Raw genomic sequence first — 48,954 nt, 5'->3', positions numbered from 1 at the left:
CCGGTCGACCGGCGCACCCCGTCCCCGTTCCTGTGCCGTGCGGCCGTAGGAGGCGTGTGTACGTACGTGCGTGAGCCAGTGTGTACGTGAGCGAGGGGCCGGAGCGTCCGCTCCGGGCCCTCGCTCACGCCGCGACGTCCGCGGCCGGGGGCTGTCAGTGGTCGTGTTCGTGGTCGTGGCAGTCCCAGTGTCCCTTCACCCACACCTTCTCCCAGTGGGCGGGCACGTAGACCCACTTGTGGCCGTGGTCGTGGCTCCAGTGGCCCGGGTGCCAGCTGCCGTTCATGTCCCGGTGTCCCTGGTGCCAGGTGCCGTGGTCGAACCACTTCTTCTCCCAGTGGCCCTTGACCCACTTCTTCTCCCAGTGGCCCTTCACCCACTCGCACCGGTTGTGATGGTCGCTGCTCACCACGGACGCGGTGGACGTCGGTGCAGGAGCCGCGACGGCCGTTCCTGACATGCCGAGCGCGGCACCGCCGGCCAGCAGACCTGTGGCGGCGGCACCGGCCAGCAGACGCCGGGCCCGGATGGATGTGGTCATCGGACTCACCTCCCTCGGATAAGTCGGCAGTGCGGGTGCGACGGGAGCCTGTACGAGCCTCGTCGAGCCGAAGGGGCCGTCGGCTCCTTGCGTGGGTCCCGTCGCGGTGGACACAAGCCATTCGGAGCGACGAGATACACGTATGAAGATCTTTCATCATAATTTAGTCCATAGGGGATTTCTCGTCGAGAGCCCGTCATACCCGCACCGCGCGGCTACGAACACCTGACAGACCAGAGCGAACCAACGACACGGATTGTGGGACGGATGCCCAACACCGGGCAGGGCGGACACCGCCCGCCGCGCAAGCCCTCCGCCGACGCGCGTCTGGACGGCCTGCTCACCCGGGTCGCCGCGGGTGACCAGGCGGCGTTCGCGGACGTCTACGACGCTCTCGTACGGCCGGTCATGGGTCTGGTCTGCCGGATCCTGCGCGACGAGTCGCAGGCGGAGGAAGTGACCCAGGACGTGATGGTGGAGCTGTGGCGCACGGCCGGCCACTACCGCCCCGAGCTGGGGGCGGCACGAGCCTGGGTGTTCACCCTCGCGCACCGCCGGGCCGTCGACCGGGTCCGGCAGGCACAGGCCGGCGCGGCACGCGAGCGCCGGAGCGCGCTGTCACGCGAGGACCCGCCCTTCGACGCGGTGGCCGAGACGGTGGAGCGACGCGACGAATGGCGGCGCGTACGGCGCTGCCTGGCCGCGCTGGAGCGCCGACAGCGGGTGCCGCTGGTGCTCGCCTACTACCAGGGCATGACCTACCTGGAGGTGGCCGACTGCCTGGCCACCCCGGCCGGCACCGTGAAGTCCCGGATGCGCTCCGGGCTGCGGCGGCTGCGCGCGTGTCTGGAGGTCCGGCCATGACCGCCACCGACGACCCCCACCAGGCGGTCGGCGCGTACGTGCTGCACGCCCTTCCGCCGGCCGAGGAAGCGGCCTTCGGCAACCATCTCGCGGGCTGTGCCGCCTGCCGCCGGGAGGTGGTGGAGCTGTCGGCCGTCACGCTCGGCCTCGCCGAGGCCGAGGACGCCGAACCGTCCGCCGGGCTGCGCGAGCGCGTCCTCGACCAGGTCGGCCGTACCCGGCAGGACACAGCGCCCCGCCCCGCCGCCCGGCGCCGGCGGGCACTGCGGGTGGCACTGGCGGCGTGTCTCGCCGCCGCCGTCACGCTCGGCGGCGTCGCCGCGTGGCAGTCCACCCGCGCCCACGACGCCCGCGCCGCACTCACACGCGAGGAGGCGGGCGCGTCCGCGCTCGCCGACATCCTCGCCGCCCGGGACGCGACGGTCAGCACCCGCGCGCTGGCCGACGGCGGCCGGATCAGCGTGGTCGCCTCCCGCAGCCAGGGCCGGGCGGCCGCCGTCGCCACGGGGCTGCCCCGCCTCGGCGGCGACCGGGTCTACGAGCTCTGGTACGCCGCGAAGACCGGCGCCCTCCGTCCGGCCGGCCTGCTGCCCGGCTCCGGCGGACGGGCCGCGCAGGTCCTCGCCGGCGAGCTCGGCGACGCCGGCGCCGTCGGCATCACCGTCGAACCGGCCGGCGGGTCGCGGCAGCCCACCGGCGCGCCCCTCGGCATCGTCACCGTCCCGGCGTGACGAGCCCGCTTCGCGCGCCGGTCCAAGGGGCGCCCGACCGGGGCAAGCCGCTGCCCCGGCGGCCTCGGACCACCTGGGAGAGCAAGGGGGTGACCGCCTGTGGAAGACGCGGGCACACGGGCCGAACTCGACTGCGGCACCGGGAGATTGCGGCCCCCGCCCCCCGATGTGCCGTCCCGGTCGCCGGGCGGTGACGGCCGGCGCCGTGCGCGGCCCGGGTGCCGCCCCGCCCCTCGCGACGGCGGCACACAGTCCCGCGTCCGGTGTCAGCGGGTGTGGATGCCCAGATCCGCGGCGACCGAGTCGGCGCGGACGAAGACCGAGACCGGGTACTGCTCGTCGCAGTACTTGTTGCCGGACGAGACGACGCCCACCACCTTGCCGCCGCTGATCAGCGGCCCGCCCGAGTCGCCGGGGCAGATGCTGTCGGTGGTGCCCGGCCGCGGCTTCCCGCACAGCATCGCCGAGGGGTCGGTGTCCGGCTCGGTGTACGGCTGACACGCGGCGAGGGGGGAGATGACCAGCTTGGCCTGCTTCAGCCGGTCGCCCGGGACGCCGGAACCGGTGCGTCCCCAGCCGAGCACTGTCGCCCGGCGGCCGTCGGTGACCAGCGCGGCGTCCCGCGGACCGGCCACCGGGATCGTCCGGTACGGCATCGGGCGGTTCAGGGTGAGGACGGCGGCGTCGTAGGCCGAGCCGGGCGCGCCGTACCGCGAGTCCAGCCGGTACGACGCCACCCGCCGCACCGTGCCGCCGGTGCCGTCGACCCGGTCGCGGCCGCCGATGATCCGCAGCGCGGAGACGTCCCCGGCGTTCTCCACGCAGTGGCCGGCGGTGAGCACCTTCGTGGGTGCGACGAGGGTGCCGCCGCAGAACTGGCTGCCGTCGAGTTCGATGAGCATGGCGTACGGCCGGGCGGCGGTCGTGGCCGGGCCGCCGCCCTTCACGGCGGCGGCGGGGCCGGCGGCGGCCAGCAGCGCTCCCGCGGAGAGGACGGCGGTGACGGCGGCCGCGGCGCGCAGCCGGGCGCGTCCGGGCACGGTGAGACGGATCGGCATGTGGATTCCCCCTGGAACGAATCGGCGCGCGGCCCCTGACGGCACCCGCACCCCTGTGGTCGGTGGTGAGGACGCGCCCCGGGATCCGTGCGGTTTCACGGCGGGACGAGGACTAACGAAGTGGTAACGGACCGCAACCGTAGGGGGAACAGTCGTGGTCTAGCCCGCCATGAAGATCTCTTTTCTGCTCCACAACGCCTATGGAATCGGAGGCACGATCACCACGACGTTCAACCTGGCCCAGGCACTGGCCGAGCGGCACGAGGTGGAGATCGTCTCCGTGCTGAGGCACCGCGCGCGTCCCGTCTTCACCCTGGACCCCAAGGTGTCGCTGCGGCCGCTGGTGGACCTCAGACAGGAGAAGGAGCACCCGTTACACCTGAGACCGGCGAGGGTGTTCCCCCGGGCCGAGTACCGCTACGAGCAGTACAGCGAGCTGACCGACCAGCGCATCGGCGAGTGCCTCGCCACGACCGAGGCCGACGTGGTGATCGGCACCCGGCCCGGCCTCAACGTGCACCTCGCGCTCCAGGCCCCGCCGCACGTCGCACGGGTCGGGCAGGAACACCTCACCCTCGACAACCATCCGCCACGGCTGCGCCACGCGCTGCGCCGGGCGTACCGCGGGCTCGACGTGCTCACCACGGTGACCGCGGCGGACGCCGCCTCCTACCGGCGCAAGACGGCCCTGCCGGGCGTCCGGGTCGAGGCGCTGCCCAACAGCGTGCCGGACCCCGTGCTGCCCACCGCGGACGGCACCTCCAAGGTGGTCGTCGCGGCCGGCCGGCTGGTGCCGGTGAAGCGGTACGACCTGCTCGTCGAGGCGTTCGCCGCGGTCGCCGCGGAACACCCCGACTGGCAGCTGCGGATCTACGGCAAGGGTGAGGAGCGTGACCGCCTGCGGGGGCTCATCGCGGACCTCGGCCTGTCGAACAACGTCTTCCTGATGGGGGCGACGGCCCCCATGGAGGCGGAGTGGGTGAAGGGATCCATCGGTGCGGCGGCCTCCGACTTCGAACCGTTCGGCATGACGATCGTCGAGGCGATGCGCTGCGGGCTGCCGGTGGTGAGCACCGACTGCCCCTACGGACCCGGCGAGATCATCCAGGACGGGGTCGACGGCCGGCTCGTGCCGGTCGGTGACCGTGACGCGCTGGGGGCGGCCCTGCTGGACCTCGTCCGTGACGACGACCGGCGCCGCCGTATGGGCCGCGCCGCCGAGGAGAACGCGCGGCGGTTCGCGCCCGCGCCCGTCGTGGAGCAGGCCGAACGGCTTCTCGCGGAGGCCGTCGCGGCGAGGAGCGCGGGACGGCCGGCGGTGCGTCAGGACGCCGGGGTGCACCGCGCCCTGGTCAGCCGGGGATTCGCCGCGCGCGACGTCGCGCTGACCGCGACCAGTAGCGCGCTGAGCATGGTGCGGAAGGGACAGCGATGACCGGGGAACCGACCCAGGACGCCCAGCCGCGCGTGGCCTGCACGGCCGACGCGGACGGCCGGATCGTCTTCGACCTGCCGCTCTCCGCGCCCGCGGACGGACGGTTGCTGCTGCGGCTGCGCCCGAAGAAGGGCGAGCCCGAGACGGTCCTGCACCACCTCGACGTCCGGCCCGCCGCGCAGGGAGGCCGGCGTGCTGTGCTGGCCCCGCACACGGTGCTGGAGGAGGGCCGGTGGGACGTGTACCTGCTCGTCGGGCCGGACGCCACGCGCCACCGCCTGCGTCCGGGCCCGCGCGACCTGCGCGCCCTGGTCGACGGCCACCTCCGGGACCGGCTCTCACCGCTGGCCGTGCGCATCCCGTACGTCACCCGGGGCGGCCACCTCGCCGTGCGGGCCTGGCTGCGCCCCGCGCACGCCGAGGTCGAGCGCGTCGACGTCACGGACCGCTCGACCACGGTCGGCGCCCGTCTGCACGGCACCGCGCTCCAGGAGACGGCCGTCGTACGGCTGCGCCGGCGCGGCGGTGGCGCCGTCGAACGCGCTCTGGAACCACGGTCCGGTGACGGCGACCGGTTCTCCTTCACAGTCGAACACGCGGAGCTGGCAGCGGAGTCGACCGCCGGGCCGGGCCTGGGCAAGGACGTCTGGGACGTCTTCGTCCGGCCGGCGGCGGACGCGCCGGTCGTGCGCGTCGCCCGTCTCCTCGACGACCTGGCGGACCGCAAGGAGGTGTTCGTCTACCCGACGGTTACCGCCGGCGGCGCCGCCCTGCGCCCCTACTACACGAACGACAACGACCTCTCGGTGGAGGTGACGAGGACCGTCTGAGCCGGGCGGGGACGGATGTCCGGCTCCCCGGTGACCTGGGGGTCCGGCCGCGCGGGGGACTCGGGAGCGCGCCAGGCCGCGCCGCCGTGCTCGAAGAGGCACGGAGAAGGAGGAGTTGCTCGGGTTCCTCTGGTGGGAACACGCCGCGGTGCAGCAGGGTGGGGGCGTGGAATGGTCTGGTCTCGTCAACACCACGATGGGTGCGCTCATCGCTCTCGGCGCGTCCGCGTTCGCCGAGCGCCGCCGCTGGGCCCGGGAGAGCGAACAGCGCACGAAGGACGATCGCCGTGCCGCGTACATCGCCTTCCTCAACGCCACGGCGGAGGCGAGCGAGACGCTCGTCAACATCGCTCGCGGTCACGACCGTGACGAGACGGCGCTGGCCCGGGCCGGGACGGTGCTGCGGGACAGCAGCGTGCTGTCCCGGCGACTGGAGCTGTCCCTGGTGGCCGAGGACGGCGTCCTGGAGGAGGTCGGCCGGACCGTCGGATCGCTGCGCGTCTACCGGGACGTCGTGTCCCAGGGACTGTCCTACGACGCCGACGAGTTCCAGCGTGCCCGTACTGCCTTCAACGAACAGCGCGACAGACTCATGCAGTTGATGCGCCGGACGCTGTGAGCGCCTTGGCCGGCCGCGCCTGAACCGAGCCGACACAACCCTCTCGATCTGATCGCAAACTCTCGTATAGTGACGCCCAGTTGATCGCTGCACACAGTTTTCTGCGCACTTTATCCCCAAGGACGACACGAGGCCGTGACCTGAGCGGCCGCCCGAGGACCTGATTGATGACCGCGCCCGCCCGTTCCGGCGACCGATCCACCGTCCGCTCCCTGCTTCCCGTTGCCCTGCTCACCGCACTCGTGGCGGGCCTCGTCGTGGGCTGGGCCGTCTCGGCGGCGCCGTCCTCCGTGCGCGGCCCCCTCGGCTGGGGCGCGGGTGCCGCCGCCGTCCTGCTGTGCGCGGCCGTCACCGCCGCCGTCCACGGCAGGCGGACCGCGCGAGCCGCCCGGGCCGAGGTGCGCCGCCTGACCGACGACGCCCTGCGCGCCACGCACGAGCGGGAGCGTCTCGCCGAGCAGTGGCGACGGGAGCAGCAACGGATCATCGACGCCGAGGCCATCGAACACGCCCGTCTGGTCGAGGACTTCGCCCGGGAACGGGCGCACCTCACGCAGGCGGGTGAAGCCGAGCGGGCCCGTCTCACCGAGGAGGTGCGGCGGCTGTCGGCACAGCTCGACCGCGCCGTCGGCGAACGGGCCGGGGCGATCTCCGCGACCGCCAACGCGGCGGCCCGTATGCAGGCCCTCGCCACCGGCACGCTCGCCGACCTGCGCGCGATGGAGGAGCGGCACAGCGACGAGGACGTGCTCGCCGACCTGCTGCACCTGGACCACCGTACGGCGCAGGCGGGACGGCTCGCCGACTCCGTCGCCGTCCTCACCGGCGCGCGCTCCGGACGCCGTTGGGCCCGGCCCATCGGCATGGAGTCCATCCTGCGCGGCGCGATGGGCCGGATCAGCGGCTACCGGCGCATCCGGCTGCACTCCGTCAGTGACATCGCGGTCGCCGGACACGCGGCGGAGGGCGTCATGCACGCCCTGGCCGAACTCCTCGACAACGCGGCCAACTTCTCACCGCCCAACGCCGAGGTGCACGTCTACGTCGAAGAGGTGCCGGCGGGCGTCATCGTCTCGGTGGAGGACAGCGGCCTCGTCATGGGCGACGTCCAGCTGCGGCGGGCGGAGACCGCCGTCAGCGGTGAGGCGACCGAACTCGGCGGACTCACGGGCACCCGGCTGGGCCTCGCCGTGGTCGGACGGCTGGCGCGCAAGTACGGCCTGAAGGTGTCCTTCCGGCCTTCCGCGCGCGGCGGCACCGGGGTGCTGATGCTCATCCCGCAGGACATCCTCACCACCGTCACCACCACCACCGCCCTGCCCGATCCGCGGCCCGCGGCGGGAGAACGGCCGCGCCCGGCGTCCCCGCCCGCCCCGCGGGAGCCGGACCCCGCACCCGCCCCCGACCCCGCACCCGCCGCGGCCCCGCCCGCGGACGACCCGCACACGACGACGCCCGCCGCCCCCGGCGAACTGCCCCGGCGCCGACGCGGCCGCACCCTCGCCGCCGCCGAACGCGCCCGCGCAGCGGCCGGCGACGCCCCACCACGGCCGGCCCCGGCCGAGGACATCCGGGCCAGGGCGGCCCGCTTCAGCAGCTTCCGGCAGGCCGTCCGCGCGGCCGGATCCGACGAGACCACCGGCCGGCACCCCCTGCCGCCGGCCCCCGACACCCGGCAGGACGGCCCACCGGCCGCCGCCGGCACCGGCACCGGCACCGGCACCGCGACCGACACCCCGACCCACTCGCACACGCACCCGGAAGGCGACACCACCTCATGACCGGCACGAGTACCGCCGACGAGAAGCTCACCTGGCTCATCGAAGGGCTCCTGGAGCGCACCCCCGGCGCACGGCACGCGCTCGTGCTGTCCCGTGACGGGCTGAAGCTGTGCCGCACCCCGGAGCTGACGGTCGACCAGGCGGACCAGCTCGCCGCCATCGCGGCCGGCATCCAGTCGCTCTCGCACGGCGCGTCCGTGGAGTTCGGCGACGGCAGCGGAGGCGTGCGCTCGTCGATGACCGAGTTCTACGGCGGAACCCTCTTCATCGTGGAGGCCGGCGAGGGCGCGCACCTCGCGGTCGTCACCACCGAGGACGCGGACGCGGGGCTGGTGGGACACAACATGAGCGAGCTGGTGGAACAACTCGGCGAGCACCTGACGGCCCATCCCCGTACCGCATGAGCCGCCCCGGCAGGGACGACGCACCCGACCGGCTGTACACGCTCACCGGCGGACGCAGCGGTGCCGGCCCGGACAGCCCCTTCGACCTGGTCACCCTGGTGGTGGCCGAATGCGGACCGGCGCCCGGCATGCAGTCGGAGCACGCGGCGATCCTGCGCATGACGCAGACCCCCGCCGCCGTGGTGGAGGTCGCCGCGGAGCTCGGGCTGCCGGTGAGCATCACCAAGATCCTCCTCTCCGACCTGCTCGCCGCGGGCCGCGTCAGCGCCCGCCATCCGCGCAGTTCGGCCCTCCCCGACCCCGACATCCTGGAGCAGGTGCTCGTTGGACTCCGCAGCCTCTGACGCCCGCACCCCGCTGGGTGCCTCCGCCGACAACGGTCTGAAGATCGTGATCGTGGGCGGGTTCGGCGTCGGAAAGACGACCATGGTCCGTTCGGTCAGCGAGATCCGTCCCCTCAACACGGAGGAGACGATGACCCTGGCCGGCGAGGCGGTGGACGACATCAGCGCGGTGCGCGGGAAGACCGCCACCACCGTGGCCTTCGACTTCGGCCGCATCACCCTCGACGCGCGCAACGTGCTGTACCTGTTCGGCGCGCCCGGCCAGGAGCGCTTCTGGTTCCTGTGGGACCGGCTGTTCTCCGGCACGCTCGGCGCGGTCGTCCTCGTCGACACCCGGCGCATCGACGACTCCTGGTACGCGATCGACCGGCTGGAACGGCACGGTACGCCGTTCATCGTGGCCTGCAACGACTTCGGCGGCCCTGGGCACTCGCACGCGGCCCTCCGCGCGGCCCTCGACCTCGATCCCCATGTGCCGCTGGTCGACTGCGACGCCCGCTCCCGGGAGTCCAGCAAGCAGACCCTGATCACTCTCGTCCAGCACATCCAGAACCAGTACGGCGGGCGGGCAGCCCCCGCCGTCGCGCCCCCACGGGAGTTCGCGTGAGCACCGAAGCCGTTCCGCTGAGCGGCCCCCGTTTCCAGACCGAACCCGCCCGGCTGTACCGGGAGATGCGCCGCGAGCACGGTGCCGTCACCCCCGTGGTGCTGGACGGCGGTGTACCGGCCTGGCTCGTGCTCGGCTACCGCGAACTGCACCAGGTGACCGGCGACCCGGTGCTCTTCAGCCGTGACTCGGACCTGTGGAACCAGTGGGACACCATCGCCGACGACTGGCCCCTGCTGCCGATGATCGGCCGCGGACAGCCGTCCATCCTGTACACGGTGGGCGAGCGGCACCGTGAGCGCGCCGGCATGATCAGCAACGCCCTGGAAGCGGTCCCGCCGTCCGAACTGCGCCACTACGCCGAGCGGTTCGCCGACGAGCTGATCGACTCGGTGTGCGCCCACGGCCAGGCGGACCTGATCGGCCAGTACGCCATGCTGCTGCCGGTGCGGGTGCTGGCGCGGCTGTACGGCTTCTCCGACGAGGACGGGCCGGGACTGGTCACCGCCCTCAACGACATGATCGACGGACGGGAGCGGGCGCTCGCCGGGCAGAGCCATCTCGCCACCTCCATGGGGGAGTTGCTGGCCGAGCGCAGGGCGGCGCCCGCCCACGACGTCGTCTCCCGCATGACGGCCGACGGCGGCGGATACAGCGACGAGGAGATCGTCCAGGACCTCATGGTGATGATGGCGGCCGGGCACCAGCCCACCGCCGACTGGATCGGCAACTCGCTGCGCCTGATGCTCACCGACGACCGTTTCGCCGCCTCGCTGTTCGGCGGCCGCAACAGTGTCGCCGAGGCGATGAACGAGGTGCTCTGGGAGGACACGCCCACCCAGAACGTGGCCGGCCGCTGGGCCTCGCGCGACACCCAGCTCGGCGGCCACCACATCCGGGCCGGCGACCTCCTGCTGCTCGGCCTCCAGGCCGCCAACTCCGATCCGCAGGTGCGCACCGACGGCTCCGCGCTCACCGGCGGCAACAGCGCGCACTTCTCCTTCGGCCACGGTGAGCACCGCTGTCCCTTCCCCGCCCAGGAGATCGCCGAGGTGGTCGCCCGGACCGGCATCGAGGTCGTGCTCGACCGGCTGCCCGACATCGACCTGGCGGTCCCCGCCGAGTCCCTCACCCGTCGTCCCTCGCCGTGGCTGCGCGGGCTGACCGAGCTGCCCGTGCGGTTCACACCCACCCCTGCCCTGGGAGGCACCCGACCATGACGTCCGGCACCGAAGAACTGCGGATCGCGCTGGACCCGTTCGTCACCGATCTGGACGGCGAGAGCGCGAAGCTGCGCGCGGCGGGACCGCTGGCGGCGGTCGAGCTGCCAGGCGGCGTCCCGGTGTGGGCCGTCACCCGTCACGCCGAGGCCAAGGCGCTGCTGACCGATCCCCGGCTGGTCAAGGACATCAACGTGTGGGGCGCCTGGCAGCGCGGGGAGATCCCGCCGGACTGGCCGCTGATCGGGCTGGCCAACCCGGGCCGCTCGATGCTGACCGTGGACGGCGCCGACCACCGCCGGATGCGCACGCTGGTGGCGCAGGCCCTCACCCCGCGCCGGGTGGAGGCGATGCGCGCCCGTATCAGCGAGCTCACCGAGCGGCTGCTGGACGCGCTGCCCACCGGCGACCAGGTCGTCGACCTCAAGGCGACGTTCGCCTACCCGCTGCCGATGTACGTCGTCGCCGACCTGATGGGCATCGAGGTGGACCGGCTGCCCCGGCTGAAGGAGCTGTTCGAGAAGTTCTTCTCGACCCAGACCCCGCCGCAGGAGGTGATCGCCACCCTGGTGGAGCTGGCCGGCATCATGGGCGAGACGGTCGCGGCCAAGCGGGCGAACCCCGGTGACGACCTGACGAGCGCGCTCGTCCTGGCGTCCGAGGACGGCGACACGCTCACCGACGAGGAGATCGTCTCCACCCTCCAGCTGATGGTCGCGGCCGGCCACGAGACGACGATCTCCCTGATCGTCAACGCCGTGGTGAACCTCTCCACCCACCCCGAGCAGCGGGCTCAGGTGTTGTCCGGCGCGGTGGACTGGTCGGCGGTTGTCGAGGAGACGCTGCGCTGGTCGACGCCGACCTCGCACGTCCTCATCCGGTTCGCTACCGAGGACGTGCCCGTCGGGGACAGGGTGATCCCGGCGGGGGACGCGCTGATCGTGTCGTACGGCGCGATAGGCCGCGACGAGCGGGCGCACGGGCCGACGGCCGGTGACTTCGACATCACCCGTGAGACGAGGACCCGGCACATCTCCTTCGGGCACGGCCCGCACGTGTGCCCGGGAGCGGCGCTGTCCCGGCTGGAGGCGGGTGTGGCCCTGCCCGCGCTGTACGCCCGTTTCCCGCGCCTGGACCTGGCGGTGCCGGCGTCGGCCCTGAGCAACAAGCCGGTGGTGACGCAGAACGACCTCTTCGAGCTGCCGGTCACGCTGACCTGATCCGGCGCCCGTCACCTCGGCGGACGGGGAGGGACGGGCGGACGGCGAGCGGGCCCGGAACCTCCGGGCCCGCTCGCCGTCCATGGCGCCGGCCGACGCTCAGCAGTCCCCCGGACGCCCTGTCACGAGTTGGCCGCCGGGACCGGCCGGTGGGACCCGGCGGGGCCGGTTCCGGGGTCGGGCGCAGGGCCGGAGGAGCCGGTCCGCTGCTGTGGGAACGCCGGGTCCCGGTGCCGGGGGGCATCCCCCTCGGCCGTCCCCGCCTCCGCCTCTGCCTCGGACTTGGCGGCCAGTGCCTGCACGGCCGCGTTGAACCTGACGGTGGAGGCGGGCCGGTCGGGGCCCAGGACGTACTCCTTGAGGGTGCGGCGCAGCTCCGCCATCGGGTCGTGACGCGGCTCGCGTACGGACCGCAGTATCTCGGGCAGCCGTGTGCAGTCACGGTCGAGCAGATAGGCGCCGCCGGCCGTGGTGTACGCGGCGCGGAACTCCTCGTCGGGCAGGTCGAGGGCGTTCGTCAGGACGTACGGCTTGAGGCTCGCCACGAAGTCGGCGACCACCGAGGAGACGTCGCTGATGAGCATGTCGGCCTGGTCGAAGCACTCGTACAGGGTGGGGAGCTGCCTGAGGATCACGCTGTGCCGGACGGGGCCGCGGCTCTCCCAGAAGAGCCGGTGCCATTCGGCGTGCAGTTCCCCCCACTCGGCGGCGTGCTCGGGGTCGGGGACGCGTGCGTCGGCGGTCTGCTGGACGAAGTCGCCGCCGTGACGCCCGGCCAGTTCCTCCAGCCGGGTCTGTATCTCCTTCAGGCGCGGCCTCGCGGCCTCGATCGCGGCCTCCGCCTCCGCCGCGTCCCGCCGCTCGTTGTCGGCGTTCAGCAGCGCCCGGATCTCCCGGTCCGCGGCCGCCGCCTCCTTCGAGCGCTTGCCGGTGAGCGGATGCGGCTTGTAGACGACCCGTACGTTCTCAGCGAGGAGCCGCTCCACCAGGGTGACGCCCATCGGGATCAGCGAGGTGTGGCAGTCGTCGTCGCTCCAGCCCTCCCAGGTGGGGGCGTACAGGACGACGGGCAGCGGACCCGGCGTGTGGTCGTCGTGCAGCCGGATCGGTGACAGCTGTGGGCGGCCCACCTCGACGATGGCCTCGTCGCTGATGGCGTGCCGTACGCGCCGGTAGCGGTCGCGGCCGGCCCGGCCGGCCACCCATATCTCGTCGTACACCTTGCTGACACGGTTGCTGCTGGCGAGCTTGTCGCTGTCACCGTGGCCGATGAAGACGTGCTTGGCCTCGGCGACGCGCAGCATGTGCACGTTCTTGCCGGCGTTGCCCGGATACAGCACGACCCGGACGCCGGGCAGTTCCAGTTCGGCGAGGTCGTCGGCCTTGGGCACGCAGACCACCGGGACCGAGGTGCGGCTCAGGTTCTGGAACGAGGCGTGCTCGCGCAGGATGATCAGCGGGCGCCGGTCGAGGTGTTCCAGCGTCTCGATCCACATGTTGACCTGGTACATGAAGTCCCGTGACACCGCGGCGAAGCTGAAGTACAGCGCCACCTCGGGCCGGTAGCCGGCCAGTTGGCGGTTGACCTCGGCGATCACGTCCTCGCGCCCCGGCATCCGGCGGGCCCTGCGGAACTGTCCCAGCAGGGCCAGCACCGCAGCCACGGCCAGCGCGCCGGTCAGCGCGCAGCCGAGGTATGCCGGGTACCAGGTCCCCGTCGCCAGCGCGGTGAGCAGCCCCGCGTGCGCCGGCAGGTCGAGGTGGAGCATCTTGCGCAGGTGGCGCCGGTAGAGGTACGTCGGGGGGCGCTGCGGGATGCCCGCCCCGCTCATGTCCAGGTTGCGCACCGCCACCGGCAGCGTCCGCCGCCTGCGGATCGCGTGGTGCACGGCCGAGTACAGCATGACCAGCGCGAAGTGGGTGGTGAAGAGCGCGAGGCCCACGGCCAGCACCGCGCCCGGCGCGTCCATCCGCTCGGCCAGCGCGAGCAGCATCAGCGTCCTGACGGCGAAGCGCATGGTGCGGTCCACCTGGAGCATCGACAGCCGGCGGACGAACGTGGGAGCCCGCCGGTGCAACGCCTCGTCCGCCGCGTAGCTCACCGCCGAGGCCGCGGCGAAACCCCACAGGGACGGCGTCAGCGCGAACACGGGCAGCGCCGCGAAGCCGGCGCCGAACAGGAACACCAACAGCAGGTCCGCCTTCCCCCGTACGCGCAACGCGTCGCACAACCAACGGATCATCATCTGCACAGCTCCCCCGGTATCGCCCACGGCGGATGCCGTCGTTGATCTGTTCGACGTGAAGGGAACGCGAATGGTTGTGCACCTGGCAGGCGGAAGTAATTCACCTTCTATTAGTGGAAGATTTGCATTCCGCTTACCTGTCGCGGGCGGGCCGCCGGGACCGCCCGGCGGCGCGGGCCCGGCTCAGCCGGCCCGGCGCCGCGGGGGCCCGGCGAGCAGCAGGTGCTCGATCGTCTCGTAGCGCCCCCGGGCCCGGTCGGTCGCCCGCCGTCCGGACAGCAGGGTGCCGGACCAGCCGAAGAAGAAGCCGAGCGGGACCGAGACCAGAGCGGTCGTGGTGAACGGGAACCAGTTGAAGTGGGCGTCGGGGAACGCGGCGAGGGGCGAGCCGGACACCAGGTTGGTGCCGGTCATCAGGACCAGGACGCTGAGCGAACCGCCGATGAGCGTGCACAGCAGCCCGGCACGCGTGAAGCGCCGCCAGAACAGGCTGTACACGAGCGCGGGGGCGATGGCGGAGGCGCCCAGACAGAACGACAGCGTGGCGAGCGGCTGCAGGCTGCGGTGCTGGGCCAGCACCGCCAGCAGGATCACCGGCGCCCCCACGGCCAGCGCCGAGGCGCGGGCCAGGGCCATCTCGCGCAGTGGCGGCATGTGCGTGCGCCGGGAGGCGGCGACGTCGTGCGCCAGGGAGTTGGCGCAGGCCAGCGTCATGCTGGCCACCGAGGCCAGCAGGGTGAGGAAGATCGCCGTCGTGACCGTGGTGAACAGCAGGCTCTCGGTACGGGACAGCTGGGGACCGAACGCGGCCCGCGAACCCAGGAGATAGGCGGTGTTGCCCCGCGGGTCGGCGGCGGCGATGCCGGCCCTCCCCACCAGGGCCATCGCGCCGACGCCGACGACGGTGATCACGAGGACGAACAGGGCGACGGACGAGACCGCCCAGGACATCGAGCGGCGCACCTGGCGCGCGCTGCCCGCCGTGTACATGCGCATGGTGACGTGCGGCAGGCAGGCACCCCCCAGCACGATCGCGCACTGGGTGCTGACCATGTCGAGCCCGGGATGCGGTCCGCCGGCGAACTGCAGGCCGTAGCGCAGGTACGCCTGGCCGGACCCGCTGCGGTCCGCGGCGGCGTGGAACAGGGTGCGCGGGCTCCAGCCGAAGGTGTGCAGGACGAGTACGGCGATCACGAGCCCCGAGCCCAGCAGCATCACCGTCTTGAGGATCTGGATCAGGGCGGTGCCCCGCATCCCGCCCAGCGCCGCGTAACTGATCATCAAGGTGCCCGCCCCGATGACGCAGCCGGTCTTCATGCCACTGTCGGAGAAGCCGAGGATGAATGCCAACAGCTGTCCTACGGCGGCGAGTTGGACGACCATCATCGGGACCAGCGAGAGGATGGTGACCGCGCAGGCGGTGATGCGGACGGAGCGCCCCGGCAGACGTCGGCCGAGCGCGTCGCCCATCGTGAAGCGGCCCGTGTTGTGCAGGGGTTCGGCCAGCAGGAACATGAGCAGGAGCAGCGACAGCAGGGTGCTGAGCGCCAGTACGACACCGTCGTAGCCGCACAGCGCGATGACCCCGCCGATGGTCAGCACGGTCGCGGCGGAGATGTAGTCGCCGGCGACGGCCAGGCCGTTGCGCAGCGGCGACAGTGACCGGTAGCCGGTGTAGAACTCGTCGATGTCGTCGCGGTCGGGGCCGGTCAGCACGCACAGCAGGAGCGTGATGGTCACGACACTGCAGAACGCGACGAGGGACCAGGACTGGGCGGCGCCGCTGAAGTCCGTCACGGCTGCGGCTCCCCGTCACGGTCGGCCGGGTACGCCTGCCGGCTCACCCGGCGCGCCAGCGGGTCGACGTACCGGCGCGCGGTGCACTCGAAGAGGACGACGGCCAGCCAGGTGACGGGGAGTTGGAGGAGGGCGAGCACCAGTCCGGTGGGAAGGCCGCCCGGGGCGGGGCGGGTCATGACCGACGGGACCCGGACGGTGAGGGTGAGGAAGACCGCGAAGTAGCCGAGGGCCGCGAGGGTGGCGACGCGCCGCTGCCAGCGGCAGGCGCGGCGCAGCAGCCGCAGATGGCGGTGGTGTCCGGTCCAGGAGCGTGGCCGGCGTCCGCCCGGCCACGCTCGGCCGGCCGCGGGTTCGGGGGCCCTGGGTGCCGGCTCGGCCGAGCGCAGGGCCGGACCGGGAGTGCGGGGGTCCGGGGCGGGGGAGGAGTGCCGTCCGTGCCGGTGTCGAGCCGGGTATAACTCGGAGCTGTCGAAGGACATCCCAGAATCTCCTAGCGAGGCGGGGGCCCGGGGAGCGGGGACCGCGAGGACGTGGGGGAGCGGTTCGGGTCATCGCACGCTATGCGGGTGTCCGACCCCGCGGGGGGTCTTCCGCGGAACTTCCTGGTGGCGGCCTCGCAACGCTCTGACCTCGAACGTTGTGCGAGTTACGGCTGTTGCGAAAGGGGACGGGAGTGACCCGTGGGCTCCCGCCCCCGCATCGCCGCGCGGCTCGGCCTCAGGGGTGGGACGGCCCGGGGGAGGCGCACCGGTGGCACGCGTCCGGGCAGGTGGACCCTGGGTTGTCACCCGGCCGAACGCGCCGGAGTGCGCGCCGGGCGCGACCGCACCCAGCCGAACAGGACCACCGAGCACGTCGCGGCGAACGCGCACCAGGTGGAGACGAACTCCGCCCGCCACAGGGTCCAGCAGACGGCCGCGCCCACTGCGGCCGACACCCCCAGCACCACCAGCCGTCGGTCGCCGGACAGCAGCAACGAGCCGACGGTGGCCAGGAGATAGCCCAGGACGAGCGGGCTCGCGTGGGAGAGACCGAGGACGTACCCCATCGTGTGACCGCGGATCTCGGCCGTCACCGGCCCGGCGGCGAGGGCGTGCGCGAACACCGCGGCCGTCACGGCTCCGGCGGCCAGGGGCGGGAGCAGGCGGCCCCGGGCCTGCCGTGGAGCGGCACACAGCACCCCGGACGGGACCCACACCGCCAGCAGCGGCATCGCGATGACGGCCCACACGACAGCGGCCGGTCCGCTTCCGCCGCCGGAGTCCCACAGCACCGCCTCGACGATCTGATGGGCTCCCAGCAGCAGCGGCAGCGCCGCCAGGGGAAGGTCCCGGGCGTCGCGCACCCGCGCCACGCAGGCCACCCCGAGGGCCGCGACACCCGAGCCCGCCACGAGATCGGCTGTCGCACTCCAACACATCACGCCACCATGGGTTCCGCCGTCGAGTGCTTCCGCCTCCGCCGCGCACCACCGTACGACGTCCGCGCGCGGGGCCCGGTTCGACACGGCACCCGGCACCGGCGCGCCGCCGCGACGGGCGCCGCGGTCGGCCGAAGGGAGGCCCGCCGGGACGCGGCGGGACCGGGGATGCTTGGCTGGTCCCGGCCGGCACCACATCACCCTGGCCCCAGCGGCCGAAGGAAGGCTTCGCCACCATGAGCACCCCGTACACCTACGAGTACAAGGTCGTCAGCTTCAGGGAGTCGCTGATCGGCGACGCGCTGGACAGCGACAAGCTGGAGAAGGTCCTCAACAAGCACGCGGGGGACGGCTGGGCCCTGAAGGCCATCACCTCGGCCGACGTCAAGGGCCGCATCGGTCCCGGAGCCGTCGAGGGCCTCCTGCTGACCTTCGAGCGTCCGCGCGGCTGACCCGCTCGCGCCGGGCGGCGAAGCGAAAGCCCGGCCGGAGGTTCCCGCGGCGTCCCACGCTGCGGCGTGTGAGGCGGCCGTCGTCGCAGGACGGACGGCCGCCTCACACGTGCGCGGTACTTCAGGGCTTGCGGGCCAGTCCGCCGTGCTCGGCGACGGCGTCCTGCGCGGGGGCGCCGGCGTCCGGGCGCCAGTGGACGACGGACACGACGCCCGGCTCCAGCAGTTCGAGGCCGTCGAAGAACGCGGTGATCTGGTCGGGGGTCCGCAGGTTGTAGGGGACCGCGCCGCTCTCGTTGTAGGCGTCCTGCGCCTGCTCGAAGACCGGGTCGAAGCCCCGTGAGCCGTCGTTGATCGACAGGTAGCTGCCGGAGGGCAGCGCGGCCGTCAGCCGGGTGACGATGGAACGGGCCTGGTCGTAGTCGCCGATGTGCCCCAGGATGTTGCTGAGGATCAGGGCGGTCGGCCGGCTGAAGTCCAGCGTCCTGGCGGCGGCCTCCAGGATGCGGTCCGGGTCCAGCACGTCGGCGTCGACGTAGGCGGTCGCGCCCTCCGCGGTGGAGTAGAGCAGGGCGCGGGCGTGTGTCAGGACCAGGGGGTCGTTGTCGACGTAGACGATCCGTGACTCGGGGGCGATCCGCTGGGCCACCTCGTGGGTGTTGTCGGCCGTCGGCAGGCCCGTGCCGATGTCCAGGAACTGCCTGATGCCCGCCTCGGCGACCAGGTGCGTGATGTTGCGGCGGAGGAAGGCGCGACTGCCGCGGGCGATGGTGACGATCCCGGGGAAGACGGCCGTGTACGCGTCGCCGGCCTCCTCGTCGACGGGGTAGTTGTCCTTGCCGCCCAGCCAGTAGTTCCAGATCCGGGCCGAGTGCGGCACCGACGTGTCGATCTTCTGGTGCGGCTCTGCGGAGGGCGGTGTTGTGGGATCGGTCATGGGAGGCGTCCGTCTTTCGGCCGAGGCGTGAAGTGTGCTGCGCCCAACGTACGTCCCAACGGCGCGCACGCGTACACCAGTTCATGTTTCCGGCGGGTCGGAACGCGGAGTTTCACCGCAGGCGCTCCGCTCGTCCTGATTCCTTGCCGCCCACCTCTGGCCGATATGCCGTACCGGCCGGTATACAAGCCAGGTCGAACGGGGGAGGACCGCCTGCGGACCTCGCCCCGCCGTGCGCTCCAACCAGGGGAGGCCCCTCATGAACCGTGACCCGCGTCCTGTCGCACCGGCGCCGGCCCGCCGTCGCGTCAGGACCGCCGTGGCAGCGGTCGGCGGCTGCGCCCTCGTGGTGGTGCTCGCGGCGCCGGCCACCGCCCACGGCTCGGGCGGCGGCCGGGACACCGACTACGTCGCCCTCGGCGACTCCTACACCTCGGGCCCCCTCATCCCGGACCAGGTGGACGCGGACTGCGCCCGCTCCGACCACAACTACCCCTCGCTGCTGGCGGCGGCCCGAAGAGCGGTCGTGCTCAAGGACGTGAGTTGTTCCGGGGCGACGACCGAGGAGATGTGGAAGGCGCAGGGGACCAACGATCCCCAACTGGACGCCGTGAACCGCGACACCGACCTGGTGACCCTCCAGATCGGTGGCAACGACATCGGGTTCGGCTCCATCATCGGCACCTGCGCCCAGCTCGGTTCCCAGGACCTGGCGGGCAACCCGTGCCAGCGCTACTACGCCTCCACCGGCGTCGACCGCCTGGCCCTCGCGGTGCTGGAGACCGCGCCGAAGGTGGCGCGGGTGCTCCGGTCCGTGCACGCCAGGGCGCCGCACGCCCGGGTGCTCGTCGTCGGGTATCCGGACCTGCTGCCCGACGACGGCAGCGGCTGCTACCCCTCGGTGCCGTTCGCGGCGAAGGACTTCCCCTACCTGCGCGACACCACCAAGCGGCTCAACCTGATGCTCCGGCTGGTGGCCGCGCTGAACCGCGCCGAGTACGTCGACACCTACGGTCCCACCCGCGACCACGACATGTGCAAGGCGCCGGCCGACCGCTGGATCGAACCGCTGCGCCCGGCGTCCCCGGCGGCCCCCGCCCACCCCAACGCCAAGGGCGAGCAGGCCATGGCGACGGCCGTGCTCCAGCGCCTGGGCAGGGGCGGCAGGTACTGAGGCACGGGCGTACCGGGGGACCGGCCCCGGGGACCGCCCGGACGCGGAGAACGGGCACCGAGACGGCCGGAGGGCGCCCTTCACCTCGCCGTGTTGCATGATCATGCGGGAAGTTGCATAATCTTGCCATGTCCAAGGTCCTCACCTCCCTCCCCACCGGCGAGCGCGTCGGCATTGCCTTCTCCGGCGGGCTCGACACGTCGGTCGCCGTCGCCTGGATGCGCGACAAGGGCGCCGTACCGTGCACGTACACCGCCGACATCGGCCAGTACGACGAGCCCGACATCGCCTCGGTGCCCGGCCGCGCCTCCGCCTACGGCGCCGAGATCACCCGGCTCGTCGACTGCCGTGCCGCGCTGGTCGAGGAAGGGCTGGCGGCGCTCGCGTGCGGTGCCTTCCACATCAGGTCGGGCGGCCGGCCGTACTTCAACACCACGCCCCTGGGGCGCGCGGTGACCGGCACGCTGCTGGTGCGGGCCATGCTCGAGGACGGGGTGCAGATCTGGGGCGACGGCTCCACGTTCAAGGGCAACGACATCGAGCGGTTCTACCGCTACGGGCTGCTCGCCAACCCGCACCTGCGGATCTACAAGCCCTGGCTGGACGCGGACTTCGTCACGGAGCTCGGCGGCCGCAAGGAGATGTCGGAGTGGCTGCTCGCCCACGGGCTGCCCTACCGGGACTCGACGGAGAAGGCGTACTCCACGGACGCCAACATCTGGGGTGCCACGCACGAGGCCAAGACGCTGGAGCACCTCGACACCGGCATCGAGACGGTCGACCCGATCATGGGCGTGCGGTTCTGGGACCCGGCGGTGGACATCACCGCCGAGGACGTGACGATCGGCTTCGACCAGGGCCGCCCGGTCACCGTCAACGGCAAGGAGTTCGCCTCCCCGGTCGACCTCGTCATGGAGGTCAACGCGATCGGCGGCCGGCACGGTCTGGGCATGTCCGACCAGATCGAGAACCGGATCATCGAAGCCAAGAGCCGCGGCATCTACGAGGCGCCCGGCATGGCCCTGCTGCACATCGCCTACGAGCGCCTGGTCAACGCGATCCACAACGAGGACACCCTGGCCGCCTACCACAACGAGGGCCGGCGGCTCGGCCGGCTGATGTACGAGGGCCGCTGGCTGGACCCGCAGGCGCTGATGATCCGCGAGTCGCTGCAGCGCTGGGTCGGCGCGGCGGTCACCGGTGAGGTGACCCTGCGGCTGCGGCGCGGCGAGGACTACTCGGTCCTCGACACCACGGGCCCGGCGTTCAGCTACCACCCGGACAAACTCTCCATGGAGCGCACCGAGGACTCGGCGTTCGGCCCGGTGGACCGGATCGGCCAGCTCACCATGCGCAACCTCGACATCGCCGACTCCCGCGCCCGCCTGGAGCAGTACGCGGGCCTGGGCATGGTCGGCACCGCCCACCCGACGCTGATCGGTGCCGCGCAGGCGGCCTCGACCGGTCTGATCGGCGCCATGGACGAGGGCGGCGCCGAGGTGATCGCCTCCCGCGGCGAGGCCACGGACGAGGAGACCATGCTGGACCGCGCCGCGATGGAGTCCGGCACGGACTGAGTCCGCTCACCGGCAGGCGGCACCCGGACGGCGGGCCCGCGGACCACGGTCCGCCGGGCCCGCCGTCCGTTGTGCCGGACGTGTGCGGTGGGCCCGCATCCCTCCCGCACACGTCCTCCCGGCGGCGAGTCGTGGGTTACGGCAGTCCCCACGGCTCGCCCGGCTCGCTGACGCCGACCGGAGCGATGTCGAGGGCGGGCCGCGCCCCCGTGTACAGCAGTACCTCGCGGTTCCTGGCGAGTTCCACGGCGAGGGTGCCGTCGCCCTGCTCCCGGGTGCGGGCCACCCTCCCGTCGTCGAGCAGCGCGGTCACCTGGCCGCCCGACAGGGAGTGGCGGATCACGAGCGGCTCCCCGGCCAGGCTCCGCACGCGCACGAAGCGGGTGACACCGCCCGCGCGGACCGCGCTGACGAGGAAGGCACCCTGGGTGCGGAAGTCGTGCAGGGTGACATCGGCCCAGGCGGCCGGTACGGCGGGGAACACCCGCACGACACCGCCCCAGCTCTGGCAGAGCATGTCGTGCAGGGACTGTGACGCCGAGAGCGGGGTCTCGATGACCGGACCGGCCTCCGTGTAGTGCGTGTTGGCCCGGCACGGGTAGCGCGTGGTCGGGTCGAAGAACTTCTTCAGATAGGTGAGCGCGGTGTCCCCGCGGCCCATCATCGCGTACAGCGACGCGGCCCCCGTGTAGCTGTATCCGCGGTGGGCGCCGGTCAGCGCGTGCCAGCGGACCACCGACTTCTCGATCAGCTCGCGCTGCTCCGGCTGGTCCCAGTTCACCAGGTAGAGGGGGTACACCATGAGCAGGTGCGAGTAGTGACGGTGGGACTGCGCGTAGGGGGTGTCCCCGCCGATCATGAAGCCGTTGTCGTCCACCGGGTACGGCGTGAGCTTGGCCAGCACCTCCTGCCAGCGCTGCTTCAGCGGGTCGTCGATCTTCAGCCGCGCGCTCGCCTCCAGCAGAGTGGTGCAGCCCCAACGGATCAGCGCCAGGTCGTAGTTGGTGTCCCGCGGGGGCACCACGGGGTACTCCGGGGAGAGCGTCGAGGGCAGGTGCAGCTTGCCGTCGTCGCCGGGCTGGAGGAAGTGCAGGTAGTAGTTGACCGCGCGGCGCAGCAGGGGGAACACCGTGTCGCGCAGCAGTGACCGGTCCATGGTGTGGCGGTAGCTGAGCCACGCGTTGTGCAGGGCCCAGGTCAGATCGCCGACCTCGGCGCCGCTGCCGGGGGTGCCGACTCCGCGCTGGGCGAACATGTCCGAACTGCGGCCGACTCCGGCGCTGTCCGGCCGGTAGGCGGCGGGCACGTTCGCGGTCAGCTGCTCCTGGTTCTGCCGCAAAGTGGTGGCGAGGGCGTCGAGTTCCAGGTGGTTGGAGCCGTGGATGAGCCAGTACTCCAGCTGGAGGTTGAGGTTCCACCACACGGCGGGCCACGGCGTGGGCTCCAGCCAGGGCCCGGAGGTGGCCATCACGGGTCCGCCCGCCCGGCTGGCCGACGCGACCTTGTAGAGCTGGATCCAGTGGAAGCTCTGCAGCCGCTCGTCGGGGATCGAGACGAAGCTCTTGCGGTAGAACGCCTGCCACCATCCGGTGTGCCGCTTGCGCAGCGCCGTGTACGTGCCGGCCTGCCGGATCTTCCTGAGCGAGTCGGCGGCGGCCCGGGTGCCGGAGGGGAAGCTGTGGCTCACGTTGAGCAGCAGGGTGTCCTTGGTGCGGCGGTAGGCCGTCGCGGTCTGTCCGCCGCCGACGAGTGGCTGCAGGACCTGCTGGACGTCGCCGGTGGCCTGGGTGGTCCAGGGCGGGTTCTGGACGTAGCCGGCCGGTGGCTCCTCGCTGATCCGCCGGGGGCTGAGGGCCTCCTCGGGGTGGAAGGTCCAGGTGACCTTCTCGTCGCCGGTGGCGCTCACGCGGGCCGCGAATATCCCGTCGTGGACGAGGGCGGACAGCTTCAGGGTGCCCTTGTCGGTGGTGACCGTGCCGGTGAGTTCGGCGTTCCACAGGCTCAGGCGCCAGTCGACGGCGGTGACGGTGCCGGCCGGGTCCAGGGTCAGATGGCCCACGGGCAGCCGGCAGGTGCCCCAGCCGCTGCCGAACTCGGGCCGGTGGTCCTGCACTTCACCGTGCTGGACGGTGAACCGGACGCTGTTGGTGCCCGGTTCCCGGTACACCATGCTGCCGAGCCGTCCGTCCCCGAGGAACGGTCCCTCGTGCCACACCGTGGGCAGGTGGTGCCACACCAGGTCCTGGCCGCGCAGGAACGCGGACCACGCGTCGGCCGAGCCCATGCGGTTGCGGAGGGTCCAGGGGGCGTGGACGCCGGGAGCGGCGGCCGGGCCGGCGTCGGCGGAGGCGCCGGTCGCGTGGGCGGCCGTGGGGAGGGCGGCGAGGGTCGTACCGCCCAGGGCCGAGCCGAGGACTGCTCTGCGAGAGGTCATGCGGGTGCCTCCAACGAGAGGGACAGGTCAGGGGAGAGGGGGGAGGCCGTGGTGGGCCGAACCGTCAGGGTCCGGTCGGCCGGGCGGCGGGGAGTGCACGCCGACGCGGTCCGGCGGGGTCGGGCGCGGTGTGTGCCGTTCGCTCGGGCGCCGCTCACCGCGTCCAGTACGTGAGGTCGCGGAAGCGCGCCTCGGCGCGGCCGCCGCCGTGGTGGTAGACGCCGTTCTTGAAGTGCCGGGTGGCCGGGCCGCGGTCCTGCCTCGTCAGCACCGGCGTGTCGTCGAAGTAGACCCGGACGGTGCCGCCCGAGGCGTCGTGGGCGAGTTTGACGTTGAACCATGTGGCGAAGGCGTTCGTCTTGAGCACGGTGGTGTCGAAGGCCCGTACCGTGCCGCCGTTCGCGCTGTGGACGTTGGGCATGAGGTCCGTGGCGGGGGTGCCCGCGGGGTGGACCACGCGCAGGATCTGCACGAAGGTCGCGCCGTTCGTGCCCGCGGGGAGGTACACGTCGGCGTCCCACATGTGGTGCCCGGAGGTGTACTCCTGGTTCCAGCGCATCTCGGTGCGCGGATCGGTGGAACTGCCCTGCGACAGAGGCTCGTCGCTGCTGTACACCCACATGCGGTGCACGCCGCCGCTGTAGGTGTACCGGTCGCTCGGGGCGAGGTTCCACGGCTTCTGCAGGGCGTAGGTGAAGGCGGTTGTGCTCCAGCCGTCCGTCGGGGACGCGGCCGTGGCGGAGGACGCCGGCGGGGTCATCGCCCGGACGGTCCCTCCGGCCAGTAAGCCGCCGGCCGCGAGCACACTGCGCCTTGATGGGTTCATGTCACATCCCCGATCGATGGGTGTCCGCGGGCCCGGTGCGGGCCCGGCCGCTCGGCGAGCTGTCGGCCGGGCCTGCGTGATCCGAGGATTCATCGGATCTATTTCGTGATTCAAGGTATGAGCGGGGGCCAGGCGCGTCAATATGCGTGCTGCGTCGATCAGAGATCCGATGTGAATGGGGGAGTGGGTGCGCCTGATGCGACGGGCGGTCCGCAGGGCCGGACGACGGCGGGGCGTCGCGCCCGGTCAGCCGCGCCCGGCGAGGGGCGGCCGGAACTGCGGCCCGTAGTTGCCCGGCGCGTCGGGGATGGTGATGTCCATCAGCTCCACGGCGGGCCCCTCCATCCCGCGCATCGCGTGCACGGCCGCGCGCAGCGCGCTCGCGTCGCCGCCGGCCCAGGCCCCTTCGAGCGCGTCCAGCACGGTGGCGTAGGAGTCGTCGAAGTGGTCCAGGATCCGCTGCACCTGTGCCGACGGGTGGGGCCAGCCGCCGGCCGGGACCCGTGCCATGGGACGCGTGTCGGGGAAGGGCACGGGCGAACCCGTGAACCGCCAGCTCTTCCCCTCCTTGCGCAGCTGCCGCCCGTGGTAGATCTCGCCGAAGGCGTAGTAGTGCGCCGGATGGTCGTCACCGAAGGCGTCGGCGGGGGAGCTCGTGCTGCCCTCGCCCTGCTCCTTGATGATGTTGAGGGAGCGCTCCACACCGGCGAGACTGTCGACGGGCTTCAGCACGTCGGAGCCGATGTGCTCGGACAGCTGCCCTCGCTTCGACAGGTCCGGCGCCACGCTCTTGAACGCCCGGAGCAGACTGTCGTAGAACGTGCCGATGCTGGGTGAGGCGTGGGCGTCGCGGACCAGCGGGTTCTCGGGTGCTTCGAGCGCCATCATGACGTCGTGCACGAGGGACCTGGTCAGACCCGACAGGTAGACGTTCACGCCGGCGCGCACCCCGCCGGGCAGCGGACCGGGGTACTCGGGCGCCACTTCCGTGAGCCGGGGCCGCCCGCCCACGGCCACCAGCAGGTTGCAGACGACGCCCAGGTGGTACATCTCGTCGCCGATGACGCGCCGGATCAGCCGCGCGGCCTCGCCGCTCCGGTTCCTGATGGACCACCATCCGCACAAGTACGGCGGGATGGTGGCCAGTTCGAGTTCGACGGCGACCTGGAGGGCTGTCCTCAGCCACTCGATGTCACGGCCCTGATGCGGTACCGCGAGCAGACGGGCCACGGACCCGGGGCCGCGAGCGGGCGGCACCGGCTCGCTCGCCGGGAGTCCGGCGGCCTGGGCGGAGGCGGCGGAGACCGGGGCTGCCGCCGTCAGGGCGGCCGACGCGATGAAGGTCCGGCGCCGGAGCGGGGGAGGGGCCGCATCGTCAGGACTCTTGCTGGTACCAGTCACCGTAGTCTCCGCTCATAGGCTTGGCCCCGCCTCGGCTCTGGTGTCCGGGACCCTCCGACGGCTCGCGAAGCTAGCAACGATCATGGGCAATCCCAAGGCGCGTGGCGGCGACCGACCCGCGCACCACCCTGTCGGCCCACGGCGGGATTGTGTAACTCAGGGTTACAAGGTGCGGGGCGTAGGGTCGGGGCGCGGGGCGGGCGAGGTGGGGGGTCAGGGATGTCGCTGGAGCCGGTGCGGTTCGAGGTGCTGGGGCCGGTGCGGGTCCGGCGCGCGGGGGCCGAGGTGGAACCGGGGCGTCCGCAGGAGCGGGCGCTGCTGGCGTTGTTGCTGGTGCGGGCAGGTGAACCGGTCGCCGTGGGGGAGATCGTCGAGGTGCTGTGGGGCGAGGGCGCCCCGGACAGCGCGGTGAACGTGGTGCGCCGTCTGGTGGGGGCCGTACGCCGTCTGCTGGAGCCCGGTCTTCCGGCGCGGGCCGCGGGCCGCTGGCTGCTGCGGGAGGCGGGCGGTTACCGGCTGGTGGTCGACCCGGGGTCGCTGGATCTGCTGCGGTTCCGTGCGCGGTGGGCCGAGGCGCGACGGGCGAGGACGGAGGGGGAGTGGGCGCGTGCGGTGGAGTCGTTCGGTGCGGCGCTGTCGTTGTGGCGGCTGCCGGCCGTCTCCGGAATTCCGGCGCGGGCGCGGGGACATGCCGTGTTCGGCGCGCTGGAGGGCGAGTACGTCGAGGCGGTGAAGGAGGCCGCCGACGCCGCCCTGCGGGCGGGGACGCCGGAAGCGGTGGTGTCCCGGCTGCGGGAGGCGGTCGCGGTCTGGGGCCTGGACGAGCCGCTGGTGGCACGGCTGATCCGGGTGCTGGCGGCGGCCGGCCTCCGGCCCGAGGCGGGAGACGTCCACCGGGCGGTGTCGGCGCGGCTGGCGGACGAGCTGGGGATCGATCCCGGGCCGGAGCTGCGGGAGGCCCACCGGATCGCCGCCCGCGAGACGGCAGCGGTCCCGGCGGACGACGGCACCGGGGACCAAGGCGCCGCCGGGCGGGTGCCCGGGGTGCCGGTGCCCGCGCAACTGCCGCACGACCTGGCCGCGTTCACCGGTCGGCGGGCGGAGCTGGAGAAGGTCCTGGGCTGGCTGTCGGGTGACGGCCGGCCGGCGGGGACGGTGGTGATCAGCGCGGTCGGCGGAATGGCGGGGGTCGGCAAGACGGCGCTCGCGGTGCACTGGGCACACCGGGTCGCCGCCCGCTATCCCGACGGACAGCTGTATGTGAACCTGCGCGGCTTCGACCCCTCGGGCGCGGTGATGAGCGTGGGGGAGGCGGTACGGGGCTTCCTCGCCGCGCTGGGGGTGGCGCCGGACCGGGTGCCGCGCGGGGTGGACGCCCAGGCGGCGCTGTACCGGAGTCTGCTGGCGGGGCGCCGGGTGCTGGTGCTGCTGGACAACGCGCGGGACAGCGATCACGTGCGGGCGCTGCTGCCGGCGTCACCGGGATCGCTGGCCATCGTCACCAGCCGCAACCAGCTCACCGCCCTGGTGGCCGCGCACGGCGCGCACTTCCTCACCCTGCACTCCCTGGGAGCGGAGGAGGCGCGCGAGTTCCTGGCCGGGCGGCTGGGGGCGGAGCGGGTGGACGCGGAACCGGCGGCGGTGGCCGGGATCATCGCGTCGTGTGCGGGGCTGCCGCTGGCACTCGCGTGCGTCGCGGCGCGCGCGGCGGCGCATCCGGGGTTCTCGCTGGCCGCGATCGCGGCCGAACTGCGGGCGGCGGAAGGCAGCCTGGACGCCTTCACCCGAGCCGACGTGGCGGCGGACGTGGGGGCGGTGTTCTCGTGGTCGGTGCGGGCGCTGTCGCCGGACGCGGGCCGGCTGCTGCGGCTGCTGGGGCTGCACCCCGGCCCGGACGTCACCGCCCCTGCGGCCGCCGCCCTGGCTGACATGACGATACGTCAGGCACGACTCCTGTTGGGCGAGTTGTCGCGTGTTCACCTCATCAGCGAGCGGATTCCAGGCCGTTACGCCTTCCACGACCTGCTGCGCGCCTACGCCGCCGAGCTCGCCCGCACCGAACTCGGCGAGGCGGAACGGGCGGAGGCGGTGAGCCGGCTGTTCGGCCACTACCTGTACTCGGCGCATGCGGCGGGGTCGCTGATCGCGCCGTACGCGGACGTGCTCCCGCTGCCCCCGGCACCCGGCGGAGTGGTGCCCCAACCGCTGGCGGACGACGGCCAGGCGCTGGCCTGGCTCACCGCGGAGTACCAGGTACTCCTCGCCGTCATCGAGACGGCCGCGGCCTCGGGCTCGGCGGGGGAACGTCTCGCCTGCCGGCTCGTCTCGGGTCTGGAGCGGTTCTTCGACCGGCGTGGTCACTGGCACGGCTGGGCGGGGGCCCAGCAGACGGCGGTGGACGCGGCCCATCGACAGGACGACCCCGTCCTGCGGGCCCACGCCCTGCGTGGACTGGCCAGAGTGGAGGGCCGGCTCGGTCTGCGCGACGAGGCCCGCGCCCACCTCGAACAGGCCCTGGAACTCTTCACCGGGATCGGCGACGACATCGGGCGGGGCTACGTCCATCTGGGGCTCGGCTGGGAGGCGGAGAGGCGCGGCGACCTGACCTGCGGGCTCGGGCACGACCGGCGGGCCCTGGAACTGTTCCGGACCACCGGCCGGAAGGCCCCGCTGGCGTCGGCGCTCAACGCGGTCGGCTGGGACCACGCCACGCTCGGGGAGTACGAGGACGCCCTCACCCACTGCCTGGAGGCCGTGGCCCTGCAGCGGGAACTCGGCGACCACGTCGGTGAGGCCGCCACCTGGGACAGCATCGCCTACGCCCACCACCGGCTCGGCGACCACGCGCGGGCCCTCACCGGCTACCGCAACGCCCTCGCCCTCTATCGTCAGGTGGGCGTGCCGTCGGAGGAGGCGTTCTCCCTGGTCCGGATCGGCGACACGCACGCCGCGGCGGGGGAGGGGGAGGCCGCCCGCACCGCCTGGCGAAGCGCCCTGACCCTCCTCACCGAACTGGCCCATCCCGAGGCGGAGGAGGTCGGCGCCCGGCTGCGGGAACCGGACGAACCCCGCGAGCCGGCCGCGGAGGCTGAGGCCGGTCCGTCGGCGCGGTGACGGCGGCCAGGTCAGGCCGCGGCCGGTGAGGTCCTGGGCGGTGTTCGCCAGGCCGGCGTGAGGGTGCCGGTCGTGGGCGCGGAGCATACGGGTCGCTTCGCCGATGGCGACGGGGCCCGCCCGTCAGTACCCGTCAGCACCCACTCGGCGAGCCGCGCACCGCGTCGTGACCACAGACTCGGCCGGGTCCGGTGCCGAGGTCGGTGGCGTCGCGGGCGATCAGGGCGGCCTGCACGCGGTTGGTGACCTCCAGCGCGGTGAGGATGCGGCTGACGTGGGCTTTGACGGTGCTCTCCCGCATGCCGAGCGCGGTGGCGATGTCGGCGTTCGTGTCGCCCTGCGCCAGCAGGCCCAGGACGTCGCGTTCGCGCGGGGTGAGGGTGGCGAGCCGGTCGCGGGCGGCCAGCGCCCGGGGGCGGCTGGTGGCGTGGTAGCGGTCGATGAGCCGGCGGGCCGCCGAGGGGTGGAGCATGGCCGAGCCGGCGGCGACGAGATGGACCGCGCGCAGGATCTCGTCCGGGTCGGTGTCCTTGAGCAGGAAGCCGTCCGCGCCGGCGGCGAGCGCGCTGTAGACGTACTCGTCGAGGTCGAAGGTGGTCAGGGTGATCACCCTCGGGGGGTGGGGCAGGGCGCGCAGACGGGCGGTGGCGGTGATGCCGTCCATGCGGGGCATCCGTACGTCGACCAGGGCCACGTCGATCCGGTGCGCCTGGGCGAGTTCGACCGCGCGCGGCCCGTCGGCGGCCTGCGCGGTGACCTCGATGCCCTCGTCGCCGTCGAGCAGGTCGGCCAGACCGAGGCGGACCAGGGCGTCGTCGTCGACGATCATGGCGCGGATCATGCGCGGGCCCGTTCCGTCGGGGGGCCGCGGGGACGGCGAGGGCCGTCGGCGGCCGTCCGTTTCGTCTGCGGTCATCCCGGAAGCGTAGGCGGCGACGACCGGCGCCGCCCCCGGCGATCGTCCAGGGCGTCCCCCGACTTTCGTCGGGGGTGGCGGATGGCGAGGGGGGAAGCCGCGGCGACGGCCGTGGCTGCGGGGGCGGTCTCACTACGGCCCTCCGGCGGGACACCGGCGATCCGGCCGCGCCGGCCTGATGGTCTGCGGGTTTGCGGATGTGCGAGCCGGCACCGGCCTGGACCGGGCCCTGTGAAGCATCCGCACCCCGGAGACGGGGCAGCGGCACCCTGCTCGCGGAAGTGACAGGTCAGGGCCGCCCGCCGCGCTCCAGCGGGATGCGTTCGCCCGCCTCGATCGCGACCGGCAGCCGGTTCTCCGCCGGCGGCAACGGGCAGGTCGCCAGGTCGGTGTAGGCACAGGGGAGGTTCGCGGCACGGTTGAAGTCGAGCGTGACGCGGCCCTCGGCGTCGGGAGCCGCGAGGGAGAGGGAACGGTTCGCGGCGTACGTGGTCACGCCGGAGGTCCGGTCGGTGAACAGGACCGAGAGGCTGCCGGGGAGCCGGCCGTTGAACGCGGTGAGGCGATGGGTCTGACCGGCGAGTTCGAACTCGACCTGGCCGGGAGAGTCGTAGACGTGCTCCAGCCCTTCGACGGCGGCGCCGACGGTCACCGCGCGCGGCCCGTCGAACGGCAGGAAGCGGCCCGTGAGCACCCAGCGCGGGTCGGGGGCGTAGGCCGGGGTGTGACTGAAGCCGGTGCGCAGCGCGTTCTCGGGATGGCGGGGCCGCAGGATGTCGTGTCCGCCGCGCTTGGCGACCTCGATCAGCGCGTCGCCCGCCCCCGCGTAGACGCCGGCCCGCTCGGCGATGACACCGAAGTCGTACCGGCCGCCGACCGGGGTGCCGTCGACGGTGAGTTCCTCGTCCCCGGCGAGTTCGACCACCACTCCGGCAGCGGTGGCCGACCAGGCACCGGGGGCGTCCTCGAAACGGGTCGGCTCGGCGGTCAGCCAGTGCAGGCTGGTGACGGCGAGGAAGCCGTGCGGGGCGGCGAGGGCCTCCTCGTGCTCCCGGTGCCACTGCTCCCACTCCCGTACGAAGCTCACCCGGTCGACGTCCTGGACGGTCATGTCCGCTCCTTCACATGGCGTTGCGGGTCAGGTGTGTGGGCAGGGGCCGCACCCGGAACGGTAGGCGGCACGGGTCCGGCGACGGAAGGCGACGGCCGGGCCGGCCACACGATCGCCATACGCGCGCAACGTCGGACAGGTGGGTGTGGGCCATCTTGCGACGTTTGCTGGGTGGGTGTGCGTCACCTTGCGACGTTTGCTGGGTGGGTGTGCGCCATCCTGCGACGGGCGCTGGGTGGGTGTGCGCCGCCTTGCGACGTTTGCTGGGTGGGTGTGCGTCACCTTGCGACGTTCGCCGGGCCGGTGTGCGTCACCCTGCGACGTTCGCCGGGCCGGTGTGCGCCACCGCACCGCGGGTCCGGCGCACCGACGGGGCATTGACCGCCGCGGTGCCCTCTCCCTAGCGTGGACCACGTCTGCCGTGCCGCCCCCGGTCACCCGGCTTCCGGAGGACGCCCCGGCGCCCGCCCGTCCACGTCCCCCGCTCCCGGAGGAGCTGCATGCCGACGGCCCCACGCCCCCGCGCCCTGTTCGCCCTGGACCCCGTCCATCTGCCCGCGCTGTTCCCCGCCCCTCTGCTGGAGCGGCTGCGGGAGCTGGTGGACATCGACCCTGAACTCGTCGTGCGGGACTTCAGCCGCCCGGAAGCCGCCGAGGCACTGGCCGGGACCGAGGTGCTGATCACGGGCTGGGGCTGCCCCCGTGTCGACGCCGGGGTGCTCGACGCGGCCCCCCGGCTCCGTACCGTCCTGCACGCGGCGGGCAGCGTGCGCGGCATCCTGTCGGACGGCTTCTGGGAGCGAGGGCTCGTGGTCTCCAGCGCCGCACGGGCCAACGCACTGCCCGTCGCGGAGTACACGCTCGCCGCGATCCTCTTCGCCGGCAAGGACGCCTTCCGCCTCCGCGAACGCTCCCGCGACGAGTCCCTTCCGCCGGCGCCGGCCTCCGGCCTCGCGGTCGGCAACCTCGGGCGGCGCGTCGGCGTCATCGGCGCCTCGCACGTGGGGCGCCGGGTGCTGGAACTGCTGCGGCCCTTCGACCTCTCGGCCGGTCTGTACGACCCGTACGTGGACGAGGCCGGGGCGGCGGCGCTCGGCGCCGTTCCCCTTCCGCTGGACGACCTGCTGCGCACCAGCGACATCGTGAGTGTGCACGCCCCCGACACCCCGGAGACGTACCGCATGCTCAGCCGCGAACGGCTGGCCCTGATCCCCGACGGCGCCACCCTCGTCAACACCTCACGCGGCGCGCTCATCGATCCGGAGGCGCTCACCGAGGAGCTGGTCGGCGGCCGGATCAACGCGGTGCTGGACGTCACCGAACCCGAACCGCTGCCCCTCGACTCCCCGCTGCGCCGGCTTCCCAACGTCTTCCTCACCCCGCACATCGCCGGGTCCCTCGGCAACGAACTGGCGCGCCTCGGCGGCACCGTCGTGTCGGAGCTGGAACGCCTCGCGGCCGGACTGGCGCCCCAGCACGCCCTCCACCGCGCCCAACTGGCCACCATCGCCTGAGGCTTCGGCGCGGCCCCGGCTCAGCGCCCCGCCGAGGGAAGGGGATCCGGGGCCGCGTGCGGTCAGGTCCGGTGCGGGGGTGCCGTGGCGTGCGGGGCGTGTCCCGCGGTCGCGGCGTCGGCGCAGCGGCGCGCCAACCGCGTGAAGGCGTCCCGGAGTTCGGCCGGGCCGACGACCTCGCTGGCGGCGATCGAACCGGCCGATCGCCGCGGCCGGGCCGGTCCATGACCAGAAGTCGCCGCGGCCGGGCCGGTCCACGACCAGGAGCCGTGGACAACACGACGTACGGATCGCCGCGCCCGTCCACGGAGCGGTGCTCCGCCAACTTCCGCCCGCCCCGGCCCACTTCCCTGGTGCGGTCCCGGGAGGGGGAGGGGTCCTGCGGTCAGGACGGAAGGGCGGGAGCGGTGGCGACGCACCAGCCGAAGGGCGGCAGGGAGACGGTCCCGTCGCCGGCGGCGGTCGTCGCGTCGCCGGCCGCCGGCTCCCACGCGGCGGCCGGCACGGTGGCCGTGGCCGCGTCGCCGCCGTAGTTGAGCGCGACGGCGACGGCGGCGCCGCTGTCCGGGTCGTCGAGGGTGTAGGAGAGGACGGTGTTGTCGACGGTGTGCTGGCGGGGGCGGGCGCGCACCAGCCAGGGATGGCGCCGGCGGACGCCGATCAGGGTCTGGTGCAGGCGCTGGACGTCCAGTCCCTCGGGGCCGAGGCCGGAGGGCGAGTCGGGGAAGGCGGGGCGGATGGCGTCGTCGCCGCCCACCCGCTCCTCCTTGACGCCGGGCCGGCCACGTTCGTCTCCGGCGTAGACCGACGGGACGCCGCCGACGGTGAACAGCACGGTCAGCGCGTGCGCGAGGTGGCGGGGCTCGCGCAGTCGGCTGGCGATGCGCGTCACGTCGTGGTTGCCGACGAACGTCTGCGGGGCGAAGACGTCGAGCAGCGCGCTGTGACGCTTCAGGGTCCAGGCCAGTTCATGGGGGTTGGCGTCGTTGAGCGAGCTCCAGATCGCCTTCCACAGTTCGTACTGCGTGACGGAGTCCAGACCGCCCTCGGTGACGTAGGAGGCGTAGTCGCCGTGGATCACCTCGCCGCACAGCCACGCCTCGGGATGGCGGGCCCTGACCCGGTCGGAGACGGTACGCCAGAACGTCCGGGGAACCGCGTAGGCCGCGTCCAGTCGCCAGCCGGAGACACCGCGCGCCAGCCAGTGGTCCATGACGTCGGTGACGTGGTCGGCGACGGCCGGCGAGGCGTGGTTGAGGGCGACCAGGTGGCCGTGGCCCTCGAAGGTGCGGAAGTCGTCCCCGTCGGAGACGAACCAGTCGGCGTACGAGGAGGCGGCGCCGTGCCGCACCACGTCGGCGAAGGGAGCGAACGAGCGGCCGACGTGGTTGAAGACGCCGTCCAGCAGCACGCGCACCCCGCGGGAGCGCGCCTCCTCAACGAGCCGGACGAGGTCGTCCTCGGTGCCCAGACGGGGATCGACACGGAAGTGGTCGACGGTGTCGTAGCCGTGCGTCTCCGAGGCGAAGACGGGACCCAGCGCGAGGCCGTTGCAGCCGAGCCCGACCAGATGGTCCAGCCAGTCGGCCAGGACCGGGAGCCGGTGGCGCGGGGAGGCGTCCGGCGGCAGAGCGGCGGGTTCCGCGCCGAGGAAGCCCAGCGGGTAGACATGCCACCAGATGGCGTGGTCGGACCAGGGCACGGCGGCCTCCATCAACGGGTTCGGGACGTGCGGTCGGCGGTGCGGGCGGGGGAGTCGGCGAGACGGTTCATCAGCCCGGCGGCCAGCAGCAGCAGTTGGCGTTCGGTCTCGGTGAGGTCGGCCAGGGCCAGGTCCAGCCAGGTGTCGCGCCGGGCCATGTCGCGGGCGAGGGCCTCCCGGCCGCGCGGTGTCAGCTCCAGCATCCGCTGGCGCCCGTCGTGGTCGTCCCGGGTCCGGCTGATGAGTCCCTCGTGTTCGAGTTCGGCGTAGACGCGGGTCAGGGACTGCGGCTGCTGGTGGTCGGCGGCGGCGAGGGCGCCCGCCGACATGGGGCCGTCGCGCAGCAGGTGGGCGAGGACGCTGTTCTTGTTCGGGCTGAGCCCGTCCGCGGGGCGCTCGGCGCTCAGCCTGCGGGCGAGCCGCACGACACCCTGGCGGATCTCGGTCGCCGGTGGCTGGCGTGCTGGTCGCTGAGACGTCACGACGCTAAGGTATCACTTGATAAATGGCACATGATTCCGGAAGGGTGGACCTTCATCGGCTGCTGCCTGTACGGCTTCAGCTGCTGCCGAGGGTGCCGAGAGGCGTCGTGATACTACGTGGCACGTAAGAGTTCATGGAGGTAGCCGCGCCGGGCACCGCGCCTCGATCCCGGAGGGCGGCACCTGCGGGCGAGCGCCGTGAGCGTGGCCACTCGCGCCCGTCCGATGTCGTGCGGAGGGTCGCCATGGCCGCTTCCTATGGCCACGCCCGGCTCGGGTTCGCCCCCCGCGGACTGGTTCGGCGCTTCGGGGTGCGCGCGGCCCGCGCCCGCACGCTCGTCGTACTCCCGCTGATCGCCGTCCTGGTCGTCCCCGACCGGGTGGCGTGTGGTCGAGCGGCCCGCGCCGGGCAGCAGGTCGCGGGCGGCGTGGACGGCTTCCTCGGCGGCGACGCTGAGGCGCTCGCCGACCCGGCTGCGGGCGCGGGAGGCGGCCAGGCGGGTCGGGCGGGTCGGGCTGGTCGGCCCAGGAGATGGGGACCGGCCGTGGTGGGCGGCTCCGCCACCGCACGGCCCGCCGCGCCGGCCGGGCGGTGGTCGGGAGGGAGCCCGATTCGAGTGTCCCTCGGGCTGTTAGCCTGCGCGCATGTCAGACCTGGGGCCCGTCGCCTGGCCGCCCGAGCCGATCAGGACCGAGAGACTCGTGCTCCGCGAGCCCGGGGCCCGGGACCGTGCGGCGTTCATCGAGCTGCTGTCGTCGCCGGAGGTGCACACCTACCTCGGCGGCCCCCGCCCGCGTGACGAGCTCGAGCGTGAGCTGCCCGGGGTGCCCGAGCGGTGGCACGGGAGTTTCGTCGTCGATCTCGACGGGGCGATGATCGGCCAGATCCTGCTCAGGCGGGCGACGGCGCACCGCCGCCCGGCCGCCGCGGGGAGGGCCGATCTCGGCTACCTGTTCCTGCCGCGGGCGTGGGGATGCGGGTACGCCGCCGAGGCGTGTGCGGCGGCACTCGACTGGTTCGACGGCGTCCTCCCCGGCGAGCCGGTGGTGCTCACCACCCAGACCGCCAACAGCGGCTCGATGCGCCTCGCGGCGAAGCTGGGGTTCACCGAGGTGGAGCGGTTCCAGGCGTGGGACGCCGAGCAGTGGCTCGGTCTGCGTTCCCCGGTCACGCCGTCCGCCTGAGCCCGGGGTCGCCAGTCCGCTGCCTCCGAACGGCCCGAGTCCAGAGCAGTCCGCGGACAGTCGTACGCTCTCCAGGACGGCCGTGCCGCGGCGGAACCTCAGGAACGTCGGGTTCGTCGGCAGGCCGGACGCCACGACGGGGCTTTCACATGACCGGACCCAGGGGCGGGGCAGCTACCGGTCGCCGGAACCGGTCGCGCCAAGCAGCGCCGTACCGGCCGTCGGAACCGGCCGCCCCCGGGTCAGCGGGTGCTCCACTTCTGGTTGTCCCCGCCGTTGCAGGACCGCAGTTGAAGGCGGGTGCCGTTGCCGGTTTCCTGGGTGCACGCCACCCCGCCCGGTCGGGGTGGCGTCCGACTGCCCGCGGGCATCAGCCGGCCCGAAAGACGTGCATGCCCCGGGCGGGTTTCGTAGCGTCGATTTCATGAGTCGAGCAGCCTTCGTCCCCGACGACTTCGTCGTCCCACCGGATCTCGCCACCCCGCGGTTCCGCCTCGAACCGCTGGGGCCGCGGCACAACGCCGCCGACCTCGCCGCCTGGACCGGCAGCATCGAGCACATTCGCGCCACCCCGGGCTTCCAGGACCAGAAATGGCCGCCCGCGGCCGGGATGACCGAGGAGGAGAACCTCGCCGACCTGCGGCGGCATGCCGACGACTTCGCCCGACGCAGCGGATTCACCTACAGCGTCATCGAGCCCGACACGCTCGAGGTCATCGGATGCGTCTACGTCTACCCCTCCCGCTCCGACAGCCATGACACGGACGTCCGTTCCTGGGTGCGGGCCGACCGCGCGCACCTGGACGCACCGCTGCACGAGGCTGTGATCACCTGGCTGACCACGTGCTGGCCACTCGGCAGACTCCGTCACCACCCCCGCTGACCACGACCGGTCCCCGGCGTCCGTGTGCGGGCGGTGGTAGACAGGAGCGATGGAACGCCAGATCGCCTTCGGGCGGTGCGAGCCGCGGGCGCGGGCTCTGGACGTCGGCTGGATCCACGGCTCGCCCTCGGCGAAGCACAACACGGATCCCGACATCCAGGTCCACGCCTCCGACGAGCACACCTTCATCCTGCGGCAGAACAAGGCCGTGCACTACGAGGCACCGTTCCTCTTCCTGCTGTTCGGGAACGAGCGGGCGGTGCTCGTCGACACCGGTGCCAGCGAGGAGGCGGAGCACTTCCCGCTGCGCCGGGTCGTCGACGGCCTGATCGACACCTGGCGTGCGGCCCACCCACGCGTGCGGTACGGGTTGCTGGTGCTGCACACGCACGGACACGCGGACCACGTCGCCGGCGACGGCCAGTTCGCCGACCGCCCCGACACCGAGGTCGTCGGGGCCGGCATCGAAGAGGCGTGGGCGTTCCTCGGTCTGGCGGCGGACCCCGGTCGGACGGTACGACTCGATCTGGGCGGCCGCGTACTGGAGTGTCTGGCAACCCCCGGCCACCACGAGGCGGCCGTCACCTACTACGACCCCCACACCGGCATCCTCCTGACCGGCGACACCGTCTACCGCGGACGTCTGTACGTCGACCACTGGGACGACTTCCGGCGCAGCATCCACCGCCTGGCCGACTTCGCCGGCACCCGCGCCGTCACCCACGTCCTCGGCTGTCACATCGAGATGACCACCACACCCGGCCGGGACTACCCGGTACGCACCACGTTCCAGCCCGACGAGCCGCCCCTGGAGATGAACAGGGAGCACCTGCGTCTTCTGTGTGACGCGGTCGATGACATCGCGGGCCGTCAGGGCACGCATGTCTACGACGACTTCATCATCTGCAACTGACCGCGGGGCGGCCCGAAGAGATCTTAAGAGAGTATGACGAGGGGGAGGGATTCCCTCCGCCCGCCCTCCGACTGGGCCACCATGGTGCCTTCATCACGGATGAAGCAGTCGGCCGTGTCGAGCGTGACACGGCGGGCGTCCCCGCGGTCAGGGAAGCGGCACCGCGGCGCGGCGCCCCGGGATATCTCCGGGGCGCCGCATCCATGACGTGCGCCGCCCGGGATCCGCACCCATCCGTCGACCCGACGGCTCCGGATTACGGGCAGGGGATGCTGAGCGGCCTCCCCACGCCCGCCGTCCGGCCGCAGCAGGGACGCTCCGACCGGGCGACGGGCCCCTCTGCTCGGGCACGGACGACACCGGCCCGCCCCGCGCCCGGGTTGGAGCGCCGGGCGGGCCGGGTCCGGTGGGCGCTCGCTCAGAACCCCGATCCGAGGCGTTCGGTCGTGTACGCGCACTCGGTGTAGATGTAGCCGGGCGAGAGCTTCGCCGTGTCCGAGGCGGGCGTGGAGAGACTGTCGCTCTTCGGCTTGTGCAGGAAGTACGTGGTGCCGGCGGGCAGGCTGATCGTGCGCTGCGGATAGTTCCTGCCGCTGTCGTCGCACGGTTTGAAGCCGGGGCTGATGGTGCTGCTCCACGGGTACGTCTTGCAGCCGCCGCAGCCCTTGAGGGTGAAGCTGCCGGTCACGGGACCCGTGTAGAGGACGGTGACCTCGTCGGGGCTGTCGTTCTGGACCGTGACCGAGATGCCGCCGCCGGTGCTCGTCGTGGGCAGGTGCTTGCCCGCGGCCGGCACCGTCTGGGCGATCTCCGCCGCGATCGCGATCTTCTTCGCCCGGGCCGAGTTGCCGGCGTTCCTGTGGGCCGAGGCGTAGTCGGTCAGGGTCGTCTGCGCCGTCTTGAAGTCGCCGTCCTGGTACTGGTCGACACCGCACGCGTAGGCGCCCGCGTCGGCACTGTCGCTCGCCCGCTGGGTGTCCTTGGCGAGGGCGGCGACGATGTCCGCCTTGTCACCCGGCAGGGTCTCGATCTGGGAGCTGAGCCCGTGCAGCCGGTCGACCGCCGCGCAGGGGTCGTCGCCGCGCAGGTCCTTCTCCCCGCGGGTGACGGCGGAGCCCACGGCCGGCTCCACCTTCGCGGCCGGCCCGGACTCGGGGAAGGTGCTGAGCAGTTCACCGAACCGGGTCGTCCAGGTGGTCTCACCGGCGGTGAGTGCCTGCGCCCCGCACGTGTACAGCGAGGTGGCCAGACGGTCGTCGGGCCAGGTCTTGAGATCCCCGAGGTCCGTGCCGCGCAGCTTCGCCGGAACCGTGCGCAGGAAGGTCAGCGGGGGTATGGCCGCACAGTTGTCGCCCTGCCCGTAGGCGGCGCCGACCGTCGCGTAATAGGTCTTCATCCGGTCGGGCACCCGCTCGGCCGCGCGGGAGTCCGGGTGGTCGGCCAGCAGATCGCCGTACTCCGTCAGCGCCCTGCGGTAGTCGGCCTCGCCCGTGCTGAACGGCTTCTTCCCGGCCGCCGTCACCAGCCGGTCGGCGTGGTCGAGCCGGTCCAGGAGCATCCGCTGCACCGCTTCGTCACGGGCGCCGTCGTAGAGCACGGCTCCTCCTGCCGGTACGAGGAGCAGGACCAGGCCCAGGACGAGGGCCAGGGGCGCCTGTCCCGGCCACAGCAGAGGTGTGCGCAGGCCGACGCTCGCGCCGTGCGCCGCCACTCCGGCGAGGAACAGGCCGTACAGGACGAGGGCGAACACGGAGACGCCGTTCGCGTCGGCCGGCAGCGCCGCCAGCAGCAGGGCGGCGGTGGCCACCCAGCACAGCGCCATGAGGAGCGGTCGGCGCACGAGGGCGTAGCCCAGGCCGAGACCGCTCAGGTTGAGGACCGCGACCGCGACGGCGCGCGCTCCGTCGGCCGGGGCCGGCGGCGGTGCCGACGGCATGGGTGGGACGGTGAAACCCTGGTTGTGCATGCCGAACTGATCACCGGTCATGGCGGCCTCCCCCGTCAAAAGCGCCCGCACACATGTGAGTTGACAGTGTACGGGCGAAATGGCAGTACAGAAAGGGATATTGGCACCCGGTCGCCGGTCGCCGGTCGCCGGTCGCCGCCCGGGCGGCGGAGCGGATCGCCGGGTGGCGGGCGTTCAGTCCTTCAGGGGGGTCAACTCGGCCAGCAGGAGGGTGCGGTCGTCCGCGACACCGGTGCCGTCGGCGGCGGGGGCGAGCAGCCGCTGGGAGAGGGCGCGCAGCCGGTCCTCGGTGCCGTCGGCGGGGTCGGTGCTGCCCGCGTCGAGGGCCCGCGCGAGCTGTGCGATGCCCTGGTCGATGTCGGCGTGGCGGGTTTCGACCAGACCGTCGCTGTAGAGAAGGAGCAGCGTCGGCTCGGTCACGTCCAGCACGGTGGGCTCGTAGGTGCCCGTGCAGATGCCGAGGGGCAGGCCGGCGCTGGTGAGGGTGACCGGGGCGCTGCGTCCGTCCGAGCCGCGGATCAGCGGGGGAGGGTGACCCGCGCCGACGAGGGTGCACGTGCGTTCTTTCGGGTCCCACTCGGCGTACATGCAGGTGGCGAAGGACGCCCCCGGCGTGTCGCAGGCGAGGGCGTCGAGCCGGTGCATGAGCTCGGTCGGCGGGATGTCGAGCCCGGCCAGCGTCCGGACGGCCGTACGGAGCTGGATCATGGCCACGGCCGAGGCGGGGCCGTGCCCCATGGCGTCCCCGACCACCAGGCTGACCTGGCCGCCCGGCCGCCGCAGGACGTCGAACCAGTCACCGCCGACGATGTTGTCCTGTCCGGCGGGAAGGTAGCCGTGGGCGATCTGGCAGCCCGGGAACGTCCGTGCCGTGTCGGGGAAGAGGGTGTTGCGGATGGCGAGCGCCATGCGCCGTTCGCGTTCGTAGCGGCGGGCGTTGTCCAGGGCCACGCAGGCCCGCGCGGCCAGGGACTCCACCGCGACGGCCTCCCCGATCACGAAGGGCGCCTTGTCCGGGCCACGGGTGCAGGCGATGAACCCGACGGCCGTGCCCCGCAGTTGTAGGGGCACGACGAGGAAGGACGCGCTGTCCAACAGGTCGTGTATACGGGCGTCGCCCGGCCCGGACGCGCTCAGCCGCTCGGAGGTGTGGGAGTCGACCGCGTCGAGCAGTTGCGTCTGCCCGGTGGCGAGGGCGCGCGCGTACGGCGTCTCACGGGGGAAGACGACGACCTGGCCGACCGGCAGCAGCGGTTCCCAGTCCTCCTGCGCGTCCGCGCCCACGCGCAGCGCCAGACGGCGGGCCTCGATCTGCGGTGGGTCGGCGGTCGCGTAGGCGTTCTCCTCCAGGAGCCACCGCTCCAGCAGGTACACCGACGCCGCGTCGCAGAACCCGGGCGTCAGCGCGTGCACGACGTGCCTGCCGGTCAGGTGCAGGTCGAGTTCCGAGCCGATCACGTCGGCCGCGGGGGAGAAGGCGGGGCGGCGGCGCGCGGACACCGGGAAGGGCGCTTCATCGCCGGGGCTGGGCTGTTCGTACGGCAGGGTGGTGCCTTTCCGGGGTGGGGACCGGGTCCGGCCGCGGGTCGGAGGACGGCCTCGCCGCGCGTCTCGGGCAACTATATGATGTTGCGTCAAGACGGTTCGGGAGCAGGGGAGTTGTGTGTTGCCTGACAATGGGGGTCTTCCACCTGGCGCCGATCCGGACAAGGCGAGCGTCGCCCGGATGTACGACGCGATGCTGGGCGGACAGCACAATTTCGCCATAGACCGTGAGGCCGTCGCGGCGTTCACCGGCATCGATCCGCAGGTGCGTCCGCTGGCGCGCGCCAACCGCGCGTTCCTCGGGCGGGCCGTGCGCTTCCTCGTGGAGTCCGGGATACGGCAGTTCATAGACCTCGGCTCGGGCATCCCCACCCAGGGCAACGTCCACGAGGTGGCGCAGGCGGCCAGCCCGGGAGCCCGGGTGGTCTACGTGGACAACGACCCGGTGGCCGTGGCGCACAGCGCCGCCCTGCTCGCCGACAACCCGGACGCGGACATCGTCGACGCCGACATCCGCCGGCCCGCCGACGTCCTGTCCTCGCCTCAGGTGCGCAAACTCATCGACTTCGACCAGCCGGTCGCCGTACTGATGATCACGATCCTGCACTTCGTGGCGCCCGAGGAGGATCCGTCCGGCATCGTGGCCAGCTTCCGGGACGCGCTTCCCGAGGGCAGCTGGCTGGCGCTCACGCACGCGACGGACCAGGACCGGCCGGACACCGCCGCCGCCGTGGGACAGCTGTACCGCTCCCGGGCCACGTCCCCGGTCACCGCCCGCTCGCACGACGAGATCCTGGGCCTCTTCGACGGCTTCGACCTGGTCGAACCGGGCCTGGTGTACGTGCCGTTGTGGCGCCCGGGCCCCGACGACGTGGTCCCGGAGGACCCGTCGCAGTACTGGGTCTACGCGGGCGTGGGCCGCAAGCGGGCATAGGAGCGGTAATCCTGCCGCGAGCGGGGACGGAAGCGGTGGCCCGACCATGGGCAGGGCTGCGAACGGCGGTACCTCCGCGAGCAGGGAGGGAAGCCGCCCGGCCGCATGGCGGGCCGGTAGCGTTCCGGCCGTCTCCGCGTGCCGGGTACGGCCGGCGTCGCCCTGGAGGCCCCCGGAGCAGGCCGGATCCGGTTCCGGTTCGGATTCCGGATCAGGTCAGGACGCCTCGACGGCCGTCTTGATCCGCTGCCCGAAGGCGTCCGCGTCCTTGCGTGCCGCGCCCAGGGCGAAGCCCACGAGCAGCTTGCCGATGCCGTGGCCTTCGAGAATGTTGAAGATCCGCACACTGGTCGAGCCCGCGCCGGTGGCTTCGAGGTCGTAGCCGCCCTCGTCGGCCGTCACGACGTTCTTCGAGATCTCCGTCCAGCGGATGCGGTGCGGCGCCTCGAACTCGGTGATCCGGAACTTCCGGCCAGACTTCATGCCGGCGTCCTTGACCGTGCTGGTGAACACCGTGCCCACGGCGGTCGGGCCCTCCGGGGTCTTCGAGATCTCCTGGACCCTGGGGCTGAACTTGGGGTCGTTCGTCCCGGCGGCGAGGAAGGCGAAGACCTCCTCGACGGGGCGGTTGATCTCGGTCCTCGCCTCGAACTGACCGGCCACGGGTTCCTCCTGCTGGTGCGATCGATGGGGCTCCGGGTGCGGGTACACGAGACTGCCGAGCGTCTTCAGACTATCGGCCGGGCCCCGCCCGCGCCCCCGCAAGCCGGCAGCCCGGAACCACCCCGCGGCGGGTGCCCCGCGACGGCGGCTCACCGTCGTGCCGAGTGGCGCCATGGGCCGGTCGACCGCTGTGGCCGAGTGGCGCCATGGGCCGGTCGACCGCTGTGGCCGAGTGGCGCCATGGGTCGGTCGCGGCCGAGCGGCCGACATGGCGGGCCTGGGACCGTACCGTCCGGATATGCCCACGCGTCGCACGCGCGGGAGGCAGCCGCCACAGGCGGGGATCGCGCCTCCGTCGGCGAGAGCGCCTCCGGCGTCGACGCCCCCGTCGTCGGCGTGAACCTGGTTTCAGCGCGGGGGCCAGGTGGCCTGATCGCGAGTGTCTGAACGAGGCCGTGATGTGTTCGTTCCGGATCGGTCCTGACCGCCTGCACCCGGCGCGCGAGACGGAACAAGTGCCCCTTTCAGTAGAATTGCGCGGTCGCATCGTGCCGGGGCGCGCCCCGGCCTGACGCGCCGGAGCCGCCCGGCACGCAACCCGTTTCGGCCAGGCACCTCGAATTCGTTGGGTGATGTCAAGGAATCACGGGGAAGAAGTGGCGACGAGGGAGAGGAGGTTGCCGTGGAGGGTGGAGATCTGGAACTGGGTGAGCTTCTGGCCGCCGCGGAGGCGGCCCCGCCCGGGGAGTCCGTTGACGTCGTCGCACGCGACCTGCGCAAGCGGTTCGGGGCGGAGCGCGTGTCGTTCCTGTTCGTCGACCTCATCGGCGAGCGTCTGGTGCGGCTTGCCGCGGCGGTCGAGGGGGGCACGGACACGGGCGCCCGGCGGATCGCCCTCCAGGGCAGTGTCTACGACGAGGTTCTGCGCAGCCAACGCCAGCACGTGGAACCGGACGGGAGGGGCGGGCGGCGCGTCATCACGCCGGTCAGCAACCGGGGCGACTGCCTCGGCCTGCTGGAGGTCGCCCTGCAGTCCGCCGATGACACCGTGCTGCGGCAGGTCGCCGAGGCGGCCCACGCGCTGGCCTACATCATCGTCACCGACCGTCGCTTCACCGACCTGTACCACCTGGGCCGACGCACCACGAAGACGAGCCTGGCCGCCGAGATCCAGCACCAGTTGCTGCCCTCGGCCCCCTGCTGCGAGGCCCCCCAGTTCACCCTCGCCGCGGGCCTGGTCCCGGCCGACGACATCGGCGGCGACACGTACGACTACACGCTCGACCGCGACATGCTGCACCTGTCCATCACCGACGCCATGGGCCACGACACCAACTCGGCGCTGCTGGCGACGCTGCTGGTCGGCGCGTTGCGCGGAGCCCGACGTACCGGCTGCGACGCTCTCGCACAGGCCCACCGCGCGCATGAGGCGCTGCTGACCCACGGCCGTGGCCTCGCCACGGGACAACTGCTGTGCGTCGCGCTCGACTCGGGCGTGTGCGAGCTGGTCAACGCGGGCCACCCCTGGCCCCTGCGGCTGCGCGACGGCGTCGTGGAAGAGGTCAAGCTCGGCGTCAACCTGCCGTTCGGCGTGGCGGGGCCCACCTCCTTCCGCGTGCAGGAGCTGCAGCTGCTGCCCGGGGACCGCCTGATCTTCCTCACGGACGGCATGCAGGAGCGCGGCGCCGGAGCGGTCGACCTGGCCACGCTGATCCACGAGACCCGCGCCGAGCATCCGAGGGAAGCCGTCCGCGGGCTGACCACCGCGGTTCTGGAAGCCTGCCAGGGCGACCTCAAGGACGACGCCACCGTCATGGTGCTGGACTGGCACGGGCCCCAGGAAACCGATCCTTCCGGCACCTGATCGCAGGGCTTGGACCGGGACGCCCCACCGCATCCGCCGCACCTCCCCGCCCCCCACCGCATCCGGCACCTTCCGGACGCGCCGTCGGTTCCGCACGGCGGCCGCGCCGGCCGCGGGTCCCAGGGGCACGACCGCCGTCCGCAGGCCCGGCAGGAGAACCATGGCCGCCTCCACCGCCCCACGTTCCGTGCCGGCCGCCACGGCCGGTTACCTGGCCGTCGCCGTCCCGGCACGGCTGGCCGACGAGGGGGCGCGCATCGCCCTGGTCCTGCTCGCTCTGGACCGCACGCACAGTGCGGCTCTGGGCGGCCTGCTGGTCGCCGCGCTGATGATCCCGCATGTGGCGGCCGCTCCCGTGGCCGGGGCGCTCGCCGACCACGTGCGGCGGCGCGGGCTCTTCCACGGCCTGGGCCTCGCCGCCTACGGCACCGGTCTGGCCGCCACCGCCTGGACCGTCGGCCGCCTGCCCACCGCCTGCGTGCTCCTCCTGATCGCCGCGACGGGCTGCTGCGCCCCCCTCCTCACGGGCGGGCTCACCAGCCTGCTGACCGAACTGGTGCCCGCGCACGCCCTGGGCCGGATCTTCAGCATCGACTCCGCCACCTACAACCTGGCCGGTGTCTGCGGTCCCGCCCTGGCCGCCGCGCTCGCCACCCTGACAGGCCCCGGTGCGGCGCTGCTCGCCCTCGGTGCGGCGGCCGTGCTGAGCGGGCTCGCCGTGGCCCTGCTGCGGCTGCCCCCGCGCGGCGCCACCGGCCCGGCGGGGCCACAGCTGAAGCCCTCCGTACTGGCCGCCGGCGCCCGGGAACTGCTCGGCAACCCACCACTGAGGTCCGTGACCTGGGCCAGCAGCATCGGCCAGGCGGGCATCGGAGCACTGCCCGTGATCGCGGCGCTGCTGGCGGCGGAGCGCCACACGGGCTGGGCGGCGGGCGGGCTGATGACCGCCTTCGCCGCCGGTGCGATGGCCGGCTCACTGACGTACGCCGTCCGGCCGTGGACCCGTACCCGCCCCGAGCGCGTCGTCCTGCTGTGCCTGCTCCTGACGGGGGTGCCGCTGGTGCCGGCCGCCATCGCGCCCGGAGTCCTCGCCCCCGCCGGCCTGTTCGCCCTGGCCGGCTGGTGCACCGGCCCCCTGTTCAGCTGCCTGCTGGCCGCGCGGGAGCGGTACGCGCCCCCCGGGCTGCGGACCCAGATCTTCACCCTGGGCGCCGGTCTCAAGAGCACGGCCGCCGCCGCGGGGGCCGCCACCGCAGGTGCGGCCGGGCACCTGGGGGCGGCGCCGCTGCTCCTGTCGGTCGCCGCGATCCAGGCACTGGCCGCGCTCGCCGGGGCGGCGCTGCTCCGGCACGGCACACCCCGCCGCCCCCGGCCGGCACCCACCGACACCGAGCGCGAGGCGGCCCACGCCTCCGACGACGGACCCTCCTGAGCCGCTCCCCCGGTCGGGGCGTGGGGGTCATCCCGCGATGGAGTCCAGTTGTTCCGCCGCCGGGCGCAGGGCCCACAGGTCGCCGCCCGGGGGTTCCTCCAGCAGGGGTACGGCCTTACGCGCCCTGGTGTCTCCCGCGTCGGCGGCCGCGTGGACGACGTCGGAGGCGGCGTAGCGGCGGAACTCGAGTTCCGGGTGCGGCCAGGCGGCGGCGCCGGTCGCGGCGGGCAGCAGGTAGTCCACCGCCGCGAACAGGCTCTGGCCGTCCAGGCCGTGGTACTTCCACAGGTTCACGCCGACGTGCCGGCCGACGGCCGCGAGCCGGGTGTAGGCGACCAGGTCGAAGGCCGAGTAGTGCCAGCTGCGGGTGCGGGCCAGTTCCTGGGGCTGGCTGCCGTCCGCTGCGATCTGCGGCGCGAGGCGCCTGCTGCGGGCGTCCAGGACCGTGCGGCGGGCCAGGTCCTCGTCGCCCGTCGCGTAGGCGAGGGCGGCGAGCTGCATGTCGTAGAACGTGCCGTGGTTGTTGGCGGCGGCGTCCTCCTGCCGGCCGAAGTCGCTGTTCCGGAGCCAGCCGAGGAAGTCGGAGTTCCACTTCGCCATGCCGGAGCGGTCCGCCTTCGTCCAGCCGGCGGCGCCGGTGTTCAGGACGGCGAGTGCGTCCAGGACGCTGGTGTACGACTGGGAGAAGTCGATGACGCCGATGGCGCGGCCGTCGTACTTGCAGGGGATGAACTGCGCGTGGTCGAGGTTCGGGTTCATCCGCGTGGCCGGGGCGAGGAACCAGGTGCGCAGGATCTGCCCGGCCTTCACGGCGTAGCGCTTGTCGCCCGTGTAGTACCAGGCGAGGGAGAGGTCGTAGGTGGAGTCGAAGACCTTCTCGACGTCCTGCCGGTCGGTGCCGGTGTCGACCTCGGGGTTGCGCTGACCGTCGCGCTGCACGTAGGGGCAGCCCCAGGGGTTGTCGGCGGTCGGCGGCCGGGAGGGCCACCAGTACGGGGCCTGGCTGAGGTACTCGTGGACGTCGCCGCCGGGCGCCGGCTTCGGCTTGTCCACGACGGTCCACGGGCCCTGGTCCAGCCACGCGTCAGCGCGGTTCGTCAACGCCCGGGCGGCCTCTCGCAGTTGGCGGTCTCCGTGATCCAGGCGGATCTTCGCCTGTTGCAGGCGGGTGCCGTCGAGGACGGCGGTGTGCGGGACTTTGGGCGCGGAGCGTGCCGTCTGCGCCGAGGCGGCGGGTACGGCTCCCGCCGTGAGGGCGATCAGCGCCGCCAGCAGGACGCCGAGACGGGGACGAGCACTCATCGGTCAACTCCGATCAGGTAGGTGCCGCGCGCGGCCCGCGCGGCGGCCTGGACAGCGCTCCAGGCGAGCGCGGGCGGCCCACCCGTTCACCGGGCAGGCGGGCGGGCGCGCAGGCAAGGCAGGCAAGGCAAGGCAGGTGTGCGGGGCAGGCCGATGGCCGGTCGGCGGGTGGACTAGTGCCGCAGTGCGCGCTGGGCCTCGTGCAGGTTGCGCGGCCGTACGGCGTCGGGCCTGCCGTACAGCTCCAGGCGCGTGTGCAGGTCGCCCGTGAAGTCGGGGACGTCGATCTGGTCGAACTCCGTGACCTCGCTGACGCCGACGGTCGCGGAGTACGGCGCCAGGGCGTCGATCTTCATCAGGCCCGCCCGTCCGTTGGTCACCCGGATGTTCCAGTGCGTGAAGCGGGCGCCGAACAGGGGGCCCGCGCTGGCGTCACCGCCGTGGCGGCCGTTGTTGTTCACGGTGATGTCGGTGCGCACGTTGGCGAAGGGCAGGCCGCGGTGACTGTCGAAGGTGCCCATCCGCATGTCGCCCCGCGACCACACGTTGTACGAGGACAGCCCCTCGACGTTGATGCCGTGCAGCTGGGTGTTGGCCGGGGCGGGAGTGGTGCGCTCCTCGATCGTGAAGTCCTCGATGAGGTTGTCGTGGGAGCCCTCGCGGCAGAAGTAGGGGTGGTGGGAGCCGCGTCCGGCGACCCGGGTCCCGCGCAGGGTGCAGGCGGACGCGGCCACCAGGCCGAAGCCGTTGTCGACATGGCGGACGGTGACGTCGTCCACCCAGCAGTCGTAGGCGCACTGCAGGACGACCCCGTTGTACCCCTTGTCGAGCAGGTGCTGCTGCTGCGGTGTCTCGACGGCCTCCAGGGTCAGGCCCTCGACGCCCGAGCCCGTCAGCTCCGGCACGTGGGTGGTGAACTGCGGGTTCCATTCCGGGCGTACGTCGAGGGGGAGGGGGCGCTCCAGCGTGACCGTCCGGCCGTGGACCCGGGCGATGCGGACAGGCCACTCGTAGGGCACGTAGGAGGTCAGCTTCGTCTTGTCGTCCCAGGAGTACGCCTCGGGGCCAGGCCCGCCGCCCGCCATGTGCTCCAGCAGGGTGTGACCGGCGTCGTCGGCCAGCCGCAGGAGGACGAGCGCGCCGGAGCGCAGCGCGTCGGGCCGTTCGACCGTCACCGTGCGGGAGCCCTGACGGGCGGGGCCGACGGCGGTCAGCGACCGCCATTCGTCGCGCCGGTTGCCCGTCCAGCCCTCGAACGGCCACGCCTTGGCCCGGATCGCGGCGACCAGGGAGTTCCAGCGGGCCTCGGGCGCCAGCCAGATGAGGCCGCCCGCCCAGGACCAGGACGACTTGTCGCCACCGTAGCGGGAGCCGTAGACGCCGATCAGTTCGGTGAGGTCGCGCGTCGCGTACAGCCGGGTGCGGCCACTGCCGGCGCCGCGCACGACGACGTTCGAACGGCCGACGCGGATGACGTCGTCGACGCGGAAGGTGCCCGGCGGGATGG

Annotated in this window: 41 protein-coding genes (1 of these 41 running past the window's edge); 22 read left to right on the top strand and 19 right to left on the bottom strand. The window is 73.0% G+C overall.

The window, feature by feature from the left end; all coding sequences use genetic code 11:
• Window positions 1–154: 154 nt before the first annotated feature.
• Entirely contained in the window at window positions 155–541 is a 387-nt protein-coding gene (locus AC07AZ_RS17535) for a hypothetical protein (protein ID WP_478848554.1), read from the bottom strand.
• Window positions 542–808: 267 nt separating this feature from the next.
• Between AC07AZ_RS17535 and sigK the strand changes: the two genes are divergently transcribed.
• Both sigK and AC07AZ_RS17525 read left to right on the top strand, forming a co-directional pair.
• Entirely contained in the window at window positions 809–1,405 is a 597-nt protein-coding gene (gene sigK / locus AC07AZ_RS17530; RefSeq protein ID WP_478848552.1) for an ECF RNA polymerase sigma factor SigK, read from the top strand.
• Window positions 1,402–2,136, top strand: a complete 735-nt coding sequence (locus AC07AZ_RS17525) for an anti-sigma factor (RefSeq protein ID WP_478848550.1) — start codon at window positions 1,402–1,404, stop codon at window positions 2,134–2,136. The genes sigK and AC07AZ_RS17525 overlap by 4 nt, the downstream gene beginning before the upstream one ends.
• A gap of 266 nt (window positions 2,137–2,402) precedes the next feature.
• Here AC07AZ_RS17525 and AC07AZ_RS17520 read toward each other — a convergent pair whose 3' ends face one another.
• The gene (locus tag AC07AZ_RS17520) at window positions 2,403–3,194 is read right to left on the bottom strand and encodes a S1 family peptidase (RefSeq protein ID WP_478848548.1); all 792 of its coding nucleotides are present in this window, start codon (window positions 3,192–3,194) and stop codon (window positions 2,403–2,405) included.
• Window positions 3,195–3,363: 169 nt separating this feature from the next.
• Here AC07AZ_RS17520 and AC07AZ_RS17515 point away from each other — a divergent pair, with 169 nt between their 5' ends.
• The 9 genes from AC07AZ_RS17515 to AC07AZ_RS17475 all read left to right on the top strand — a co-directional run bounded on the left by AC07AZ_RS17515 (window position 3,364) and on the right by AC07AZ_RS17475 (window position 11,654).
• Entirely contained in the window at window positions 3,364–4,629 is a 1,266-nt protein-coding gene (locus AC07AZ_RS17515) for a glycosyltransferase family 4 protein (protein WP_478848546.1), read from the top strand.
• A complete protein-coding gene (locus AC07AZ_RS17510) occupies window positions 4,626–5,459 on the top strand; it encodes a transferase (protein WP_478848544.1) in 834 nt (277 codons plus the stop codon). The genes AC07AZ_RS17515 and AC07AZ_RS17510 overlap by 4 nt, the downstream gene beginning before the upstream one ends.
• A 166-nt stretch (window positions 5,460–5,625) precedes the next feature.
• Window positions 5,626–6,078 (top strand): hypothetical protein, encoded by a 453-nt coding sequence (locus tag AC07AZ_RS17505; protein ID WP_478848542.1) that lies wholly within the window; start codon window positions 5,626–5,628, stop codon window positions 6,076–6,078.
• 167 nt (window positions 6,079–6,245) lie between these two features.
• The gene (locus tag AC07AZ_RS17500) at window positions 6,246–7,859 is read left to right on the top strand and encodes a sensor histidine kinase (RefSeq protein ID WP_478848540.1); all 1,614 of its coding nucleotides are present in this window, start codon (window positions 6,246–6,248) and stop codon (window positions 7,857–7,859) included.
• Window positions 7,856–8,263 carry a roadblock/LC7 domain-containing protein gene (locus AC07AZ_RS17495; protein WP_356045051.1) on the top strand — a complete coding sequence of 136 codons (408 nt, stop codon included), beginning with the start codon at window positions 7,856–7,858 and terminating at the stop codon, window positions 8,261–8,263. The genes AC07AZ_RS17500 and AC07AZ_RS17495 overlap by 4 nt, the downstream gene beginning before the upstream one ends.
• Window positions 8,260–8,607 carry a DUF742 domain-containing protein gene (locus tag AC07AZ_RS17490; RefSeq protein WP_478848537.1) on the top strand — a complete coding sequence of 116 codons (348 nt, stop codon included), beginning with the start codon at window positions 8,260–8,262 and terminating at the stop codon, window positions 8,605–8,607. The genes AC07AZ_RS17495 and AC07AZ_RS17490 overlap by 4 nt, the downstream gene beginning before the upstream one ends.
• Window positions 8,588–9,214, top strand: a complete 627-nt coding sequence (locus tag AC07AZ_RS17485) for a GTP-binding protein (RefSeq protein ID WP_478848535.1) — start codon at window positions 8,588–8,590, stop codon at window positions 9,212–9,214. The genes AC07AZ_RS17490 and AC07AZ_RS17485 overlap by 20 nt, the downstream gene beginning before the upstream one ends.
• The gene (locus AC07AZ_RS17480) at window positions 9,211–10,434 is read left to right on the top strand and encodes a cytochrome P450 (RefSeq protein WP_478848533.1); all 1,224 of its coding nucleotides are present in this window, start codon (window positions 9,211–9,213) and stop codon (window positions 10,432–10,434) included. Before AC07AZ_RS17485 ends, AC07AZ_RS17480 begins: the two co-directional genes overlap by 4 nt.
• Window positions 10,431–11,654: a cytochrome P450 family protein gene (locus tag AC07AZ_RS17475; RefSeq protein ID WP_478848532.1), complete on the top strand. Its 1,224-nt coding sequence runs from the start codon at window positions 10,431–10,433 to the stop codon at window positions 11,652–11,654. The genes AC07AZ_RS17480 and AC07AZ_RS17475 overlap by 4 nt, the downstream gene beginning before the upstream one ends.
• A 122-nt stretch (window positions 11,655–11,776) precedes the next feature.
• On the opposite strand, the gene AC07AZ_RS17470 is transcribed toward AC07AZ_RS17475, so the two are convergent.
• From AC07AZ_RS17470 to AC07AZ_RS17455, 4 genes are all read right to left on the bottom strand, one after another.
• Window positions 11,777–13,900 (bottom strand): hypothetical protein, encoded by a 2,124-nt coding sequence (locus tag AC07AZ_RS17470; RefSeq protein ID WP_478848531.1) that lies wholly within the window; start codon window positions 13,898–13,900, stop codon window positions 11,777–11,779.
• A gap of 183 nt (window positions 13,901–14,083) precedes the next feature.
• Window positions 14,084–15,697: a sodium/solute symporter gene (locus AC07AZ_RS17465; RefSeq protein WP_478848529.1), complete on the bottom strand. Its 1,614-nt coding sequence runs from the start codon at window positions 15,695–15,697 to the stop codon at window positions 14,084–14,086.
• Window positions 15,694–16,179 (bottom strand): DUF485 domain-containing protein, encoded by a 486-nt coding sequence (locus AC07AZ_RS17460; protein WP_478848527.1) that lies wholly within the window; start codon window positions 16,177–16,179, stop codon window positions 15,694–15,696. The genes AC07AZ_RS17465 and AC07AZ_RS17460 overlap by 4 nt, the downstream gene beginning before the upstream one ends.
• A 305-nt stretch (window positions 16,180–16,484) precedes the next feature.
• Complete coding sequence (locus tag AC07AZ_RS17455; RefSeq protein ID WP_478848698.1) at window positions 16,485–17,120, bottom strand: DUF6629 family protein; 636 nt, start codon at window positions 17,118–17,120, stop codon at window positions 16,485–16,487.
• A gap of 236 nt (window positions 17,121–17,356) precedes the next feature.
• Here AC07AZ_RS17455 and AC07AZ_RS17450 point away from each other — a divergent pair, with 236 nt between their 5' ends.
• The gene (locus tag AC07AZ_RS17450; protein ID WP_478848525.1) at window positions 17,357–17,572 is read left to right on the top strand and encodes a DUF4177 domain-containing protein; all 216 of its coding nucleotides are present in this window, start codon (window positions 17,357–17,359) and stop codon (window positions 17,570–17,572) included.
• Between the two features lie 121 nt (window positions 17,573–17,693).
• Here AC07AZ_RS17450 and AC07AZ_RS17445 read toward each other — a convergent pair whose 3' ends face one another.
• Entirely contained in the window at window positions 17,694–18,509 is an 816-nt protein-coding gene (locus tag AC07AZ_RS17445) for an SAM-dependent methyltransferase (protein WP_478848523.1), read from the bottom strand.
• A gap of 259 nt (window positions 18,510–18,768) precedes the next feature.
• Between AC07AZ_RS17445 and AC07AZ_RS17440 the strand changes: the two genes are divergently transcribed.
• Complete coding sequence (locus tag AC07AZ_RS17440; RefSeq protein WP_478848521.1) at window positions 18,769–19,683, top strand: SGNH/GDSL hydrolase family protein; 915 nt, start codon at window positions 18,769–18,771, stop codon at window positions 19,681–19,683.
• Between the two features lie 128 nt (window positions 19,684–19,811).
• Window positions 19,812–21,260: an argininosuccinate synthase gene (argG, locus tag AC07AZ_RS17435; RefSeq protein ID WP_478848519.1), complete on the top strand. Its 1,449-nt coding sequence runs from the start codon at window positions 19,812–19,814 to the stop codon at window positions 21,258–21,260.
• Between the two features lie 136 nt (window positions 21,261–21,396).
• Here argG and AC07AZ_RS17430 read toward each other — a convergent pair whose 3' ends face one another.
• The 3 genes from AC07AZ_RS17430 to AC07AZ_RS17420 form a co-directional block, all read right to left on the bottom strand.
• The gene (locus AC07AZ_RS17430; RefSeq protein WP_478848517.1) at window positions 21,397–23,694 is read right to left on the bottom strand and encodes a glycosyl hydrolase family 95 catalytic domain-containing protein; all 2,298 of its coding nucleotides are present in this window, start codon (window positions 23,692–23,694) and stop codon (window positions 21,397–21,399) included.
• A 154-nt stretch (window positions 23,695–23,848) separates the two neighbouring features.
• A complete protein-coding gene (locus tag AC07AZ_RS17425; RefSeq protein ID WP_478848515.1) occupies window positions 23,849–24,520 on the bottom strand; it encodes a polysaccharide lyase family protein in 672 nt (223 codons plus the stop codon).
• 246 nt (window positions 24,521–24,766) lie between these two features.
• Window positions 24,767–25,921: a ferritin-like domain-containing protein gene (locus tag AC07AZ_RS17420; RefSeq protein ID WP_478848513.1), complete on the bottom strand. Its 1,155-nt coding sequence runs from the start codon at window positions 25,919–25,921 to the stop codon at window positions 24,767–24,769.
• A gap of 219 nt (window positions 25,922–26,140) precedes the next feature.
• Here AC07AZ_RS17420 and AC07AZ_RS17415 point away from each other — a divergent pair, with 219 nt between their 5' ends.
• Entirely contained in the window at window positions 26,141–29,035 is a 2,895-nt protein-coding gene (locus tag AC07AZ_RS17415; protein WP_478848511.1) for an AfsR/SARP family transcriptional regulator, read from the top strand.
• A gap of 133 nt (window positions 29,036–29,168) precedes the next feature.
• Here the strand turns inward: AC07AZ_RS17415 and AC07AZ_RS17410 are convergent, their stop codons facing one another.
• Both AC07AZ_RS17410 and AC07AZ_RS17405 read right to left on the bottom strand, forming a co-directional pair.
• Window positions 29,169–29,876, bottom strand: a complete 708-nt coding sequence (locus tag AC07AZ_RS17410) for a response regulator (protein WP_478848696.1) — start codon at window positions 29,874–29,876, stop codon at window positions 29,169–29,171.
• 364 nt (window positions 29,877–30,240) lie between these two features.
• On the bottom strand, window positions 30,241–31,062 hold the full coding sequence (locus AC07AZ_RS17405; RefSeq protein WP_478848509.1) for a DUF1684 domain-containing protein: 822 nt from the start codon (window positions 31,060–31,062) through the stop codon (window positions 30,241–30,243).
• A 500-nt stretch (window positions 31,063–31,562) separates the two neighbouring features.
• On the opposite strand from AC07AZ_RS17405, the gene AC07AZ_RS17400 reads away from it, so the two are divergent.
• On the top strand, window positions 31,563–32,576 hold the full coding sequence (locus AC07AZ_RS17400; protein ID WP_478848507.1) for a hydroxyacid dehydrogenase: 1,014 nt from the start codon (window positions 31,563–31,565) through the stop codon (window positions 32,574–32,576).
• A 385-nt stretch (window positions 32,577–32,961) separates the two neighbouring features.
• On the opposite strand, the gene AC07AZ_RS17395 is transcribed toward AC07AZ_RS17400, so the two are convergent.
• Both AC07AZ_RS17395 and AC07AZ_RS17390 read right to left on the bottom strand, forming a co-directional pair.
• Window positions 32,962–34,278, bottom strand: coding sequence for an alpha-amylase family protein (locus AC07AZ_RS17395; protein ID WP_478848505.1), 1,317 nt, complete (start codon window positions 34,276–34,278; stop codon window positions 32,962–32,964).
• An 11-nt stretch (window positions 34,279–34,289) separates the two neighbouring features.
• Window positions 34,290–34,760 (bottom strand): MarR family winged helix-turn-helix transcriptional regulator, encoded by a 471-nt coding sequence (locus AC07AZ_RS17390; RefSeq protein ID WP_478848503.1) that lies wholly within the window; start codon window positions 34,758–34,760, stop codon window positions 34,290–34,292.
• Window positions 34,761–35,405: 645 nt separating this feature from the next.
• On the opposite strand from AC07AZ_RS17390, the gene AC07AZ_RS17385 reads away from it, so the two are divergent.
• From AC07AZ_RS17385 to AC07AZ_RS17375, 3 genes are all read left to right on the top strand, one after another.
• On the top strand, window positions 35,406–35,945 hold the full coding sequence (locus tag AC07AZ_RS17385; protein WP_478848501.1) for a GNAT family N-acetyltransferase: 540 nt from the start codon (window positions 35,406–35,408) through the stop codon (window positions 35,943–35,945).
• Between the two features lie 424 nt (window positions 35,946–36,369).
• Window positions 36,370–36,828 carry a GNAT family N-acetyltransferase gene (locus tag AC07AZ_RS17380; RefSeq protein WP_478848499.1) on the top strand — a complete coding sequence of 153 codons (459 nt, stop codon included), beginning with the start codon at window positions 36,370–36,372 and terminating at the stop codon, window positions 36,826–36,828.
• A gap of 49 nt (window positions 36,829–36,877) precedes the next feature.
• Window positions 36,878–37,741 (top strand): MBL fold metallo-hydrolase, encoded by an 864-nt coding sequence (locus AC07AZ_RS17375; protein ID WP_478848497.1) that lies wholly within the window; start codon window positions 36,878–36,880, stop codon window positions 37,739–37,741.
• Between the two features lie 418 nt (window positions 37,742–38,159).
• On the opposite strand, the gene AC07AZ_RS17370 is transcribed toward AC07AZ_RS17375, so the two are convergent.
• Complete coding sequence (locus tag AC07AZ_RS17370) at window positions 38,160–39,728, bottom strand: hypothetical protein (RefSeq protein WP_478848495.1); 1,569 nt, start codon at window positions 39,726–39,728, stop codon at window positions 38,160–38,162.
• Window positions 39,729–39,881: 153 nt separating this feature from the next.
• Window positions 39,882–41,207 (bottom strand): PP2C family protein-serine/threonine phosphatase, encoded by a 1,326-nt coding sequence (locus AC07AZ_RS17365; protein ID WP_478848493.1) that lies wholly within the window; start codon window positions 41,205–41,207, stop codon window positions 39,882–39,884.
• A 166-nt stretch (window positions 41,208–41,373) separates the two neighbouring features.
• On the opposite strand from AC07AZ_RS17365, the gene AC07AZ_RS17360 reads away from it, so the two are divergent.
• Complete coding sequence (locus tag AC07AZ_RS17360) at window positions 41,374–42,186, top strand: SAM-dependent methyltransferase (protein WP_478848491.1); 813 nt, start codon at window positions 41,374–41,376, stop codon at window positions 42,184–42,186.
• Window positions 42,187–42,402: 216 nt separating this feature from the next.
• Here AC07AZ_RS17360 and AC07AZ_RS17355 read toward each other — a convergent pair whose 3' ends face one another.
• The gene (locus tag AC07AZ_RS17355; protein ID WP_478848489.1) at window positions 42,403–42,849 is read right to left on the bottom strand and encodes an SRPBCC family protein; all 447 of its coding nucleotides are present in this window, start codon (window positions 42,847–42,849) and stop codon (window positions 42,403–42,405) included.
• 682 nt (window positions 42,850–43,531) lie between these two features.
• Here AC07AZ_RS17355 and AC07AZ_RS17350 point away from each other — a divergent pair.
• Window positions 43,532–44,713 carry a PP2C family protein-serine/threonine phosphatase gene (locus AC07AZ_RS17350; protein ID WP_478848487.1) on the top strand — a complete coding sequence of 394 codons (1,182 nt, stop codon included), beginning with the start codon at window positions 43,532–43,534 and terminating at the stop codon, window positions 44,711–44,713.
• A gap of 160 nt (window positions 44,714–44,873) precedes the next feature.
• Complete coding sequence (locus tag AC07AZ_RS17345) at window positions 44,874–46,145, top strand: MFS transporter (RefSeq protein ID WP_478848485.1); 1,272 nt, start codon at window positions 44,874–44,876, stop codon at window positions 46,143–46,145.
• Window positions 46,146–46,172: 27 nt separating this feature from the next.
• Here the strand turns inward: AC07AZ_RS17345 and AC07AZ_RS17340 are convergent, their stop codons facing one another.
• Both AC07AZ_RS17340 and AC07AZ_RS17335 read right to left on the bottom strand, forming a co-directional pair.
• Complete coding sequence (locus AC07AZ_RS17340) at window positions 46,173–47,447, bottom strand: alginate lyase family protein (RefSeq protein ID WP_478848483.1); 1,275 nt, start codon at window positions 47,445–47,447, stop codon at window positions 46,173–46,175.
• A gap of 173 nt (window positions 47,448–47,620) precedes the next feature.
• Window positions 47,621–48,954: the 3' portion of a glycosyl hydrolase family 28-related protein gene (locus AC07AZ_RS17335; protein WP_478848481.1), read on the bottom strand. The gene runs 367 nt beyond the window's last position; only the last 1,334 of its 1,701 coding nucleotides appear in the window; its start codon lies off the right edge, out of view — the gene reads right to left on this strand; the stop codon is at window positions 47,621–47,623.

Source organism: Streptomyces sp. NPDC043878 (genome assembly GCF_056435735.1).
This window is presented reverse-complemented; position numbering and strand designations above follow the sequence as displayed.

Excerpts from the sequence above, each read along its gene's own strand:
- AC07AZ_RS17535 (WP_478848554.1), bottom strand. The coding sequence starts at position 541 with ATGACCACATCCATCCGGGCCCGGCGTCTGCTGGCCGGTGCCGCCGCC.
- sigK (WP_478848552.1), top strand. The coding sequence starts at position 809 with ATGCCCAACACCGGGCAGGGCGGACACCGCCCGCCGCGCAAGCCCTCC.
- AC07AZ_RS17525 (WP_478848550.1), top strand. The coding sequence starts at position 1,402 with ATGACCGCCACCGACGACCCCCACCAGGCGGTCGGCGCGTACGTGCTG.
- AC07AZ_RS17520 (WP_478848548.1), bottom strand. The coding sequence starts at position 3,194 with ATGCCGATCCGTCTCACCGTGCCCGGACGCGCCCGGCTGCGCGCCGCG.
- AC07AZ_RS17515 (WP_478848546.1), top strand. The coding sequence starts at position 3,364 with ATGAAGATCTCTTTTCTGCTCCACAACGCCTATGGAATCGGAGGCACG.
- AC07AZ_RS17510 (WP_478848544.1), top strand. The coding sequence starts at position 4,626 with ATGACCGGGGAACCGACCCAGGACGCCCAGCCGCGCGTGGCCTGCACG.
- AC07AZ_RS17500 (WP_478848540.1), top strand. The coding sequence starts at position 6,246 with ATGACCGCGCCCGCCCGTTCCGGCGACCGATCCACCGTCCGCTCCCTG.
- AC07AZ_RS17495 (WP_356045051.1), top strand. The coding sequence starts at position 7,856 with ATGACCGGCACGAGTACCGCCGACGAGAAGCTCACCTGGCTCATCGAA.
- AC07AZ_RS17490 (WP_478848537.1), top strand. The coding sequence starts at position 8,260 with ATGAGCCGCCCCGGCAGGGACGACGCACCCGACCGGCTGTACACGCTC.
- AC07AZ_RS17475 (WP_478848532.1), top strand. The coding sequence starts at position 10,431 with ATGACGTCCGGCACCGAAGAACTGCGGATCGCGCTGGACCCGTTCGTC.
- AC07AZ_RS17470 (WP_478848531.1), bottom strand. The coding sequence starts at position 13,900 with ATGATGATCCGTTGGTTGTGCGACGCGTTGCGCGTACGGGGGAAGGCG.
- AC07AZ_RS17460 (WP_478848527.1), bottom strand. The coding sequence starts at position 16,179 with ATGTCCTTCGACAGCTCCGAGTTATACCCGGCTCGACACCGGCACGGA.
- AC07AZ_RS17455 (WP_478848698.1), bottom strand. The coding sequence starts at position 17,120 with ATGTGTTGGAGTGCGACAGCCGATCTCGTGGCGGGCTCGGGTGTCGCG.
- AC07AZ_RS17450 (WP_478848525.1), top strand. The coding sequence starts at position 17,357 with ATGAGCACCCCGTACACCTACGAGTACAAGGTCGTCAGCTTCAGGGAG.
- AC07AZ_RS17445 (WP_478848523.1), bottom strand. The coding sequence starts at position 18,509 with ATGACCGATCCCACAACACCGCCCTCCGCAGAGCCGCACCAGAAGATC.
- AC07AZ_RS17440 (WP_478848521.1), top strand. The coding sequence starts at position 18,769 with ATGAACCGTGACCCGCGTCCTGTCGCACCGGCGCCGGCCCGCCGTCGC.
- argG (WP_478848519.1), top strand. The coding sequence starts at position 19,812 with ATGTCCAAGGTCCTCACCTCCCTCCCCACCGGCGAGCGCGTCGGCATT.
- AC07AZ_RS17430 (WP_478848517.1), bottom strand. The coding sequence starts at position 23,694 with ATGACCTCTCGCAGAGCAGTCCTCGGCTCGGCCCTGGGCGGTACGACC.
- AC07AZ_RS17425 (WP_478848515.1), bottom strand. The coding sequence starts at position 24,520 with ATGAACCCATCAAGGCGCAGTGTGCTCGCGGCCGGCGGCTTACTGGCC.
- AC07AZ_RS17415 (WP_478848511.1), top strand. The coding sequence starts at position 26,141 with ATGTCGCTGGAGCCGGTGCGGTTCGAGGTGCTGGGGCCGGTGCGGGTC.
- AC07AZ_RS17410 (WP_478848696.1), bottom strand. The coding sequence starts at position 29,876 with ATGATCCGCGCCATGATCGTCGACGACGACGCCCTGGTCCGCCTCGGT.
- AC07AZ_RS17405 (WP_478848509.1), bottom strand. The coding sequence starts at position 31,062 with ATGACCGTCCAGGACGTCGACCGGGTGAGCTTCGTACGGGAGTGGGAG.
- AC07AZ_RS17400 (WP_478848507.1), top strand. The coding sequence starts at position 31,563 with ATGCCGACGGCCCCACGCCCCCGCGCCCTGTTCGCCCTGGACCCCGTC.
- AC07AZ_RS17385 (WP_478848501.1), top strand. The coding sequence starts at position 35,406 with ATGTCAGACCTGGGGCCCGTCGCCTGGCCGCCCGAGCCGATCAGGACC.
- AC07AZ_RS17380 (WP_478848499.1), top strand. The coding sequence starts at position 36,370 with ATGAGTCGAGCAGCCTTCGTCCCCGACGACTTCGTCGTCCCACCGGAT.
- AC07AZ_RS17375 (WP_478848497.1), top strand. The coding sequence starts at position 36,878 with ATGGAACGCCAGATCGCCTTCGGGCGGTGCGAGCCGCGGGCGCGGGCT.
- AC07AZ_RS17370 (WP_478848495.1), bottom strand. The coding sequence starts at position 39,728 with ATGACCGGTGATCAGTTCGGCATGCACAACCAGGGTTTCACCGTCCCA.
- AC07AZ_RS17345 (WP_478848485.1), top strand. The coding sequence starts at position 44,874 with ATGGCCGCCTCCACCGCCCCACGTTCCGTGCCGGCCGCCACGGCCGGT.
- AC07AZ_RS17340 (WP_478848483.1), bottom strand. The coding sequence starts at position 47,447 with ATGAGTGCTCGTCCCCGTCTCGGCGTCCTGCTGGCGGCGCTGATCGCC.